The sequence below is a fragment of the Streptomyces sp. NPDC036984 genome (genome assembly GCF_055607665.1).
Window position 1 is genome coordinate 1 of record NZ_JBVJRL010000006.1, and the last position, 57671, is coordinate 57671.

Annotated in this window: 42 protein-coding genes and 2 pseudogenes (1 of these 44 running past the window's edge); 27 read left to right on the top strand and 17 right to left on the bottom strand. The window is 72.5% G+C overall.

What is annotated here, in order from left to right; translation table 11 throughout:
• The first annotated feature begins 481 nt into the window (after positions 1-481).
• Positions 482-931 (top strand): PTS sugar transporter subunit IIA, encoded by a 450-nt coding sequence (locus ACZ7DL_RS13525; RefSeq protein WP_470774093.1) that lies wholly within the window; start codon positions 482-484, stop codon positions 929-931.
• Positions 932-1009: 78 nt separating this feature from the next.
• Positions 1010-2680, top strand: coding sequence for a phosphoenolpyruvate--protein phosphotransferase (gene ptsP, locus ACZ7DL_RS13530; RefSeq protein ID WP_470774095.1), 1671 nt, complete (start codon positions 1010-1012; stop codon positions 2678-2680).
• Between the two features lie 91 nt (positions 2681-2771).
• Here ptsP and ACZ7DL_RS13535 read toward each other — a convergent pair whose 3' ends face one another.
• Positions 2772-3665, bottom strand: coding sequence for a hypothetical protein (locus ACZ7DL_RS13535; RefSeq protein WP_470774097.1), 894 nt, complete (start codon positions 3663-3665; stop codon positions 2772-2774).
• A gap of 187 nt (positions 3666-3852) precedes the next feature.
• Complete coding sequence (locus ACZ7DL_RS13540) at positions 3853-5820, bottom strand: acetoacetate--CoA ligase (RefSeq protein ID WP_470774098.1); 1968 nt, start codon at positions 5818-5820, stop codon at positions 3853-3855.
• A gap of 213 nt (positions 5821-6033) precedes the next feature.
• Here ACZ7DL_RS13540 and ACZ7DL_RS13545 point away from each other — a divergent pair, with 213 nt between their 5' ends.
• Entirely contained in the window at positions 6034-8394 is a 2361-nt protein-coding gene (locus ACZ7DL_RS13545; protein WP_470774100.1) for a glycoside hydrolase family 31 protein, read from the top strand.
• A 10-nt stretch (positions 8395-8404) separates the two neighbouring features.
• Here ACZ7DL_RS13545 and ACZ7DL_RS13550 read toward each other — a convergent pair whose 3' ends face one another.
• Positions 8405-8941 carry an NUDIX domain-containing protein gene (locus ACZ7DL_RS13550; RefSeq protein WP_470774101.1) on the bottom strand — a complete coding sequence of 179 codons (537 nt, stop codon included), beginning with the start codon at positions 8939-8941 and terminating at the stop codon, positions 8405-8407.
• Positions 8942-9165: 224 nt separating this feature from the next.
• Here ACZ7DL_RS13550 and ACZ7DL_RS13555 point away from each other — a divergent pair, with 224 nt between their 5' ends.
• The 5 genes from ACZ7DL_RS13555 to glpK all read left to right on the top strand — a co-directional run bounded on the left by ACZ7DL_RS13555 (position 9166) and on the right by glpK (position 15323).
• On the top strand, positions 9166-9615 hold the full coding sequence (locus tag ACZ7DL_RS13555; RefSeq protein ID WP_470774102.1) for a Zn-ribbon domain-containing OB-fold protein: 450 nt from the start codon (positions 9166-9168) through the stop codon (positions 9613-9615).
• On the top strand, positions 9612-10802 hold the full coding sequence (locus tag ACZ7DL_RS13560) for a lipid-transfer protein (protein ID WP_470774103.1): 1191 nt from the start codon (positions 9612-9614) through the stop codon (positions 10800-10802). Before ACZ7DL_RS13555 ends, ACZ7DL_RS13560 begins: the two co-directional genes overlap by 4 nt.
• Positions 10803-10950: 148 nt before the next feature.
• On the top strand, positions 10951-12603 hold the full coding sequence (locus tag ACZ7DL_RS13565) for an EAL domain-containing protein (protein WP_470774104.1): 1653 nt from the start codon (positions 10951-10953) through the stop codon (positions 12601-12603).
• Between the two features lie 350 nt (positions 12604-12953).
• Entirely contained in the window at positions 12954-13703 is a 750-nt protein-coding gene (locus ACZ7DL_RS13570; protein WP_470774105.1) for an MIP/aquaporin family protein, read from the top strand.
• A gap of 99 nt (positions 13704-13802) precedes the next feature.
• Positions 13803-15323 (top strand): glycerol kinase GlpK, encoded by a 1521-nt coding sequence (gene glpK, locus ACZ7DL_RS13575; RefSeq protein WP_470774106.1) that lies wholly within the window; start codon positions 13803-13805, stop codon positions 15321-15323.
• A gap of 130 nt (positions 15324-15453) precedes the next feature.
• Here glpK and ACZ7DL_RS13580 read toward each other — a convergent pair whose 3' ends face one another.
• The 5 genes from ACZ7DL_RS13580 to ACZ7DL_RS13600 are packed head-to-tail and all read right to left on the bottom strand — an operon-like array spanning position 15454 to position 23349.
• Positions 15454-16059, bottom strand: coding sequence for a GTP-binding protein (locus tag ACZ7DL_RS13580; protein ID WP_470774108.1), 606 nt, complete (start codon positions 16057-16059; stop codon positions 15454-15456).
• Positions 16040-19678 carry a hydantoinase B/oxoprolinase family protein gene (locus ACZ7DL_RS13585; RefSeq protein WP_470774109.1) on the bottom strand — a complete coding sequence of 1213 codons (3639 nt, stop codon included), beginning with the start codon at positions 19676-19678 and terminating at the stop codon, positions 16040-16042. The genes ACZ7DL_RS13580 and ACZ7DL_RS13585 overlap by 20 nt, the downstream gene beginning before the upstream one ends.
• 24 nt (positions 19679-19702) lie before the next feature.
• Complete coding sequence (locus ACZ7DL_RS13590) at positions 19703-20098, bottom strand: DUF742 domain-containing protein (RefSeq protein WP_470774111.1); 396 nt, start codon at positions 20096-20098, stop codon at positions 19703-19705.
• 9 nt (positions 20099-20107) lie between these two features.
• Positions 20108-20542: a roadblock/LC7 domain-containing protein gene (locus tag ACZ7DL_RS13595; RefSeq protein WP_470774112.1), complete on the bottom strand. Its 435-nt coding sequence runs from the start codon at positions 20540-20542 to the stop codon at positions 20108-20110.
• Positions 20539-23349 carry a sensor histidine kinase gene (locus ACZ7DL_RS13600; protein WP_470774114.1) on the bottom strand — a complete coding sequence of 937 codons (2811 nt, stop codon included), beginning with the start codon at positions 23347-23349 and terminating at the stop codon, positions 20539-20541. Before ACZ7DL_RS13600 ends, ACZ7DL_RS13595 begins: the two co-directional genes overlap by 4 nt.
• 420 nt (positions 23350-23769) lie before the next feature.
• On the opposite strand from ACZ7DL_RS13600, the gene ACZ7DL_RS13605 reads away from it, so the two are divergent.
• Positions 23770-24303: a hypothetical protein gene (locus ACZ7DL_RS13605; RefSeq protein WP_470774116.1), complete on the top strand. Its 534-nt coding sequence runs from the start codon at positions 23770-23772 to the stop codon at positions 24301-24303.
• A gap of 16 nt (positions 24304-24319) precedes the next feature.
• On the opposite strand, the gene ACZ7DL_RS13610 is transcribed toward ACZ7DL_RS13605, so the two are convergent.
• On the bottom strand, positions 24320-25525 hold the full coding sequence (locus ACZ7DL_RS13610; RefSeq protein ID WP_470774118.1) for an NAD(P)/FAD-dependent oxidoreductase: 1206 nt from the start codon (positions 25523-25525) through the stop codon (positions 24320-24322).
• 106 nt (positions 25526-25631) lie between these two features.
• Complete coding sequence (locus ACZ7DL_RS13615; RefSeq protein ID WP_470774119.1) at positions 25632-25955, bottom strand: bifunctional 3-phenylpropionate/cinnamic acid dioxygenase ferredoxin subunit; 324 nt, start codon at positions 25953-25955, stop codon at positions 25632-25634.
• Positions 25956-26256: 301 nt separating this feature from the next.
• Here ACZ7DL_RS13615 and ACZ7DL_RS13620 point away from each other — a divergent pair, with 301 nt between their 5' ends.
• From ACZ7DL_RS13620 to ACZ7DL_RS13660, 9 genes and pseudogenes are all read left to right on the top strand, one after another.
• The gene (locus ACZ7DL_RS13620; protein ID WP_470774120.1) at positions 26257-27093 is read left to right on the top strand and encodes an IclR family transcriptional regulator; all 837 of its coding nucleotides are present in this window, start codon (positions 26257-26259) and stop codon (positions 27091-27093) included.
• Positions 27094-27344: 251 nt separating this feature from the next.
• Positions 27345-28430 carry an S-(hydroxymethyl)mycothiol dehydrogenase gene (locus ACZ7DL_RS13625; protein WP_470774121.1) on the top strand — a complete coding sequence of 362 codons (1086 nt, stop codon included), beginning with the start codon at positions 27345-27347 and terminating at the stop codon, positions 28428-28430.
• 2 nt (positions 28431-28432) lie between these two features.
• Positions 28433-28594: pseudogene (locus ACZ7DL_RS13630) on the top strand (MBL fold metallo-hydrolase); the annotation flags it as partial.
• 146 nt (positions 28595-28740) lie between these two features.
• Positions 28741-31407: a GcvT family protein gene (locus ACZ7DL_RS13635; RefSeq protein ID WP_470774123.1), complete on the top strand. Its 2667-nt coding sequence runs from the start codon at positions 28741-28743 to the stop codon at positions 31405-31407.
• A gap of 9 nt (positions 31408-31416) precedes the next feature.
• On the top strand, positions 31417-32646 hold the full coding sequence (gene solA / locus ACZ7DL_RS13640) for an N-methyl-L-tryptophan oxidase (RefSeq protein ID WP_470774125.1): 1230 nt from the start codon (positions 31417-31419) through the stop codon (positions 32644-32646).
• Positions 32643-33788, top strand: coding sequence for an aromatic ring-hydroxylating oxygenase subunit alpha (locus ACZ7DL_RS13645; RefSeq protein WP_470774126.1), 1146 nt, complete (start codon positions 32643-32645; stop codon positions 33786-33788). Before solA ends, ACZ7DL_RS13645 begins: the two co-directional genes overlap by 4 nt.
• The gene (locus ACZ7DL_RS13650) at positions 33781-35247 is read left to right on the top strand and encodes an aldehyde dehydrogenase family protein (RefSeq protein WP_470774127.1); all 1467 of its coding nucleotides are present in this window, start codon (positions 33781-33783) and stop codon (positions 35245-35247) included. The genes ACZ7DL_RS13645 and ACZ7DL_RS13650 overlap by 8 nt, the downstream gene beginning before the upstream one ends.
• A 79-nt stretch (positions 35248-35326) precedes the next feature.
• Positions 35327-36907, top strand: a complete 1581-nt coding sequence (locus ACZ7DL_RS13655; protein ID WP_470774128.1) for an APC family permease — start codon at positions 35327-35329, stop codon at positions 36905-36907.
• A 31-nt stretch (positions 36908-36938) separates the two neighbouring features.
• The gene (locus ACZ7DL_RS13660; RefSeq protein WP_470774129.1) at positions 36939-38489 is read left to right on the top strand and encodes a GMC family oxidoreductase; all 1551 of its coding nucleotides are present in this window, start codon (positions 36939-36941) and stop codon (positions 38487-38489) included.
• Positions 38490-38558: 69 nt separating this feature from the next.
• Here the strand turns inward: ACZ7DL_RS13660 and ACZ7DL_RS13665 are convergent, their stop codons facing one another.
• The 4 genes from ACZ7DL_RS13665 to ACZ7DL_RS13680 all read right to left on the bottom strand — a co-directional run bounded on the left by ACZ7DL_RS13665 (position 38559) and on the right by ACZ7DL_RS13680 (position 46502).
• The gene (locus tag ACZ7DL_RS13665) at positions 38559-43214 is read right to left on the bottom strand and encodes a hypothetical protein (RefSeq protein ID WP_470774130.1); all 4656 of its coding nucleotides are present in this window, start codon (positions 43212-43214) and stop codon (positions 38559-38561) included.
• 71 nt (positions 43215-43285) lie between these two features.
• Entirely contained in the window at positions 43286-44164 is an 879-nt protein-coding gene (locus ACZ7DL_RS13670) for a hypothetical protein (RefSeq protein ID WP_470774131.1), read from the bottom strand.
• Positions 44165-44195: 31 nt separating this feature from the next.
• Positions 44196-45725: a hypothetical protein gene (locus ACZ7DL_RS13675; protein WP_470774132.1), complete on the bottom strand. Its 1530-nt coding sequence runs from the start codon at positions 45723-45725 to the stop codon at positions 44196-44198.
• A gap of 69 nt (positions 45726-45794) precedes the next feature.
• The gene (locus ACZ7DL_RS13680; RefSeq protein ID WP_470774134.1) at positions 45795-46502 is read right to left on the bottom strand and encodes a GntR family transcriptional regulator; all 708 of its coding nucleotides are present in this window, start codon (positions 46500-46502) and stop codon (positions 45795-45797) included.
• 127 nt (positions 46503-46629) lie between these two features.
• Here ACZ7DL_RS13680 and ACZ7DL_RS13685 point away from each other — a divergent pair, with 127 nt between their 5' ends.
• The 5 genes and pseudogenes from ACZ7DL_RS13685 (at position 46630) to ACZ7DL_RS13705 (ending at position 50528) form a co-directional block, all read left to right on the top strand.
• Entirely contained in the window at positions 46630-47952 is a 1323-nt protein-coding gene (locus ACZ7DL_RS13685) for an MFS transporter (protein ID WP_470774135.1), read from the top strand.
• Between the two features lie 5 nt (positions 47953-47957).
• A pseudogene (locus ACZ7DL_RS13690) lies at positions 47958-48137 on the top strand (hypothetical protein); the annotation flags it as partial.
• A gap of 87 nt (positions 48138-48224) precedes the next feature.
• Positions 48225-48983: a LamB/YcsF family protein gene (locus tag ACZ7DL_RS13695; RefSeq protein WP_470774136.1), complete on the top strand. Its 759-nt coding sequence runs from the start codon at positions 48225-48227 to the stop codon at positions 48981-48983.
• Positions 48980-49597, top strand: coding sequence for a 5-oxoprolinase subunit B family protein (locus tag ACZ7DL_RS13700; protein WP_470774138.1), 618 nt, complete (start codon positions 48980-48982; stop codon positions 49595-49597). The genes ACZ7DL_RS13695 and ACZ7DL_RS13700 overlap by 4 nt, the downstream gene beginning before the upstream one ends.
• A 61-nt stretch (positions 49598-49658) precedes the next feature.
• A complete protein-coding gene (locus ACZ7DL_RS13705; RefSeq protein ID WP_470774139.1) occupies positions 49659-50528 on the top strand; it encodes a 5-oxoprolinase subunit C family protein in 870 nt (289 codons plus the stop codon).
• Between the two features lie 203 nt (positions 50529-50731).
• On the opposite strand, the gene ACZ7DL_RS13710 is transcribed toward ACZ7DL_RS13705, so the two are convergent.
• Both ACZ7DL_RS13710 and ACZ7DL_RS13715 read right to left on the bottom strand, forming a co-directional pair.
• Positions 50732-52150 carry a HEAT repeat domain-containing protein gene (locus tag ACZ7DL_RS13710; protein ID WP_470774141.1) on the bottom strand — a complete coding sequence of 473 codons (1419 nt, stop codon included), beginning with the start codon at positions 52148-52150 and terminating at the stop codon, positions 50732-50734.
• Between the two features lie 299 nt (positions 52151-52449).
• Entirely contained in the window at positions 52450-52842 is a 393-nt protein-coding gene (locus ACZ7DL_RS13715) for an ankyrin repeat domain-containing protein (protein WP_470774143.1), read from the bottom strand.
• 324 nt (positions 52843-53166) lie between these two features.
• On the opposite strand from ACZ7DL_RS13715, the gene ACZ7DL_RS13720 reads away from it, so the two are divergent.
• Positions 53167-53361, top strand: a complete 195-nt coding sequence (locus ACZ7DL_RS13720; RefSeq protein ID WP_470774145.1) for a hypothetical protein — start codon at positions 53167-53169, stop codon at positions 53359-53361.
• A gap of 40 nt (positions 53362-53401) precedes the next feature.
• Entirely contained in the window at positions 53402-55015 is a 1614-nt protein-coding gene (locus ACZ7DL_RS13725) for a P-loop NTPase family protein (protein ID WP_470774147.1), read from the top strand.
• Between the two features lie 45 nt (positions 55016-55060).
• Here the strand turns inward: ACZ7DL_RS13725 and ACZ7DL_RS13730 are convergent, their stop codons facing one another.
• Positions 55061-56569 (bottom strand): SCO1417 family PLP biosynthesis transcription factor, encoded by a 1509-nt coding sequence (locus tag ACZ7DL_RS13730; protein WP_470774149.1) that lies wholly within the window; start codon positions 56567-56569, stop codon positions 55061-55063.
• Positions 56570-56670: 101 nt separating this feature from the next.
• On the opposite strand from ACZ7DL_RS13730, the gene yczE reads away from it, so the two are divergent.
• Together yczE and ACZ7DL_RS13740 are read left to right on the top strand one after the other, a co-directional pair.
• Positions 56671-57324 (top strand): membrane protein YczE, encoded by a 654-nt coding sequence (yczE, locus tag ACZ7DL_RS13735; RefSeq protein ID WP_470774151.1) that lies wholly within the window; start codon positions 56671-56673, stop codon positions 57322-57324.
• Positions 57321-57671, top strand: the 5' portion of a protein-coding gene (locus ACZ7DL_RS13740) for a glycerophosphodiester phosphodiesterase (RefSeq protein ID WP_470774153.1). The gene runs 426 nt beyond the window's last position; the window shows 351 of its 777 coding nt (coding positions 1-351); its start codon is at positions 57321-57323; its stop codon lies off the right edge, out of view. Before yczE ends, ACZ7DL_RS13740 begins: the two co-directional genes overlap by 4 nt.

The following is a 57671-nucleotide window of genomic DNA, read 5'->3' on the forward strand; positions in this document are numbered from 1 at the left end:
CACGCTGTTGAGTTCTCAAGGAACGGTCGCTTCCTTTGTACTCACCCTCTCGGGCTTTCCTCCGGGCGCTTCCCTTCGGTCTTGCGTTTCCGACTCTATCAGATCTTCTCTCGATCCGATTTCCTCGGCGCTTTCCAGGTTCCCGCTTTCGCGTTTCCCTTTCCGGCGGCTCAAACTCTATCAGGGTTTTTCCGCCTCCCTGACCACCCCCTGCGGGCATGCAGAAGGAGACCCAGAGATAGGATCTGACAAGTTTGGATGCTGTCGAGCGAGGACGCTGTTGCGCGCCACTCCGTCCCGAGCAGGAGTACGACTGTACACGGAGCCTTGAAGAGGGTGCAAATCCGCTGGGTTGGTGGTCTAGACCACTTACTGGTAGCTTCCATACGGAACCGCCACTTCACATGACATACCCTGCTGCTCAGTGCCGTCCGGGACTGCTGGTGACGGCCAAAGCAGCTCCACTCCTTGGAGGCTTCCCATGACCACCGTGACGTCCCCTCTCGCTGGACGGGCCATTGGACTGGCCGCCGTGCCGGATCCGGTCTTCTCCGGGGCCATGGTCGGACCGGGCACCGCGATCGACCCCGTGCGTGAGGCTTCCGAGGCCGTGTCGCCCGTGGACGGCGTCATCGTCTCCCTGCACCCGCACGCGTTCGTCGTGGTCGACGAGAGCGGGCACGGCGTGCTCACCCACCTCGGCATCGACACTGTGCAGCTCAACGGCGAGGGCTTCGAGCTGCTCGTCAACAAGGGCGACACCGTGCAGCGTGGCCAGGCCATCGTCCGCTGGAACCCCGCCGCCGTGGAGGCCGCCGGCAAGTCCCCGGTGTGCCCCGTCGTCGCGCTGGAAGCCACTGCCGAGTCCCTTTCCGACCTGCGTGACAGCGGTGACGTGAAGGCCGGCGACAGCCTCTTCTCCTGGAACTGACAGCCGTGCCGTCGTAAGGCGGCCAAGTGGACAACCATCGCGGCGGCGGGACCCGCCGCACTATCGGAGACGGGTGAGATGGAGACAACGCTGCGAGGCGTCGGCGTGAGCCATGGCGTGGCGATCGGCGAGGTTCGGCACATGGGCACGGCGGTGCTGGAGCCGCCGGCCAAGCAGATCCCCGCCGAGGAGGCGGAGCGGGAGCAGGGGCGCGCCCGCCAGGCCGTGGACGCCGTGGCCGCCGACCTGATGGCGCGCGGCAACCTGGCGGGGGGCGAAGCCCAGGCCGTGCTCGAGGCACAGGCCATGATGGCTCAGGATCCCGAGCTGATGGCGGACGTGGACCGGCGGATCGCCGTCGGCAGCACCGCCGAGCGTGCCGTGTACGACGCCTTCGCGGCGTACCGGGAGCTGCTGGCCGGTGCCGGTGAGTATCTCGCCGGTCGCGTGGCCGACCTCGATGATGTGCGGAATCGTATCGTCGCGCGGCTGCTGGGCGTCCCGATGCCGGGTGTGCCGGACAGCGACCAGCCCTATGTGCTCGTGGCCCGGGATCTCGCTCCTGCCGACACCGCGCTGCTGGACCCGTCTCTGGTCCTCGGCTTCGTGACCGAGGAAGGTGGTCCGACCAGCCACAGCGCCATCCTGGCGCGGGCGCTGGGCGTGCCGGCCGTCGTGGCGCTGCCGGGTGCCGGTGAGCTGGCCGAGGGCACGGTGATCGCCGTGGACGGCAGCACCGGCGATGTCTTCGTGAACCCCACCGCGGAGAAGAAGGCGGAGCTGGAGGCCGCGGCTGCCGAACGCAAGGCCGCGCTGGCCGCTTCGACGGGTCCTGGTGCGACCGCGGACGGCCACAAGGTGCCGCTGCTGGCCAACGTGGGCGGGCCGGCGGACGTACCGGCGGCGGTCGAGGCGGGGGCCGAGGGTGTCGGTCTGTTCCGTACCGAGTTCCTGTTCCTGGACGACAGCAAGAACGCTCCTTCCGAGGAGAAGCAGGTGGAGGCCTACCGGCAGGTGCTGGAGGCGTTCCCCGAGGGCCGTGTGGTCGTGCGTGTGCTGGACGCGGGCGCGGACAAGCCGCTGGCCTTCCTGACGCCGGCGGACGAGCCGAACCCCGCGCTGGGCGTGCGTGGGCTGCGGACGCTGCTCGACCACCCCGAGGTGCTGCGCACCCAGCTGACGGCGCTGGCGAAGGCCGCCGAGGGGCTGCCCGTCTACCTCGAGGTCATGGCGCCCATGGTGGCGGACCGCCAGGACGCGAAGGCGTTCGCGGACGCGTGCCGTGCGGCGGGGCTCCGGGCCAAGTTCGGCGCGATGGTCGAGATCCCGTCGGCCGCGCTGCGGGCGCGCTCGATCCTCCAGGAGGTCGAGTTCCTGTCCCTTGGGACCAACGACCTTGCGCAGTACACGTTCGCGGCGGACCGGCAGGTGGGTGCCGTGTCGCGGCTCCAGGACCCGTGGCAGCCGGCGCTGCTCGACCTGGTCGCGCTGTCCGCCGAGGCGGCCAGGGCCGAGGGCAAGAGCTGCGGGGTGTGCGGCGAGGCCGCGTCCGATCCGCTGCTGGCCTGTGTGCTGACCGGTCTGGGTGTCACCTCCCTGTCCATGGGTTCGGCGTCGATTCCCTATGTCCGGGCCACACTGGCGAAGTACACGCTGGCGCAGTGCGAGCGGGCCGCGGCGGCGGCGCGTGCGGCGGACAGCGCCGAGGAGGCGCGCAGCGCGGCGCAGGCGGTGCTGTCCGGCGAGTAGCCGTACCGGGTCGTGGCGACGCCGTCGGGGTGTCGGTTCAGGGGCGTCCTGCCTTCGGGCGGGACGCCCCTGGTGCGTTCCGCCGCGGGTTTCAGTGGCGGTGGTCCGGTGCCGTGTCCTCCTCTCCGAGGTCGGGGGGCTCGCGGTAGTCCACGCCGGACTCCGGGGAGATGAGGTCACCGGATTCGACGTCGGTGCAGTAGGCGTCGAAGACCTCGGATGCCGTCAGCGGTTCGAGGGTGCCGCCGCGCAGTCGCCAGCCGAAGACGCGGTCGGCCGTGCCGGCGGCGCTCGTGCGCATGACGAGGCCGCCGGGGCTGCGGGTGGCGAGGCCGAGGGCGAGGACGCTGGTGAATTCCAGGGCCTCGGCCTCGTCCAGGCGCGTTGCCCCGTGTGGGTCCTGGTCGCCGTGCAGGACGGAGACGAGAGTGTCCGGCGGTCCGGAGACGGAGCAGACGAGGTGCCGGTCGCCGGGCGGGGCGGTGTCGAGAATGCGGACCAGGAGGTCCGAGGCGCGGGTGAAGGCCGCCCTGCCGATGTCCTCACCGCAGGTCGGGCAGGGTCCCAGCCGCGTCAGGAGGATGGTGGCGTACTCCCAGGTGGCCTGGCGTACGGCTTCGTCGACGAGGGCGGGCAGGAGGACGGCGAGCGGGCGGCCGTCGTAGGGGATGGTGGGGCCGGTGGCCGCGATTTGCGCGGTGAACCGGGTCCGGCTGGCCGGGGCTTCCGGGTCGAGACCGGTGTCCGCGCAGTAGGCGGCGTAGTCCTCGGGGTCGAACAGGGCGAGTGTGGTGTGGCTGCCCTGGGCGGCACGGGTCCTGAGGACGGCCTCCAGTTGCCGGAGGTACGTCGCGTGGTCGTGGAAGGTGAAGCTGCGGTAGCGCCGCATGGCGCGGAAGTCGTGTTCGTCGGTGAGCACGCCGATGGTGCCGGCGATCTCGCGGCGCAGGACGCGTCGCATGGTCTGGTGGTCGGTGTGCGCCATCGTTTCCCCCAGTGCGCAGTCGATCAGTGCTCACTCACCGTAACCGCCGGCACTGACAATGGCCGGGTCGTCAGCGCTGGCGGATCCGGCGGTGGGGGTGTCTGCGCAGGTCACGAGAGTGCCCCGGACGGCGCCGATGGGTTCGGTGGGCTCCGGGGCACGGTGCGGAGGGTGATCCTCCGGTCGGTCAGGCCCGCTTGCGGGCGAGTTCCTCGTAGAAGCCGAGCAGGGCGAGGTTGTCGATGGAGCCGGGGTTGACCGCCTTTTCCAGGGGGGTGCCCTGGAGGAGGCGCTTGACCGGGACCTCGATGCGCTTGCCGGTGAGGGTGTGCGGGATTCCGGGTACCTCGATGATCTCGTCGGGGACGTGCCGTGGTGAGAGCTGTTCGCGGATGGCCTGCTTGACGCGGTTCAGGAGTGCTTCGTCGAGGACGGCGCCGGGTGCGAGGTGCACGAACAGCGGCATCCAGTAGCCGCCGTCGGGCTGTTCGATGCCGATGACGAGGGATTCCTTGATCTCGGGCAGCCGCTCCACGACCTCGTAGATGTCGGCCGAGCCCATGCGCACGCCCTGCCGGTTGAGGGTGGAGTCGGAGCGGCCGTGGATGATCACGGTCCCGCGGGAGGTGACGGTGATCCAGTCGCCGTGGCGCCACGCGCCGGGGTAGGTGTCGAAGTAGCTGTCGTGGTACCGGCTGCCCTCGGGGTCGTTCCAGAAGTGGATCGGCATGGACGGCATGGGGTTGGTGACGACCAGCTCGCCGACCTCGTCCGTGAGGGGCTTGCCGCTGGGGTCCCAGGACTGGAGGTCGGTGCCGAGACCGGGAGCCTGGAGTTCGCCGGTGTACACCGGGAGGGTGGGCACGGCTCCGGCGAAGCAGGAGCAGACGTCGGTGCCGCCGCTGACGGAGGCGATCCACAGGTCGTCCCGCACCTCGTCGTGCAGCCAGCGGAACCCGTCGGGCGGCAGGGGCGAGCCGGTGGTGGCCACGCACTGCACCTTGCCGAGGTCGTAGTCGCGGGCCGGGTGGACGCCGGCCTTGCGGCAGGCCATGACGTAGGCGGCGGAGGTGCCGTAGAGGGTGGCTCCGGTGCGTTCGGCGACCCGCCACTGGGCGCCTGTGTCCGGATAGCCGGGGCTGCCGTCGTACAGGACGATCGTGGTGCCCGTCAGCAGGCCGGAGACGAGGAAGTTCCACATCATCCAGCCGGTCGAGGTGTACCAGAAGAAACGGTCCTCGGGGCCGAGGTCACAGTGCAGCCCGAGCTGCTTGAGGTGTTCGACGAGGATGCCGCCCTGGGACTGGACGATGGCCTTGGGCAGGCCGGTCGTGCCGGAGGAGTACAGCACCCACAGCGGATGGTCGAACGGGACCTGTTCGAAGACCGGCTCGGCGTGGCCGGCCGTGAGCGCCGACCACTCCAGGGCACCCTCGGGGGCCGCGGTGCCCAGCAGCGGGATGTGCACGACGGCGCGCAGGGTGGGCAGCTCGCGGCGCAGTTCGGCGACGATCTCGCGGCGGTCGTGCTCCTTGCCTCCGTAGCGGTAGCCGTCGACGGTGAACAGGACGACGGGCTCGACCTGCTGGAAGCGGTCGAGGACGCTGCGGGCGCCGAAGTCGGGGGCGCAGGAGGTCCAGACGGCGCCGACGGCGGCGGTGGCGAGGAGGGCGACGACGGCTTGGGGGATGTTCGGGAGGTAGCCGCTGACACGGTCACCGGGCCTCACGCCGAGGGCGCGCAGTTCGGCGGCCAGGCAGCCGACCTCGCGGCGCAGCTCGGACCAGGTCACCGGGCGCGGTTCCTGGCTCTCGTCCACGTACAGGAGGGCGGGCTCGTCCGCGCGGTCGGCCGCGGCGCGCAGGGCGTGCTCGGCGTAGTTCAGGGTGGCTCCGGGGAACCACTGGGCGCCGGGCATGGCGCGATCGCCGAGCACGCGCGCGTAGGGGGTCGAGAACCGTACGTCGAACCATTCGGTGACGGCTTTCCAGAAGGTGTCCAGCTGGTCCACGGACCACCGGTGCAGGGCCGGATAGCCGCCCTCGGCGGGGGCGCCGTGGTGTTCGGCGGCCCATGCCTGGAACTGGGTGATGCGGGCCTGGGCGATCCGCTCGGGATCGGGCTGCCAGAGCGGCTGGGGGTTCGCGGTCGACATGGGAGGCTCCCGGGCTGTGCGCGTCGTGTGCGTCGGTCCGCGCACGGCTGGGGTGTGCGCGTGACGCGGCTGACAGGGACGATGCCATGTGATCGACTTCCGCACCAGGGTGCGCCCCACATAGTCCATGTCATGAAGATGTGGCCTCGGCACGAGGTGAACGGCAGTTGAACGACACGCGCGTGTGGGGCGCTCAATGGCAGTGTGAGCAGCATGGACGGTCGTGACCTGGTGCGTTCGGTGAGTGTGGTCGGTTCGGGGAGAGCGGCTCGGGGGTTGCGTACCGTGCGGGCGGCATGGCGCAGGAGGCGTATCGACGCCGTCGGGCTGCCGCGGCGGGGACCCGAGCGGGCCCGGGTGCCGGGTCAGGTGCAGGACGTGGAGCCGGGCCCTGGCGGCGGTCTGATCCGGTTCGGCCGCTCCGAGCTGCGGATCGTCGTGGCGGTGAACGGCGCGGTCTTCTGGGGTTGGGACGGGGCGGGTCCGCAGCCGTCGTACGCGCTCGCCGGGAGCGGTCCCGAACCGGATCCGCGGGCGGTGCTGGAGCCGGACAAGGACGGCGGCTGGCGCGTGGTGGCCGAGCGGGTGACGGTCGTCGTCTCACGGCACGGCGCGGTGGAGGTGCGTACGCCGGGCGGGGTGATGCTGCGGCGGGATCTGCCGCCGCGCTGGTGGGAGCCGGTGGGCGGGGGTTCGGCGCGGTGGATGCAGCGCTCGGAGGTGGCGGCGGACGCCCGGTTCTTCGGCCTGGGCGGGCGCGCGTCCGGGCCCCGGCTGCGGGACGGCGCCTACCGACTGTGGAACACCGATCCCGGCCGTGCTTTCGGGCCCGGCGCGGATCCGCTGTATCTGACGATGCCGGTGCAGCTGGTGGTGGCGGACGCCGGCACGCATCTGTTGTTCCACGACAGCACCTGGGACGGCACGGTGATCCTGCGCGAGGGCGAGGAGGGTGCCGGATCCGGGCACGACCGGGCGGGCCGCTGCGAGGTGCGGATGGACGGCGGCCCGCTGCGCTGCTGGGTGATGGTGGGCGCCCCCGCGCGCGTGCTGCACACGTGGGCCTCGCTGACCGGCGCGCCCGCGCTGCCGCCCGCCTGGGCGCTGGGTCACCATCACGCGCGGTGGGGCTTCGGCAGCGAGCAGGAGGTGCGCGGGATCGTCGCGGGCTACCAGGAACACGGGCTGCCGCTGGATGTCGTGCACCTGGACATCGACCACTACGACGAGCACCGGGTGTTCACCGTGGACCAGGAGCGTTTTCCCAAGCTGCCGGGGCTGGCGGAGGAGCTGGGCCGGGACGGGATCCGGTTGGTGTCGATCGTCGACGCTGCGGTGCGGGCGGAGCCGGGCGACGCCGTGTACGACGGCGGTGCGGCCGTGGACGCGTTCGTGCGGGACGCGCAGGGCCGCACGGTGCGGGGTGAGGCGTGGGCCGGCGAGTCAGTCTTTCCGGATTTCACGGACGCACGCGTGCGTGCGTGGTGGGGCGGGCTCTACGAGGAGCGGCTGGGACGGGGCTTCGCCGGCTTCTGGCACGACATGAACGAGCCGACGTCGTTCAACGCCTTCGGTGAGACGACGCTGCCGCGGTCGGCCCGGCACGCTCTGGAAGGGCGCGGCGGCGACCACCGCGAGGCGCACAACGTGTACGCCCTGTGCATGGCCCGGGCGGCCTACGAAGGGCTGCGCGAGCTGGTGCCCGAGGAGCGGCCCTTCCTGTTCTCCCGCTCGGGCTGGGCGGGGCTCCAGCGGTACGGGGGCACCTGGTCGGGGGACGTGGCGACGGGCTGGCCGGGGCTGCGGGCGTCGCTGTCGCTGGTGCTGGGGCTCGGGCTGTGCGGGGTGCCGTACTCCGGTCCGGACGTGGGTGGTTTCGACGGCAGTCCGTCGCCCGAGCTGTATCTGCGGTGGTTCCAGCTGGGCGCGTATCTGCCGCTGTTCCGCACCCATGCGAGTCTGGGGGCGGGGCGCAGGGAGCCCTGGGAGTTCGGTGCCGAGGTGTTGGAGCACGCGCGCGTGGCGCTGCTCGAACGCCGGCGGCTGCTGCCGTACTTCCTGACGCTGGCGCACCTGGCCCGGCGGACCGGCGCGCCCTATGTGCGGCCGCTGTGGTGGGGGGCGCCGGAGGACCGGGCTCTGCGCGACTGCGAGGACACGTTTCTGCTGGGCGACAGCCTTCTGGTGGCGCCGGTCCTGGACCCCGGTGCCGAGCGACGGGCGGTGCAGCTGCCGCGCGGTCGCTGGTACGACACGGTGACGGGGGAGGTCTACGAGGGGCCGGCACAGGTTCTCGTGGACGCGCCGCTGTCCCGTATACCGGTGCTCGCGCGCGCGGGGGCGGTGGTGCCCGTGCGCGGCGCCGACGGCAGGCTCGAGCTGGAGGTGTGGGCGCCCCCGCGCGGACGCACGGGGGGCGGTCTGGTCGTGCCGGACGCGGGCGACGGCTGGGACGTACCGGAGATCGAGCGCTACGTCGCCCGTCGGCAGGGCGGCCGGGTGGTCGTCATCCGGGAGCGGGAGCACGGTGCGGCCGAGCCGCCCTATCCGGTGCGGGTGCGGGGGCTCGGCTGAACCGACCCGCTCACACGTAACGGCCCTCGAACCACGCCTTGACGGCGACCGTGTGCAGCGGGAAGGCGAGTTCCTCGGGCCTGCGCAGCAGCTTCCAGCCCTCGGTCTCGTCGGTGGGGCCGGAGGCCGGCAGGCCGTCGGCCGGGCGTTCCGGCAGCAGTCCGAACAGCAGCAGGTGTCCGTCGGGTGAGCTCATGGCGTCCACGAGCCGCACATCGCGTGCGGCCGCGTCGATACCGGTCTCTTCCTTGAGCTCGCGTACGACGGCCTGCTTCCAGTCCTCGCGGTCGTCGATGTAGCCCCCGGGCAGGGCCGTGCCTCCGCGCGCGGGGGCGACGGTCCGGGTGATGACGACCAGGGCGGTGCCTGTGGTGTCGTACACGGGCTGGAGCGCGATCGCGACCGGCAGCGGGTTGCGGTAGGCGACGGTCCCGCAGGAGGGGCAGGTGCGGGGCCAGCCGGAAACACCCTCTCCATAGGGCACTCCGCAGCTCGAACAGTGGGAGTCCGGCGCGGAGTTGGCAGTTGAGTGCTGAGTTTCGGACACGCGCGGACTGTATCCGATCACGGGAGGGACGTGTTCCGTCAGGGATGCATCACGAACGAGCGGACGAGAAGAGGCGGCCGGAATCACCCCCGTCGGTCCCGGCCGCCTCTTCGTGTACCACGACGCCGTGCGGAGCCATTCGGTTCACAGAAACGGCCTGCCCATTTCCGGTTGCCCGTGCCAGACTTCTGACGATCCGTCAGATCAGGTCACCGGGAGGGGTTTTGCCGCACACACGCACACCCGCGGCCGCCGGCTGGTTCACCGGCGAGGGTGACGACTTCCGACTGCTGGGCACCCGCTGCGCGGCCTGCGCATCGGTCTTCTTCCCGCGCGAGGACGTCCACTGCCGCAACCCGCACTGCACCGGCGACGGCGCCCTGGAGGAGATTCCGTTGTCACGAAAGGGGCGTATCTGGTCGTACACCGACAGCCGGTACCGTCCACCGTCACCCTATGTGAGCAATCGGGAACTTCCCTGGGTGCCGTACGCGTTGATCGCGGTGGAGCTGGAGGCCGAACGGATCGTGGTGCTGGGGCAGGCGGCTCCCGGGATCACCGTCGCCGATCTGACGGTGGGCATGGAGGTGGAGGCCGTCCCCGGTGTGCTGCACGAGGACACGGAGACGGCCTGGACGGTCTGGCACTGGCGGCCGACGGGGGTGACGGCATGACGGCCGATGTGGCGGTGCTGGGTGCGGGCATGCACCCCTGGGGCAAGTGGGGCCGTGGCTTCGTGGAGTACGGGGCGGCGGCGGCCCGCGCGGCACTCGCCGACGCGGGTCTGGACTGGCCGGACATCGGCTCCGTCGTGGGCGCGGACACGGTGCGCGGCGGATATCCGGGGTACGTCGCGGGAGCGACGTTCGCCAAGGCCCTGGGATGGCAGGGAGCCAGGGTGAGCAGCGTGTACGCGGCATGCGCGTCCGGGGCCCAGGCCATCGCCGCGGCCCGGGCGCAGATACTCGCCGGCCTCGCGGACGTCGTCCTCGTGGTGGGCGCGGACGCCGCGCCGAAGGGATTCTTCCGGCCGGCGGGCGGGGACCGTCCCGACGATCCGGACTGGCTGCGTTTCCGGCTGCTGGGCGCGACGAATCCGGCGTACTTCGGGCTGTACGCGCGGCGTCGGATGGCCGTGCACGGGGACACACCGGAGGACTTCGCGCTCGTCAAGGTGAAGAACGCCGCGCTCGGGGCGCTCAATCCGTACGCCCGCTACCGCAAGCGGGTCACCGCCGAGGAGGTGGCCGCCTCCGCGGTGGTCGCCGATCCGCTGCGGCTGCTGGACATCTGCGCCACGTCCGACGGCGGGGCCGCCCTGGTGCTGTCCAGCCTGGACTTCGCGCACCGGCACGGTGCCGCCCGGCCGGTGCGGATCCGCGCGGTGTCGACGGTGACCCCCCGCTTCCCGAACACGGTGCTGGACCTGCCGGACATCGCCACGGACTCCGCCGTCTCGGTACCGCCCCCGGCTGAGACGTTCCGGGCGTCCATCGCCCGGGCCGCCTACGAAGAGGCGGGCATCGGCCCCGAGGACCTGTCCCTGGCCGAGGTGTACGACCTGTCCACCGCGCTGGAGCTGCAGTGGTACGAGGACCTGGGGCTGTGCGGCGAGGGCGAGGGCGCGAAGCTGCTCCGGGAGGGTGCGACCGCCCCGGGCGGCCGGATACCCGTGAACACCAGCGGCGGGCTGGCCTCCTTCGGCGAGGCGGTGCCCGCACAGGCGATCGCCCAGGTCTGCGAGCTGACCTGGCAGCTGAGAGGCGCGGCGGGCGACCGTCAGGTCGCCGGGGCACGGGTGGGCATCACCGCCAACCAAGGGCTGTTCGGGCACGGTTCCTCGGTGGTCGCCGTGCGGTGACCGATGCGCGGTGGCCGACGCCCGATGAGAGCGCCCTGCCGCAGGAGTGAGGCGGGGCCCCGTGCACGCTGTGTGACCGGCCCGGAATGCTGCGTGAACGTCTCATGAACTGGGCCTGGGCGTGCGCGGGCAGCGCCATCATGCTCCCGTGCACTCCTGGACGGATACTCTCCGCTTCGCCTTCCAGCCGGTGGTCAACATGAGGACGGGCGCAGTCGCCGCACTGGAGACACTCGCCCGCCCGGAGACCGGCGACATCCTGGCCGAGGCCCGCCGGGATCCGATACTGGACGGCAGGCTGGTCGTGCTGGCGTTCCGGGCGGCCGTACGCAAGGAGACGTTGCTGCCGCTGCACCTGAACGTGTTCGCGGCCACGCTCGCCGACCTGGGCGGCCTCACGCCGCTGCACGACGCCGTGCGCGCGGCGGGGCGCATGCCCTGGGAGGTGACGCTCGACATCGTCCCGCCCTGCACCCACGTGCCGCAGCGGGCCCTGCTGGAGGCGGTGGCCGCACTGCGCGGGCAGGGCTTCCGGATCAGCGCGGACGGCATCGGCGACGGCGACGTACCGCTCCGGCTGCTCACCGACCTCTCCCCCGACCTGGTCAAGCTCGACGCCTCGCTGTTGGCGCGGCCGGCCGCGGTGCGGGCGATGCGGACGCTGTGCGAGGAGCTGGGTGCCTTGGTCGCGGTGGAGGGTGTGGAGACCGAAATGCAGTACGCGACGGCGCTGTCGGCGGGCGCGCAGCTGGCCCAGGGAGAGCTGTTCGCGCCGCCGGCCCGGATTCCCGCAGCGGACGTATACGTTCCGCCCCATGCTTCCGGCGCCGTGCCCGCGCCCCGCTCGGGGCCGTCGGTGCGGGAGTTCGTGCGGCCCGCCGCCGTACTGCCGTTGACCGCTTCGGCCGGGCAGGTACGAGCGCTGCTGACCGGTTCTGAGGACGTCTCCGGCGTGCTGCTGGTGGACCAGGCCGGCCGGCCCGTGCGGTCGGTGCACCGTTCGCGCTTCCTGCTGTCGATGTCCGGCCGCTACGGACACGCCCTGTACGCCGACCGGCCGGCCGTGAAGCTGGGTGACGCGCCCCGCACGGTCGGCGTCGACGCGACGGCCTGGGAGGTGCTGGACGTGGTGGCGGTCGGCGACCGGGACCGGACCTCCGACGACGTGGCGGTGGTCGACGCACACGGCCGCTGTGTGGGGGTCGTACGGCTGGCGGACTTGGTGCGGGCGCTTGCCGAGAGCCGGGTCGAGGAGGCGGCCGGGCTCAATCCACTGACCCGGCTGCCCGGTTCCGACGCGATCGTGAGCGAGGTGGACCGGCGGATCTCCGACGGGCGGGCGTTCACGCTCAGTTGGCTGGACATCGATCAGTTCAAGCAGGTCAACGACGGCGCCGGGTTCGCCGCGGGCGACGAGCTGATCCGCTCGGTGGGCCGGGCGCTGCAGCAGGCCGTCGCGGGGCACGCGCGCGTGGGGCACATCGGCGGTGACGACTTCCTGGTCCTGGCCGACGAGGAGGCGCTCGGTCCGCTGGTGGCCGCCGTGCTGGACGCTCCCTGGACGGCGGGCGCCCGGCCGGTCACGCTCTCCGTGGCGACCGTCGTCTGCGGCCCGGGCAGCGTGAGCGACCACCACCAGGCGGCCGCCCAGCTCGCTCCGCTGAAGAAGGCGGCCAAGCAACTGAGCGGTGCCAGCTGGGTGCTCGGGCGCGCCGGGTTTCCCGGCCACGAGGTGCGGCGCGGCGGCCCGGGTCCGGCCCCGGCGCAGGCCGGGTACGCGGCCGCCGAGCCAGGGTGGTGAACGGCCTTCCCGCGAACGTCCGTTGCGGTTGCATCCGCATCGCCGAGGCAACGACGTGCGTCGGTGTCACCGTCGCCGTCGGCAACCTTGACGCCCCCGGGACGCCGGTGAACACTTCCCGGTGTCAGCCGACATCGCCATACATTCTCGGTGTTATCAGGCACCGCGGCGCGGGTCTGTCCTGCTCCACCGCCCGTCCCTCCTGGGCGATCCGGCTGCGACGGCACGCTCGTCACGGACGCCGGGCGGGGCGCGGGGCCCTCCCTGCCTTCGGCTGGAGTCGCCAAGGGAACCGTCCTGCACGACAGGGCCGGGGCCGATCGCCCCCTACCGGCGCCAAGGGAGCCGCCATGAGCAACGGAGACATTTTCGTCGGCGAGGTCATCGGCACGGCGATTCTGATCCTGTTCGGTGCCGGTGTCTGCGCCGCGGTCACCCTCAGACACTCCAAGGCGCGAGCCTCGGGCTGGGTCGTGATCGCCTTCGGCTGGGGCTTCGGTGTGCTCGCGGGGGCCTACACCGCCGCTCCCCTCTCCGGCGGTCAGCTCAATCCCGCGGTCACCATCGGCATCGCCGTGGACACCGGGGAATGGGGCAAGGTCTGGGTGTATCTGCTGGGCCAGATCGTGGGCGCGATGCTCGGCGCCGTGCTGGCCTATCTGGTGTATCTCGCCCAGTTCCAGGCCAACGTCCGCACGGAAGGCACCACCGAGGGCACCGCCGGCGAACCCGTGCCGACCCTTGGCATCTTCTCGACCATCCCGGAGATCCGGAACCCGGTCGCCAACCTCGTCACCGAGATCATCGCGACCGTCGCGCTCGTCCTGCCGGTCCTCGCCTTCGGGCTCACCAAGGGTCTCGGCGAGTCCGGCACCACCGTGCTGATCGTCTCCTTGCTCGTCGTGGGCATCGGTCTCTCCCTCGGCGGGCCCACCGGCTACGCCATCAACCCGGCCCGCGACCTCGGCCCGCGCATCGTGCACACCTTCCTGCCGATCCCCGAGAAGGGCACGTCCGACTGGGGGTACGCCTGGATCCCGGTCGCCGGCCCGCTGATCGGCGGAGCACTCGCCGGACTCCTCTACAACGCGGCCTTCTGACCCACAGGCTGCCGCACCTCCCGGCTCTCGAACACCCCGGCTCCCGATCCCCACGCGGGCCTCCGGCCAGCGATCCGACCCAGCGACCCAGGGACAGCCATGACGGACACCGCCGACACGTACGTCGCCGCCATCGACCAGGGCACCACGTCCAGCCGCTGCATCGTCTTCGACCACAGCGGCACGATCGTCGCCGTCGACCAGCGCGAGCACCGCCAGATCTTTCCCAAGCCGGGCTGGGTGGAGCACGATGCCACCGAGATCTGGTCCAAGGTGCAGGCCGTGGTGGCCGGGGCGCTCGCCAGAGCCGGGCTGCGCGCCGACCAGTTGAGCGCCCTGGGCATCACCAACCAGCGGGAGACCACGGTCCTGTGGGACCGCGCCACCGGCAAGCCCGTGCACAACGCGATCGTCTGGCAGGACACCCGTACCGCGGCGCTGTGCGGCGAACTGGGCGGCACGGACGGCCAGGACCGCTTCCGTGAACAGACCGGACTCCCGCTCGCCAGCTATTTCTCCGGCCCCAAGGCGGCCTGGCTGCTGGACCACGTGCCCGGTCTGCGGCGGCGGGCCGAACGCGGCGAGATCGCCTTCGGAACGATCGACTCCTGGCTGATCTGGAATCTCACGGGCGGCACCGACGGCGGCCGGCACGTCACGGACGTCACGAACGCCGGCCGGACCATGCTGATGAACCTGGACACCCTCCAGTGGGATCCCTCCATCCTGTCCGCGATGGACGTGCCCGAGGCCGTGCTGCCCGAGATCAGGTCCTCCGCCGAGGTGTACGGCACCGCGGTCGGGCAGCTGTCCGGGGTGCCCGTGGCCTCGGCGCTGGGCGACCAGCAGGCCGCCGTGTTCGGGCAGGCCTGCTACGACCTCGGCACCGCGAAGAACACCTACGGCACCGGCAGTTTCCTGCTGCTGAACACCGGCAACCGGCCGGTGCCGTCCAAGAGCGGGCTGCTGACGACGATGGGCTACAAGATCGGCGGGGAGGCGCCGGTGTACTGCCTGGAGGGGTCCATAGCGATAACGGGCGCGCTGGTCCAGTGGTTCCGCGACCAGCTCGGGATCATCCGGACCGCCGGTGAGATCGAGACGCTGGCGGCGAGCGTCGACGACAACGGCGGCGCCTACATCGTGCCCGCCTTCTCCGGGCTGTTCGCGCCCTACTGGCGCGCCGACGCGCGCGGAGTCGTCACCGGACTCACCCGGTACGTGACGAAGGCGCACCTCGCGCGCGCGGTGCTGGAGGCGACGAGCTGGCAGACCCGCGAGGTCGTGGACGCCATGTACCAGGACTCCGGGGTGCGGATCAGCACCCTGAAGGTGGACGGCGGCATGACCGGGAACAACCTCCTGATGCAGCATCAGGCGGACGTTCTCGGCATTCCGGTGATCCGGCCCCGGGTCTCGGAGACGACCTGCCTGGGGGCCGCCTACGCGGCCGGTCTGGCCACGGGCGTGTGGAACGACCTGGACGAGCTGAAGTCGCACTGGCAGAAGGACGCGGAGTGGACACCGGCGATGGAGACGTCGGTGCGCGAGCGCGAGTACCGGAACTGGCGCAGGGCCGTGGAGAAGAGCTTCGGCTGGCTGGAGGACGACGGGGCGTAGCAGCGTGGAAGCCGCCGCACGCGCGCGTGGACGCTCCGCCCGCACAGAACCACGGCCCGTACCCCGGTCGGCGGGGGTACGGGCCGTGCCTGTCGGCCGTCGGCGGTGGGGAACGGTCCGTGCCGGCCGGTCAGCCGACGACGGCCTGACGGCGGTCGGCCGCGTAGTCCATCGCGTGCTGGACGAGCCCGATGAGCACCTCCTTGACCGACTCCCGGTCACGGGCGTCGCAGAGCAGGACGGGCACGTCGTCATCCAGGTCGAGGGCCTGGCGGACCGTCTCGGCGGGGTACCGGGCGGCTCCGTCGAAGCAGTTGACCCCGACCAGGAAGGGTATGGAACGCCGCTCGAAGTAGTCGACGGCGGCGAAGCAGTCCTCCAGGCGGCGCGTGTCGGCGAGGACGACGGCGCCGAGCGCGCCCTCGGACAGCTCGTCCCACATGAACCAGAACCGTTCCTGCCCGGGCGTGCCGAAGAGGTAGAGCACCAGGTCCTCGCGCAGGGTGATGCGGCCGAAGTCCATGGCCACCGTGGTGGTGTGCTTGCCCTCCACACCGCTGGTGTCGTCGACGGGCCGCCCGGCCTCGGTGAGCAGCTCCTCGGTGCGCAGCGGCCTGATCTCGCTGACCGCTGCGACGAGGGTCGTCTTGCCCACGCCGAAGCCGCCGGCCACCAGGATCTTGAGCGTGACGGGCTCGACCGGGGGTTTGCCGCGCTCAGAACGCCCGAAGATCATCGATCTCTTCTCCTGCTTGATGGGGGTCGGGCGACGGTCGGCCGTAGCCGCCGCCACCGGGGGTCTCGATGACGAGTACGTCGCCGGGACCGACGTCGGCCGAGCCGCTGCCGCCGAGGTCGGTGACCGTGCCGTCGGCACGCTCCACCCGGTTGGCGCCGAGCGCGCCGGGGGCGCCGCCGGCCATGCCGTACGGGGGCACGCGGCGGTGCTGGGAGAGCGTGGAGACGGTCATCGGTTCGAGGAACCGGATGCGGCGCACGGCGCCGGCGCCGCCGCGCCACCGTCCGGCGCCGCCGCTGCCCCGCCGGACGGCGAACTCCTCGAGCCTGACCGGCAGCCGCCACTCCAGAATCTCCGGGTCGGTGAGCCGGGAGTTGGTCATATGGGTCTGCACGACGTCGGCGCCGGGGAATCCGTCGCCCGCTCCGGATCCGGAGGCCACGGTTTCGTAGTACTGGTGGTGTTCGTTGCCGAAGGTGACGTTGTTCATGGTGCCGGAGCCCTCGGCCTGAACGCCGAGCGCGGCATAGAGGGCGCCGGTGATGGCCTGCGAGGTCTCGACGTTTCCGGCGACGACGGCGGCGGGCGGCTCGGGAGCGAGCATCGAGCCGGGCGGAACGATGATGTCCAGTGGGCGCAGGCAGCCGTCGTTGAGCGGGATGTCGTCGGCGACCAGCGTGCGGAAGACGTACAGGACGGCCGCGTTGACGACCGCGAACGGCGCGTTGAAGTTGGTGGAGAGCTGCGCGGAGGTGCCGGTGAAGTCGATGGTCGCCCGGCGCTCGGTGCGGTCGACACGGACGCGGACCCGGATGACGGCACCGGCGTCGGTCTCGTAGGCGTACTCCCCGTCGTCCAGGACGTCGATGACGCGGCGGACGGCCTCCTCGGCGTTGTCCTGTACGTGCTGCATGTAGGCCTGGACGACGTCGAGGCCGAACTCCTCGATCATCCGGCGGACCTCGTCGACGCCCTTTTGATTGGCGGCGATCTGGGCGCGCAGGTCGGCGAGGTTGGTGCGCGGGTTCCTGGACGGGTACGCGGCCTCGGTGAGCAGACGGCGTGTCTCCTCCTCGCGGAAGCGGCCGTTCTCGGCGAGGAGCCAGTTGTCGAAGAGGACGCCCTCCTCCTCGATGGTGCGGCTGTGGGCCGGCATCGAGCCGGGGGCGATGCCGCCGATCTCGGCGTGGTGGCCGCGTGAGGCCACGTAGAAGAGGATCCGCGGCTCACTGCGGGTGTCCGTCGCCCGGTCGGCGTCGAAGACGGGGGTGATCACGGTGACGTCCGGCAGGTGCGTGCCGCCGTGGTACGGGTCGTTGACGGCGTAGGTGTCGCCCGGCCGGATGGCGCTGCCGCGGCGGCGGATGACCTCTTTGACGCTGGTGCCCATGGAGCCCAGGTGGACGGGGATGTGGGGCGCGTTGGCCACCAGGTTTCCGTCCGGGTCGAACAGCGCGCAGGAGAAGTCCAGCCGCTCCTTGATGTTCACGGACTGGGCAGTGGACTCCAGCCGGGCGCCCATCTGTTCGGCGATCGACATGAAGAGGTTGTTGAAGACCTCGAGCAGAACGGGATCGGCTTCTGTGTCGAGATCGGAACTCTGCGTAATCGCCGTGCGTTCCATGAGCAGATGCCCGTCATCGGTCGCGGCGGCCCGCCAGCCGTCGTCGACGACGGTCGTCGCGCCGGCCTCCGTGATGATCGCGGGTCCGGTGACGGTCTCGCCGGGGGGAAGGGCCTCCCGGCGGTGGAGGGGTACGTCGCGCCAGGCGCCGCCGGTGTGGAGGCGGACGGTGCCGGGCGGGCAGGGGCGGCCCTCGTACGGGGCGAGGGCGGAGAGATCGGGGGGTGCGGTGATGCCGGTGGCTTCGACGGAGAGGGCTTCCACGACGACGGGGCGGTCGAGGGTGAAGGAGTACGTGGCGCGATGACGTTCTTCGAAGGCATGGCGCATGGCGTCGGGCTCGGTCAGCTCGACGGTGAGGGTGGTGTCGGTGCCGTCGTAGCGGAGCTGGGCGCGGCGGGTGACGTGGATCCGGTCCTGCGGGACGTCCTCGGCGCGGAGTTCGGCCCGCGCGGCGGCTTCCAGGTCGTCGGCCGTCTTGCGGATGCCGGGCAGGGCAGCGGCTTCCAGGGGTGCCTCTACGGAGTGTTCGCGCATGGCCGTTGTGTCGGCGAGGCCGATGCCGAGCGCGGAGAGGACGCCGGCCATGGGGGGTACGAGGACGGTGCGGATACCGAGGGATTCGGCGACCCGGCACGCGTGCTGGCCGCCCGCCCCGCCGAACGTGGTGAGGGCGTAGCGGGTGACGTCGTGGCCTTTCTGGACGGAGATCCGTTTCACGGCGTTGGCGATGTTGGCGACGGCGATCCGGAGGTAGCCCTCGGCCACCTGTTCCGGGGTGCGGTCGTCGCCGGTGCGTTCGTGGATCTCGCGCGCGAGGGCGGTGAACCGGTCACCGACGAGGGCGGCGTCCAGTGGCTGGTCGCCGCCGGGTCCGAACACGGCGGGAAAGTGGCCGGGCTGGATGCGGCCGAGCATGACGTTGGCGTCGGTGACGGTGAGCGGGCCGCCGGCGCGGTAGCAGGCGGGACCGGGGTCGGCGCCGGCCGAGTCGGGGCCGACCCGGTAACGGGAGCCGTCGAAGTGCAGGACGGAGCCGCCGCCGGCGGCGACCGTGTGGATGTCCAGCATGGGGGCGCGCAGCCGGACTCCCGCGATCTGCGTGGTGAACACGCGCTCGTACTCACCGGCGAAGTGCGAGACGTCGGTGGACGTGCCGCCCATGTCGAAGCCGATGACGCGGTCGAAGCCGGCGCGCTGCGACATGCGGGCCATGCCGACGATGCCGCCGGCCGGCCCGGAGAGGATGGCGTCCTTGCCGCGGAACTGGCCGGCCTCCGTCAGCCCGCCGTTGGACTGCATGAACATCAGCCGCACGCCTCGCAGTTCGTCGGCGATGTGCCGCACGTAGCGGCGCAGCACGGGCGAGAGGTAGGCGTCCACCACGGCGGTGTCCCCGCGCGGGACGAGCTTCATCAGCGGGCTGACCTCGCTGGAGAGCGAGATCTGCGGGAAGCCGATACGGGCGGCGAGTTCACCGACGGCGCGTTCGTGGGCGGGGTGGAGGTGGCTGTGCAGGCAGACGACGGCGACCGCGCGGATCCCGTCGTCGTACGCCTCCCGGAGCGGTCCGGCGAGGGCGTCCAGGTCCGGGACGCGCAGAACGGTGCCGTCGGCGGCGAGGCGTTCGTCCACCTCCACGACCCGTTCGTGGAGCAGTCCGGGCAGCTCGATACGGCGGGCGAAGATGCGGGGGCGGTTCTGGTAGGCGATGCGCAGGGCGTCGCGGAAGCCGCGGGTGACGACCAGGACGGTGCGCTCGCCCTTGTGCTCCAGCAGGGCGTTGGTGGCGACCGTGGTGCCCATGCGGACGGCCTCGATGGGCTCCCGGGAGCCGCCGAGGAGTGCGCGCACACCGGCCACGGCCGCGTCGGAGTACCGGGCCGGGTTCTCCGACAGCAGCTTGTGTGTGAGCAGCCGGCCGTCCGGGCGGCGCGCGACGATGTCGGTGAAGGTGCCGCCCCGGTCGACCCAGAACTGCCAGCCAGTCACGTCGCTACCCCGCTTCCGCGCCGGTCACAGCGCCCGGAGGCCGTTGATCACGTCGCGCAGAATACTCTCGTCCGGCAGCTCGGCCGGGGGGACCGGACGGTTCACATGGACGAGTTCCGCGTGCACGAGGTCGCCGACGAGGACGCGGACCACGCCGATGGGCAGGTCGAGTTCCGCGGCGAGTTCGGCGACCGACTGCGGTGCGTCCTGGCAGAGTCCGACGATCTCCATGTGTTCGGGGGCCAGCGTCGGATCCGATTCCGGGTCGCCGGCATCGGGCTCGGTGACGACCACCGCGATCAGATCGAGGCGGTGCTGGGCCGCACTCGTGGTGCGGCCGCGCGTCATGGCGTACGGACGGACGACCGGTCCGGCCTCGTCGTCGAACCAGTGGCTTCTTTCCTGACCGTCTCCGCTCATGACATCCCACTACCCGCCTGCGGGCAGATCGGTGCGCGGAGCGGTGCCCAGATGCACGCCGACCCGCTTGACCAGGAGCGTCATCTCGTAGGCGACCTGTCCGACGTCGGAGTCGGCGTCCGAGAGGACGGCGAGGCAGCTGCCGTCCCCGGCGGCGGTGACGAAGAGGAAGGCGTCGTCCAGCTCGACCACCGTCTGCCGGACGCTGCCCGCGTCGAAGTGGCGGCCCACGCCCTTGGCGAGGCTGTGGAAGCCGGACGCCACGGCGGCCAGATGCTCGCTGTCCTCCCTGGTCAGGTCCTTGGACACGCCCGTGGGCAGTCCGTCGCCGGACAGGATGACGGCCTTGCGGATGCTGGCGACCCGGTCGACCAGGTCGTCCAGGAGCCAGTTCAGTTCCCCGTTGTTCGTCGCCGTGTGGCCGGTCGCCTTCGGTGCGGTCATCGACCGTCCCCCTTAGTCGTTCCCTGTGCTGTGCCGTTGCGGGCCCCGTCGCCCGCGGCGTTCTCCTCCCGGCCGCGCTGCCAGCCGCGCTGGAGGGAGGCCATCCGGCTGCGGACCTCGTCGGCATCGCGGTCGGCGGGCTCGGCCGCGCGCTCAGCGCGCCGTTCGGTGTCGCGCTTGAGCTGGGGGGCCAGACTGGCCTGGCGTATGCGCCGGGGCAACGTCCCGGTGTCCGGTTCGGGGGCCCTGTCACCGGCGGGTGCGGCCGTGCCGCGGCGGGACGGTGCTGTGTCCGTCGGGATGCCGGCGCCGGGTGCCTCGGGCCGGGTCCGCCTCGGCAGGGCCGGAGCTCCGGGTGTCTCGGCGGCGCCGTCGGCCGGGCGCGCGGTGCGGTCCTCGGCGCGGTCGGTGAGTCCGGCGCTGCGCCGGGAGGCCGTACCCCGGCGGCGAGCCGGCAGCGGGGCCGGCCCGCTCGTGTCGGAGGTGGGCGCGGCGGCGTCGGGCTCCGGGTCCGGTTCACCGCGGCGGGACCGCTGGTCGGTGACGGGCTTGCCGTGCGAGCTGACCAGCTTGGGCGTCTGCCGCCGGGGCAGGGGTACGGGTCCGCGAGCAGCGGTCTCGTCGCGGGGCAGCCGGTCGGCCGACGGAGCGGCCGGCTGGTCGTCGCCCGGACGGGGGCGGCGAGCGCGGAACAGACCGCCGCGTTCGCTGTCCTCGTCCCCGAGCGCGCCGGTGAAGTCGTCCAGCGCGTCGAGATCCACGGGCGCCTCCAGCTCGACCGGGCCGTCCAGCAGGGAGGTCGGCAGGCCGGGCAGCTGCAATGGTGCCTGGGACCGCCCACGGCCCACCGCCTGCTCGGTGCCCTTCGCCGGGCGCTCCCGGTCGAGCCGGAAGCCGATGCCGTTGGTGTCCGGGACGTCGTCGCTCAGCAGCGCGTCGGGGATGAACACGACGGCGGTGGTGCCGCCGTACGGCGACGGCTGGAGGGAGACCCGGACGTTCTGGCGCTGGGCGAGACGGCTGACCACGAACAGGCCGAGCCGGTCGGTGTCGGAGAGTTCGAACTCGGGGGTCTCGGCGAGGCGCAGATTGGCGTCCAGGAGTGCCTCGGCCGTCATGCCGAGCCCCCGGTCGTGGATCTCCAGGGTGAAGCCGTTGGCGACCCGCTCGCCGAGGACCTGGACGGCGGTGTGCGGGGGTGAGAAGACGGTGGCGTTCTCCAGGAGTTCGGCCACGAGATGGGTGAGGTCGGCGACGGCGGGTCCGGTGACGGCGATACGCGGCAGGCGCCTGACCTCGATGCGCTCGTAGTCCTCGACCTCCGCGACGGAGGCGCGGACGACGTCCATCAGCTGTACGGGTCGGCGCCACTGCCGGGAGGGGGCGGCGCCGGAGAGGATCACCAGGCCCTCGGCGTGCCGGCGCATGCGGGTGGTGAGGTGGTCCAGGCGGAACAGATCGGCGAGTTCGTCGGTGTCCTCGGTCCTGCGCTCCATGGTGTCGAGCAGCGTGAGCTGCTTGTGCAGCAGCACCTGGCTGCGGCGGGCGAGGTTGACGAAGACCTCGGAGACGCCGGCCCGCAGCTCGGCCTGCTTGACGGCGGCCTCGACGGCCGCGCGCTGGAGGGTGTTGAGAGCCTGCCCGACCTCGCCGATCTCGTTCTTGTCGTACTCCAGGCGCGGGACTTCGGTCTCGACGTCGACCTGTTCCCCTGCGGACAGCCTGCGCATCACGCTGGGCAGCCGGACGCCGGATGCCTCGTGGGCCTCCAGGCGCAGCTGGCGCAGGTCACGGATGAGGGAGCGGCCGACCCGGATGGAGAGGACGACGGAGAGCAGCAGTGCGACCAGTCCGAGCAGACCCGCGACGGCCGCCTGCACGATGACGCCCACGGCCACGGGGCGCACGCGGTCCTGGAGGCGGTCACCCGCCTGGTCGTCCAGGTCGCCGAGTTCGTCCAGGACGGTTGCCGCGGCGGAGTCCCAGCGCTTCGCGCTGACCTCGCGGGGGGTGCCGGAGTCCGCGGCGATGACGGCCTGTTCGGCCTCGCGCAGCGGGGCGGTGGTGGCGTCGCGCCAGAAGCGTTCGTAGCGTTCGCGCTCCGCGGCGGGCAGCAGCGGCAGGCTGATGTCGTAGAGGAGGGTGCGCTGGGCGACGAGGTCGGAGATGGCGCGCGTCTCGCCGTGGGTGAGCCGGCCGACGACGAGGGAGGAGCCGAGGAGGGCGTCCTCGCGGGAGAGGAGTTCGCGGGCGCGGGTGATGTCGACCAGGGCGCGGGCCTGCTTGTCGACCTCGATGTCGTCGATGCCTTCGAGGGAGGCGAGCAGCGCGTAACAGGGGTCGACGAGGCGGTTGTAGCGGTCGAGCGCCTGGGCGCGGGTGACGGTGCCCTGTTCGACGCTGCGGCGCAGGGAGTCGAGTCCGTCGAAGGCGTCCAGGACGGTGGTCAGGTGCTCACTGTCCTCCGCGTCCATGCCGGCCCGGAGGTCATGGTCCCTGGCGTTGTCGCGGATCGTGGTGATCGCCCGGTCGGTGGCGGTGCGGGTGCGGTGCAGCCCGGAAAGAGCCGTGGAGGCCCGGGGGTCGGCGAGGTAGACGAGGGTCTGGCGGCGCTCCTGCTGCAGGACGCGGACGGTGTCCTCGGTGGGGTAGCCGATGTCCTCGACGACGTCGGAGACGCGGAACAGCTGGGTGACTTCACGCCCGGTGAGTACCGTGGCGAAGCCCCAGACGGCGGTCAGGGACACCAGCGGCACGAGAAGCAGCGCCACGATCTTCCGGCGGATCGACTTTCCGCGAAAGCGCATGGCCTCCCCCAGCTCGACCCCCGCCGGCGGGGGTGTTCATGTCCGTCTACAAACGGCGCGAGCCTACTACCGCCTCACAGTTAACTCGAAGACATGTCCGGAGGGTGAACTTCCGCACCGGCGGCGAGACATGGCGAGTTGTCCGGGCATTGGGGGAGATTGCCACCGCGATCCGGGCGCCCCCACCGGCCCCCGCGGCAGCCTCGCCGAGAGGCGGTTGGCCGGAACTTTTCGCCGGTTGGGAATCTTCGCGCCGTCTCGTTCGTCCTTCTCTGTGGGAGATGGGGGCGGAATGGGCCACAGGAGCCGCGTGCCGCACCCGGGCGGCGTAAAACAGCGCATGCCGGGCAGCCACTGGGGAGTCGGGGTCGTCGATTGCCGGGGGCGAGCGGTCTGCTGGCGGTGGGGAGTGACACGGTGATGGGCACGGCGGAGCGGCGCAGGGCGCCCGACGAGAGCGTGGCGGAGCGCTCACAGGCGCGGTGGGACAAGGAGGAGTTGGATCGGGACATTCCGGTGGCCGAGCACGCCGGGGAGTCCGCCGGCGGTGAACAGCGGCAGGGCTACCGACCACTGTGGGTGGAGGAGCCCGCGCGCCGGCATCCGATGCCCGATCCGGTGCGTACGGCGGCGGTGCGGGCGGTCCTCGTCATAGCGGTGACGCTGATTCAGGCGATGGTCGCGTTCCTGTGCACGCTGGCCGGGTCCTGGCTGGCGTTCCCGATGGTGATCAGCGGTGTGGCGAGCACGGTGGTGGCCACTTGGGCCGTGGTCGATGTGTGGGTGACCCGCCAGGTGTGGAACCAGCGGTACGGGGTGGTCTCAGAGCCGAGCAGCACGGCCCGGGCCCTCCGCCGCGAGCGCCGGTCCCGCCGGCGCCAGGAGCGGTCGGCCCTGCGGAAGCAGGAGCGGATACGCCGCCGCGGCGGCGCCGGACAGCTGTCGCACTCCTGACCCGGCGGACGGCCCGTCACAGCGCGGCCGGTTCCACCGGCTGCCGTTCCTCTCGCCGCCGTTGGTCCTCTTGGAGTTCGCGCCGGGCCCGCAGGAACGCGCGGGACCGGTCCACTGCGAGGACGGCGACGGTACGGCCGTCCCGTTCGTAGCGGGCGAGGAAGCCGGCCTCACCGGGGACGCTGTCGTCGGTGATCTCGCCCTCGGCGAGGTGGACGGTGTCGCCCTCGCGGTACCGGCCCGCGAACTGGATCCGGGAGCCGTACTGGTCGGACCAGAAGTACGGCACCGTGCGGGCGGTCGCGCGGGTACGGCCGGCCAGCAGGTTGGTCACGGCGGCGCGGGGCTGCTCGGTGGCGGAGGTCCAGTGCTCGGCCCGGGTGCCGCCGACACGGGCGACGTCACCGACCGCGACCACCTGGGGCAGCGCGGTCACACAGCCGTCGTCGCACAGCACACCGTCGTGCAGAGCGAGGGTGGAGCCCGCCAGCCAGGCCGTGTTGGGCTGGGCGCCGATGCCGACGATCACGATGTCGGCGGGCAGGGTGCGGCCGTCGGTGAGGTCGACTCCGGTGACGGTGGGGGTGCCCCGGAGCGCGGCCACGCCGGTTCCGGTGACCAGCTCCGCACCGCCCCGGCGGTGCAGGGCGGCGCACACCGCCGCCATCCGGGTGCCGAGTTGGGGCACGAGCGGCAGCGGGGCGGCCTCGACCACCGTGACCGTGTGGCCGAGCCGGGCGCACGAGGAGGCGGTCTCGGCGCCGATGAAGCCGCCGCCGATGACGACGACGCGGCGGGGTCCTCGGGCGAGGTCGGCGCGCAGGGCGCGGGCGTCGTCCAGGGTGCGCAGGGTGTGGACACCGGCGAGGCTGTCGCCCGGCAGCCGGCGGGCGGCGGCTCCGGTGGCGATGACGACGCCGTCGGTGGACACCGTACGGCCGTCGCCGAGGAGGACGGTGCGGCCGCGGGGGTCGAGCCCGCGGGCGCGGGTGCCGAGCAGCCACTCGGCGTCGAGTCCGGCGGTGTCGTCGGCGTCGGTGAGGGCCAGCCGGTCCTCGTCGGCGTGGCCGGTGAGGAAGTCCTTGGAGAGAGGAGGGCGGTCATAGGGGCGGTGGGGTTCCTCGCCGACGATCACGAGTCTGCCGTCGAAGCCCTGGGCGCGTAGTTCCCGGGCGGCGTAGAGCCCGGAGAGGGAGGCGCCGACGATGGTCACGGTCCTCATACGGCGCGGCTCCCGGCGTCGGGGGTGGGGCGGTGGGGGCGGGCCGGTGCCGCAGCGGGCGGGCGGACGGGGCCGGTGGAGGCGGCGGGCCGATGCTTGGCGGTGTTCATGCGGCCGTGCCTTCCTCCGCGGTGAGGTGGACGTGGACGACGCCGTCCTCCACGGTGACGCGATGGGTCCGGACGGGGCGCCGGGCCGGCAGGCAGGTCGGTTCACCGGTGCGCAGGTCGAAGGAGGCCGCGTGCAGCGGGCACTCGACCAGGCAGCCCTCCAGCCAGCCCTCGGAGAGGGACGCGTCCTGGTGGGTACAGGTGTCGTCGATGGCGTACAACTCACCGTCGTCGGTGCGGAACACGGCGATCGGCGGCGTGGTCGCGACGCGGACGGACTCGCCCTCGGGGAGGTCTTCGAGGCGGCAGACGGGAATCACGGGCCCCCCTCTCGGTCCGGGACACTCGGTCCGGGACCTGCTCGATGCAGGCGTCAGGGATGCTGCCGGGCGCGTGGAGCCTCGTCGGTCCGGCCCGGTGAAGCGGTAAGGGAGTGGCGGACCGTCATCGGTCCGGGTGATCCGGCACCCTTTCGGGATCCGGACGCTTCGATAACATGATGTTTCGTATGGCGCACGATCCAGCGCTATGCGCAACAGAATCCGGGCGGGACGACCGTCGCGTCAAGGGCTTCCCGCAGATGCGGCCCGAACCGGGCCGACAGGTGGTGAGAGTTGAGCCATGAGCCGCACGCAGAAGCAGTCTGACCGCAGCGCAGAGACCACGGAGAACCCAGGGACCCCGAGGCAGAACGGCCGCGGAGCGGCCAGTGCGGTGCAGTCGGTGGACCGCGCCGTGAGCGTGCTGGAGATCCTCGCCCGCCACGGCGAGGCCGGCGTCACCGAGATCGCCGAGGAACTGGACGTCCACAAGTCCACGGCGTTCCGGCTGCTCGGCGTCCTGGAGAACCGCGGCCTGGTGGCCCAGGCCAAGGACCGCGGGAAGTACTACCTGGGGGCCGGCGTACTGCGTCTGGCGGGGGCGGCGGCAGTGCGTCTCGACATCTCCCAGGAGGGCGTCCCGGTCTGCCGGGAGGTCGCCGACGAACTGGGCGAGACCGTCAACATCGCCGTGCTCGACGACGACGCGGCCGTCAACATCATGCAGGCCCGCGGCACCGCGTCCGTGACCGCGCAGAACTGGCTGGGCAGACGCACCCCGCTGCACGCCACCTCCAGCGGCAAGGTGCTCCTCGCGCACATGCCGCCGACCCTGCGAGAGGGCCTGCTGGCACGGCCGTTGCCGCGGTTCACGGACCGTACGATCACCGGCGCCGGCATGCTGCGCGCCGAGCTGACGGCCGTGGTCGAGCAGGGCTACGGCGTCACGGACGAGGAGCTGGAGCTGGGCCTCGCGGCCGTCGCGGCTCCGGTGCGCGCGCACGACGGCAAGGTGATCGCTGCGATCAGCGTCTCGGGGCCGGTCTACCGGCTCAACGCCGACCGGCTGCCGGAGGTGGCCAAGCGGACCGTCGCGGCGGGCGCCGAGCTCTCCCGGCGGATGGGGTACGGATTCTGATCTCCTGACGCACGGCTGCGCGCCACGCCTGACCCCGCGTTCGGCACGCACGCGGTGCGCATCACGCGCGAACCATGGCGCGGGACCGGGCGGTTCCGGTCCCGCGCCGTCGTGTGTCCGAGAGGTTTCGCCCCACAGGTTCCTTTCACCAAGGGTTGACGCGCACCCCTTGACGGCTCCGTGACGCGGTTCTCAAGATGTTCCCCACCACGCAACCCATCGTGCAATGCGCAACAGCAGAGGAGCTTGTCGTGCCACACGAGGTCCGTGCCGTAGTCGCTGTGAAGAAGGGCGCACCCGTGGAGGTGCGGACGATCGTCGTCCCCGATCCGGGACCCGGTGAGGTGCTCGTCGACGTGCAGGCCTGCGGGGTGTGCCACACGGATCTCCACTACCGGGACGGGGCGATCACCGACGACTTCCCGTTCCTGCTGGGCCACGAGGCGGCCGGCACGATCTCGGCGGTCGGTCCGGGCGTCACCGACCTGAAGCCCGGCGACTACGTCGTACTGGCCTGGCGGGCGCCCTGCGGCGGCTGCCGCTCCTGCCGCCGTGGGCGGCCCTGGTACTGCTTCGACTCCCGCAACGCCGCCCAGCCCATGACACTCCCGGACGGCACCCCGCTCACCAACGCCCTCGGCATCGGCGCCTTCGCCGAGAAGACGTTGGTCGCGGCGGGCCAGGCGGTGAAGATCGACCCGGCCGCACGGCCCGAGGCGGCCGGCCTCATCGGCTGCGGGGTGATGGCCGGTTACGGCGCGGCCGTCAACACCGGCAACGTCGGCCGCGGTGACTCGGTCGCCGTCATCGGCTGCGGCGGCGTCGGCAACGCGGCCATCGCGGGCGCCTGCCTGAACGGCGCGATGAAGGTGATCGCCGTCGACATCGACGACAAGAAGCTGGACCAGGCGGAGAAGTTCGGCGCCACGCACACCGTCAACTCCCGGGGCACCGATCCGGTCGAGGCGGTCCGGGAGCTGACCGACGGTCACGGGGTGGACCTCGCGATCGACGCGGTGGGCCGTCCCGAGACGTTCCTCCATGCCTTCTACATGCGCGACCACGCGGGCCTGCTGGTCCAGGTCGGGGTCCCCGCACCCGAGACGAAGGTCGAACTCCCGCTGATCGACGTCTTCTCGCGCGGCGGCGCCGTCAAGTCCTCCTGGTACGGCGACTGTCTGCCGAGCCGGGACTTCCCTTTCCTGATCGACCAGTACCTCTACGGTCTGCTCGACCTCAACGCGTTCGTGTCCGAGACGATCGCCCTGGACCAGGTGGAGGAGGCGTTCGGCAAGATGCACCGCGGTGAGGTGCTGCGCTCGGTGGTGGTCCTGTGAGCGTGCACGGGAGCGTACAGGCCGAACGGGTCGTCACCTCCGGCACCTTCAGCCTGGACGGTCGGACGTTCGACGTCGACAACAACGTCTGGCTGGTCGGTGACGACGAGGAGGTGCTGGTGGTCGACGCCGCGCACGACGCCGAGGCGCTCCACCGCGCCCTCGTCGTCCGCACCGGCCACGGCCCCGACACGTCGATCGCCGCCGAGCGGCCGAGCGTCCCCGCCGCCTGAGCGGCTGCCCCGGCATCCGCGTCCCCGCCCGAGGGGGCTCCCCCGCACCTGCCATCCCCGCCACCACAAGGAGGGGCATGTCCAGCACGCCCGAAGACCACGCCGGCCCGCCGGAAGCCCACCCCCGCCCGGCCGACGACCACTCCCACACGCCCGAAGCCCGCCCGCGCCCCGCCCAAGACCACCGCCGCACACCCGACACCCACCCCCGCCCCGCCGAAGACCACCCCCGCTCGCCCGCAAGCGGCCCCCGCACGCCCGACGCCCACCCCCGAGTCCCCCGCGTCGTCGTCATCGGCGCCGGCATCGTCGGCTGTTCGCTCGCCGACGAGCTGACCGCGCGCGGCTGGACGGACGTGACCGTCCTGGAACAGGGCCCACTGCCCGCCCCCGGCGGCTCCACCTCGCACGCCCCCGGGCTCGTCTTCCAGACCAGCCCGTCGAAGACCCTCGCGGAGTTCGCCAAGTACACCGTCGAGAAGTTCCGCTCCCTGGAGGTCGACGGCGTCTCCTGCTTCGCCCAGGTCGGCGGCCTCGAGCTCGCGACCACTCCCGAGCGCCTGGCCGACCTGCACCGCAGGGCCGGCTACGCGGCCTCCTGGGGCATCCGCGGCGAGGTCGTGAGCACGGCCCGGTGCAAGGAACTCTGGCCGCTGCTGGACGAGTCGGTGGTCCTCGGCGGCTTCCACACCCCGGACGACGGCCTGGCCCGAGCCCTGCTCGCGGCTCGCGCCCAGATGGACCGGGCCATCGCCCGCGGCGCGCGCTTCCTGGACCGGCACACGGTCACCGGCATCGAGCAGCAGGACGGCCGGGTCACCGCGGTCGTCACCGGCCGGGGCGTCTTCCCGGCCGACCACGTCGTCTCGGCGGCCGGATTCTGGGGGCCCGTCATCGGCCGCATGGCCGGCGTCGACGTACCGCTCCAGCCCCTCGCGCACCAGTACGCCAAGACCGGGCCGCTGCCCGAGCTGAGCGGCGCCACGGCCGAGGCCACGCGGCCGATCCTCCGCTTCCAGGACCGTGATCTGTACTTCCGCGAGCACACCGACCGCATCGGGATCGGCTCGTACGCGCACCGGCCGATGCCGGTGGATCCGTTCGCGGTCCTGGCGTACGACGAGGCGCGCGCCCGGGAGATGGAGATGCCGTCCTCGTATCCGTTCACCGTCGAGGACTGGGCGCCGAGCTGGGAGGACTGCCGGCGGCTGCTGCCCGCGCTGCGGGCGTCCGGGATCGAGACCGGGTTCAACGGGGTGTTCGCCTTCACGCCGGACGGCATGCCCGTGCTCGGCGAGGCCCGGCGGCTGCGGGGCTTCTGGCTGGCCGAGGCGGTCTGGGTGACCCACTCGGCCGGAGTGGCGAAGGCGGTGGCCGAGTGGATGGTGGACGGGCGGCCGGCCATCGACGTACACGAGTGCGACCACACGCGATTCGAGGAAGCGCAGCGTTCACCGTCGTACGTCCGTGAACGCGGTTCACAACAGTTCGTCGAGGTGTACGACGTCCTGCACCCTCTCCAGCCCATGGAACAGCCCCGCCCGCTCCGGGTCAGCCCGTTCCACGCCCGCCAGCAGCAGCTCGGCGCCTTCTTCCTGGAGGGCACCGGCTGGGAGCGCCCGCACTGGTACGAGGCGAACGCGCCGCTCGTGGACACCCTCGGCAACCTGCCCGAGCGCGACGCCTGGTCGGCCCGCTACTGGTCCCCCATCGCCGCCGCCGAGGCGAAGGCCACCCGCGAGAGAGTCGCCCTGTACGACATGACCCCGCTGCGCCGCCTGGAGGTGACCGGCCCAGGTGCCCTTGCCTTCCTCGACCGCATGACCACCAACAACCTCCGCAAGAAACCCGGCGCGGTCACCTACACCCTGCTCCTGGACGACACCGGAGGCATCCGCTCCGACCTCACCGTCGCCCGTCTCGCCCCCGACCGCTTCCAGATCGGCGCCAACTCCCCCGCCGACCTGGACTGGCTGCTGCGCCACGCGCCCACCGACGTCCAGATCCGCGACATCACCTCCGGCACCTGCTGCATCGGCGTCTGGGGCCCCCTCGCCCGCGCCCTCGTCCAGCCCCTGACCGGCGACGACTTCTCCCACGAGGGTTTCGGCTACTTCCGGGCGAAGCAGACGTACCTCGGTCATGTGCCGGTGACGGCGATGCGCCTGAGCTACGTCGGTGAGCTGGGCTGGGAGCTGTACACCAGCGCCGACCTGGGCCTCAGGCTCTGGGACACGCTGTGGGAGGCCGGGCGGGAGCTGGGGGTGGTCGCCGCGGGCCGCTCCGCCTTCAACTCCCTGCGGCTGGAGAAGGGGTACCGGGCCTGGGGCACCGACATGACCGACGAGCACACCCCCTTCGAGGCGGGCCTCGGCTTCGCGGTCCGCATGGACAAGGAGGACTTCGTCGGCAAGGCGGCACTCCAGCGCGCGGGAGACCCTTCCCGCCGGCTCACCCCGCTGCTCCTGGACGACCCCGCCGCCGTGGTCCTCGGCAAGGAGCCGGTCCACTCCCCCGCTCTCGGCTCGGCTCGACCGGGAGGCGGCCCCCTCGGCGCCCCGGCCGGTTACGTGACCAGCGCGTCGTACGGCTACACGCTGGGCCGGTGTGTCGCGTACGCCTGGCTGCCGGCCGGCCTCGCCACCGGTACCGGCGTGCACATCGAGTACTTCGGCGAGAAGATCCCGGCCACGGTCGCCGACGAGCCGCTGTTCGACCCGAAGATGACCCGCATCCGTCGCTAGGAGGCGCCCGTGTCACCGTCTTACGACGTCATCGTCATCGGTCTGGGCGGCATGGGCAGCGCGGCCGCCCACCATCTGTCCGCGCGCGGCGCCCGGGCCCTCGGCCTGGAGAAGTTCGGTCCGGTGCACAACCGCGGCTCCAGCCACGGCGGTTCACGGGTCACCCGGCAGTCGTACTTCGAGGACCCGGCGTACGTTCCGCTGCTGCTGCGCTCCTACGAGCTGTACGCGGACCTGGAGCGGGCCACCGGCCGCGACATCGCCATCCTGTCCGGCGGGGTCATGGTCGGCCCGCCCCGGTCGAGGACCGTCTCCGGCGCGCTGCGCTCGGCGACCGAGTGGGACCTGCCCCACGAGATGCTGGACGCGAAGGAGATCCGCCGCCGGTTTCCCACGCTCAACCCGTACGACGACGAAGTCGCCCTGTACGAGGAGAAGGCGGGCCTGGTCCGGCCCGAGAACATGGTCGCCGCGCACCTCCAGCTGGCCACCCGGCAGGGCGCCGAGCTGCACTTCGAGGAGCCGATGCTGCGCTGGGAGCCGTACCGGGACGGGGTGCGCGTCCATACGGCGGAGAACACCTACACGGCCGGCCATCTGGTGGTCTGCCCCGGTGCCTGGGCGCCGCGGCTGCTCACCGACCTCGGGGTGCCGTTCACGATCGAGCGGCAGGTCATGTACTGGTTCCAGCCGAGGGGCGGCACCGGGCCGTTCCGGCCCGAGAACCATCCGATCTACGTCTGGGAGGACGCGGCCGGCGTCCAGGTGTACGGCTTCCCGGCCATCGACGGCCCCGCTCTGGGCGCCAAGGTCGCCTTCTTCCGCAAGGGCCGGGTGACGACTCCGGAGACCATCGACCGGACCGTGCACGAGGACGAGGTCCGGGCCATGGCGGACCACATGTCCCGCTGCATCCCGGACCTGCCGGGCACCTTCGTCAAGGCCGCCACCTGCATGTACTCCAACACCCCGGACGAGCACTTCGTCATCGCCCGGCACCCCGCGCACCCGGAGTCGGTGACCGTGGCCTGCGGTTTCTCCGGGCACGGCTTCAAGTTCGTGCCGGTCGTCGGCGAGATCCTGGCCGACCTGGCGCTGACCGGCTCCACCGCGCACCCGATCGGCCTGTTCGACCCCGCCCGGCTCGCCGCCGCGCCCACCTCAGCCGTGGGGGCGCGGCGGTACCGAGAGGCCGAGCCCGCGGAGGCGAACCCGATGACACGAGGAGCCCGCCCATGACGGCGACCCCGACCTCCCGGAGCCCGATCTCCCCGAGCCTCATCGCGACACTTCCGGGCCACTACTACACCGACCCCGAGGTCTTCCGGCGGGAGCAGGAGCTGCTCTTCGAGTCCCTGTGGCTCTGCGCCGTCCGCAGTGCCGATCTGGACCGGCCGGGTGCCTTCCGCACGGTCCAGGTGGGCCGCGAGAACGTCGTCATCACCCGGACCCGCACCGGCGAGCTGCGCGCCTTCCTCAATGTCTGCCGGCACCGCGGGGCGCGGCTGTGCACCGAGGAGTCGGGCGAGGTGCGGCGCAGCCTCCAGTGCCCGTACCACGCATGGACGTACGACCTTGACGGCACGTTGATCGCCGCCCCCAACTTGATCAAGATGCCTGACGTTGATCGAGTCGAGTACGGGTTGATCACGGTGGCTCTGCGCGAGTGGCTGGGCTACGCCTGGGTGTGCCTCGCCGACGAACCCCCCTCCTTCGAGGACACGGTGATGTACGCGGCCGTGGAGCGGCTCGGCGACGCCGCCGCCATCGAGACTTACGGCACCGAGCGGCTGGCCCTCGGCAAGCGCATCGCCTACGACGTGAAGGCCAACTGGAAGCTGATCGTCGAGAACTTCATGGAGTGCTACCACTGCGCGACCATCCACCCGGAACTGACCGAAGTCCTGCCGGAGTTCGCCGACGGCTACGCGGCCCAGTACTACGTCGGCCACGGCGCGGAGTTCGGCGTGGAGATCAAGGGCTTCACGGTGGACGGCAGCGAGGGCTTCGCCAAGCTCCCCGAGGTGACCGCCGACCAGGACCGTCGCTACTACGCCATCACGGTCAAGCCCACCGTGTTCGTCAACCTCGTCCCCGACCACGTCATCCTGCACCGCATGTTCCCGCTGGCCGAGGACCGCACGGTGGTGGAGTGCGACTGGCTGTACGCGCCGGAGGTGGTGGCGTCGGGCGCGGACGTGTCCCGGTCCGTGGAGCTGTTCCACCGCGTCAACGTCCAGGACTTCGAGGCGTGCGAGCGCACCCAGCCGGCGATGTCCTCGCGCGCGTACCGCCGGGGCGGGGTGCTGGTGCCGAACGAGCACCACATCGGCATCTTCCACGAGTGGCTGCTGACCCGGCTGGGGGACGCCGATGCCTGACCTGTTCATCGACGGCGAGTGGCGGGGCGCCCTGGACGAGCGCACCCGCGAGATCCGCTGTCCCGCCGACGGCTCCCTGGTCGGGGTCGTGGACGAGGCCGGCGGCAAGGACACCGTGGAGGCCATCGGGGCGGCCCGGCGCGCCTTCGACACCGGCCCCTGGCCGCGCACGCCCGCCGCCGAGCGCGGTGACCTGCTCCTGCGGGTGGCCGGCCTCCTCGCCAGGGACAAGGACGCCCTCGCGCGGGCCGAGTCACTGGACACGGGCAAGCGGCTGGTGGAGAGCGCGTACGACATCGACGACGTCGTCGACTGCTTCCGCTGGTTCGGGCGGCTGGTCGCCGCCGAGACCGGGCGTGTGATCGACACCGGGCGGGAGGACGTCGACAGCCGGGTGGTGTACGAGCCGGTCGGTGTCTGTGCCCTGATCACGCCCTGGAACTATCCGCTGCTGCAGACCGCGTGGAAGGTCGCGCCCGCGCTCGCGGCCGGCAACACCTTCGTGCTGAAGCCCAGCGAGCTCACCCCGCACACCGCGATCCACCTGATCCGGCTGCTGGCGGAGGCGGGGCTGCCGCCGGGTGTGGCCAATCTGGTGCTGGGCGCCGGTCCGGAAGCGGGCGCCCCGCTCGGCGACCACCCGGACGTCGACCTGGTGTCCTTCACCGGCGGGCTGCACACGGGCCGCCGGTTGATGGCCGCGGCGGCCGGCACGGTCAAGAAGGTGGCGCTCGAACTCGGCGGGAAGAACCCCAACATCGTCTTCGCGGACGCCGACTTCGACGCGGCCGTCGACATGGCGCTGACGGCGGTGTTCCTGCACTCCGGGCAGGTGTGCTCGGCCGGGGCCCGGCTGCTGGTCGAGGACGCGCTGCACGACCGGTTCGTGGACGAGGTCGTACGGCGGGCGCGGCTGATCCGGCTGGGCGGGCCGTTCGACGAGCGGGCGCAGACCGGTCCGCTGATCTCGGCGGCCCACCGGGCGAAGGTGGAGGCGTATGTGGCGCGGGGACTCGCGGAGGGCGCGGTGCTGCGCTGCGGTGGCGCCCGGCCCGCCGGCCCCGGCTACGACGAGGGCTTCTACTACCTGCCGACCGTCCTGGACGCGTGCACGAGCGGCATGTCCGTCGTCCGAGAGGAGTCCTTCGGGCCGGTGCTGACCGTCGAACGGTTCACCTCCGAGGAGGAGGCCGTCCGGCGGGCCGATGACACGGTCTACGGCCTCGCGGGAGCCGTGTGGACCGGCGACGAGGCCCGGGCCGCGCGGGTCGCGGGACGGCTGCGGCTCGGCACGGTCTGGATCAACGACTACCACCCGTACGTGCCGCAGGCCGAGTGGGGCGGGTACAAGCAGTCCGGGTTCGGGCGCGAACTCGGACCGGCCGGGCTCGCCGAGTACCGCGAGACGAAGCACATCTGGCGCAACACCGCGCCGGCACCCCAGCGCTGGTTCGGCTGACCGGCCCAGCGTCCTCCAGTCCCCGGCACCCGCAACGGGCCGTTGCCGCCCCTTCCCCAGGCCCACGAGGAGTCCGCTCATGACGACCACCGAGCAATCGCCAGGACCGCACCACCACGACGACGCCGAACTGGCCGAGTTCGGCTACAAGCCCGAACTCAGGCGCACCCTCGGCAACTTCCACACCTTCGCCGCCGGGATCAGCTACATCTCGATCCTGACCGGCACCTTCCAGCTGTTCTACTTCGGCTACGGCAGCGGCGGTCCGGCCTACTGGTGGTCGTGGCCGATGGTGTTCGTCGGCCAGTTCATGGTGGCCCTGTGCTTCGCCGAACTGGCCGCCCGCTATCCGGTGGCCGGCTCGGTCTACAACTGGTCGAAGAAGATCGGCAATCCGCATCTCGGCTGGCTCGCCGGTTGGATGATGTTGATCGCGTCCATCGTGTCCGTCTCGGCCGTAGCGCTCGCCTACCAGTTGACGCTTCCGCAGATCTCGTCCGCCTTCCAGTTCGTGGGTGACGGCACGGGCAAGTACGACGTGGCGACCAACGCGGTCGTCCTGGCGGCCGTGTTGATCCTGTTCACGACGCTGGTCAATGCGTTCGGCGTCAAGCTGATGGCCACGATCAACACCGCAGGCGTGTTCATCGAGTTGATCGCGACCGTTGTATTGATCATCCTCTTCGCCGTCCACATCACCCGTGGTCCTCACGTCGTCATGCAGACGAACCACACGGGATCGGGCTACTCAACGGGTTACCTGGGCGCCTTCCTGGTGGCCTCGCTGGCGTCCGCCTACGTCATGTACGGCTTCGACACCGCCGCCTCGCTGGGCGAGGAGTCCCTGGATCCGTCCCGCAACGCCCCGCGCGCGATCATCCGCGCCATCGTCGCCTCCTTCGTCCTCGGCGGTCTCGTCCTGCTGCTGGCCCTGATGAGCGTCTCCAGCCTCAAGGGCGACAAGCTGTCCACCGACGGCCTCCAGTACGTCGTGCTCGACGTACTCGGCCCGACGGCCGGCAAGGCGATGCTCTGGTGCGTGCTGATCGCGGTCACGGTGTGCGCGCTGGCCGTGCACACGGCGGCGATCCGGCTGGCCTTCGCCATGGCCCGGGACAACAACCTGCCGGCATCCGCCCTCATGGCCCGGGTCAGCCCCCGCTTCCAGACCCCCGTGCTGCCGGCCGTGATCATCGGCGTGCTGGCACTGGCGATCCTCGTGGTCAACATCCGCCAGCCGCAGATCTTCACGGTCGTCACCAGCATCGGCATCATCATGATCTACCTCGCCTATCTGGGCGTCACCGCGCCGATGCTGGTGGCCCGGCTGCGCGGAAAGTGGCAGCCGGCGGGCGAGGGCAGGTTCTCGCTGGGCCGCTGGGGACTGCTCGTCAACATCGTCGCGGTCGTCTGGGGCGCCGCCATGACGGTCAACCTGATCTGGCCGCGCGCCTCGGTCTACAACGCGTCCGCGCCGTACCACTGGTACCTGCGCTGGGGTGCGGTCCTCTTCGTCGCGGTCATCGCGGGCGGTGGCTTCGCCTACTACTGGTTCGTCCAGCGGCACCGCACCGGCGTGCTCGCCGAGCACCGGCTGGACACGGCGGACACCGCGGCCACCGCGCCGACCGCTCCCCTCGCCGCCCCGGCGGCCGAGTGATTCCGCCTGATTCGGCCGGCCAGGAGGTCATATGAGCATCGATGAGTTCGACTACGTCGTGGTCGGCGGCGGCACCGCGGGCAACGTCGTGGCGGCCCGGCTCTCCGAGGACCCCTCGGTGACGGTGTGCGTGCTGGAGGCGGGTCCCAGCGACGTCGGCGACGACGACGTCCTCAGGCTGGAGCGCTGGATGGGGCTGCTGGAGTCCGGGTACGACTGGGACTACCCGGTGGAGCCGCAGACCAGCGGGAACAGTTTTATGCGGCACGCGCGCGCGAAGGTGCTGGGCGGCTGCTCGTCGCACAACTCCTGTATCGCCTTCTGGGCGCCCGCCGAGGACCTGGACGACTGGGCGGCCCAGGGCTGCACCGGCTGGAGCGCGGCCGACCTGTTCCCGCTCTACCGGCGGCTGGAGAACAACGACGCGCCCGGCGACCACCACGGCCGCACCGGCCCGGTCAGGCTGCGCACGCTGAAGGGCGCCGATCCGTGCGGCGCGGCCCTGCTGGAGGCGTGTACGCAGGCCGGGATACCGACGGTCCCGTTCAACACCGGCACGACGGTGGTGCGCGGGGCCAACTGGTTCCAGATCAACTCCGACGAGAACAACATCCGCCAGTCCTCGTCCGTGGCCTATCTCCACCCGGTGCTGGGCAAACGGCCGAACCTGGACGTGCGGACCGGGGTGCGGGCCAAGAAGCTCGTGCTGGAGGGACGGCGGTGCGTGGGCGCCGAGTACCTCGACCCCGACCTGGTGCACACGCGCACGGTACGGGCCCGGCGCGAGGTGATCGTCTCCTGTGGCTCGATCGACTCCCCGAAGCTGCTGATGCTGTCGGGCATCGGCCCCGCCGGGCATCTGCGCGAGCTCGGCGTCGAGGTCGTGGTGGACGCCCCGGGCGTCGGCGAGAACCTCCAGGACCACCCCGAAGGCGTGATCATGTGGGAGGCCCGGCAGCCGATGCCCACCACGTCCAGCCAGTGGTGGGAGGCGGGCATCTTCTACGACACCCAGCCCGGCCTGGACCGGCCCGACCTGATGTTCCACTACGGATCGGTGCCGTTCGACATGAACACCGCACGCTGGGGCTACCCGACCTCGGAGAACGCGTTCTGCCTGACGCCCAACGTGACGAAGGCGAAGTCGCGCGGCACGGTACGGCTGCGGACGCGGGACTACCGGGACAAGCCGAAGGTGGATCCGCGGTACTTCACGCACGAGCACGACGTACGGGTGATGACGTACGGGCTGAAGCTGGCCCGTCGTATCGCCGCACAGCCGGCGCTGAGCGGCTGGGCGGGCGCGGAACTGGCCCCGGGGCCGGAGGTGCGGACGGACGACGAGTTCGTGGACTACATCCGCAAGACCCACAACACCGTCTACCACCCGTCCTGCACGGTGAGGATGGGTGCGGACGACGACCCCTCGGCCCCGCTCGACGCGCGGTTGCGGGTCAAGGGGGTCGAGGGGCTGCGGGTCGCCGACGGGTCGGTGATGCCGGACTTGATCGCCGTCAACCCGTGCATCACGACGATGATGATCGGCGAGAAGTGCGCGGACCTCCTGAGAGAGGACGCCTGAAACACCCTGGGGGCGCCGGGAACTGCGCGGCAGGCCGCGAACGGCCCGCAGTTCCCCATCGCCTTGCTTCTACGGCGCGCTCGAAACCGGTTTCTTGTACATCCGCGTGGCGGTGATCTCGCTGTGCACGGCTTCCCCGGCGGGAGCCTCACGCGGCAGGCCGGGCCGGAGGTGTTCCTCCACGCTGATGTACTTCAGGCCCGCCCTGAGGTCGGCGTCGTTGCGCAGCCGGATGACCAGCGGGAACTCGGCCAACGCGGTCGTGTCGAACAGGCCGGTGGTGTAAAGCAGCTGGACGCCCAGCGCGTCGGAGACGGCCCGCTGGAGCTCCAGCAGATACGTCGCGTTGGCGCGGCCGATCGGGTTGTCCAGGAACAGCGTTCCGGCGTGCCGCTGCTTGTCCCGGCCCCGGTCGTTGGAGCGGAGCGCGGCCATCGTGCAGTACAGGGCGATGGCCGCGGTGAGCAGCTGACCGCCGGAGAACACGTCCCCCATCTGCCCGACGGGGACGCGCTCGGCGCGCAGCACCGCGTCGGGCTTGAGGATCTCGACGGCCACGCCCTTCGGCTGGAGGGCGGCCGCGACCCCGCGCAGCAGCAGGGACATGCCGTCCCGGCGCAGGTCGGAGTTCTTCTTGACGGCCGCGCGCGTGGCCTCGCCGATGACCTCGCCGAGCCGTTCGGTGAGCGTGGCCTGGTCGGGCTCCTCGAAGCGGATGCGCAGGAACTCCTGGCCGGACCACTCGCCGAGCCCCTCGGGCAGCCGGGAGAGCCGCTGTGCGGACCTGAGTGTCGCCAGGGCCGACTCCACCAGACCGCGCAGCCGGTCCACGATCGACTCGCGGTTGCGTTCCAGCTGAGCCAGTTCGTCGGTGAGGACGCGCAGCCGGGGCGCGAACGCGTCCGCCCACTTCTGGGCGTGCTCGGGCAGCGCGGAGGCCGGCAGCTCGCGGATCTGCTGCCGGGCGGGGGTGCGGACCTGCTCGTAGCGCGTGGAGTTGGCGTGCCGGACGAGAATGTCGCTCGCCTCGCGCACGGCCGCCTCGGCGGCGGACAGGTCGGCGGCGCAGCCGCGCAGCGAACGGCGGGCCTCTGCGGCGGAGTGCCGGGCCTCCTCCAGGCTGCCGGGGTACGGCTCCGGCTCCTCCTGCTCCTCCTCGGGGGCGTGTTCGCGCAGCAGGTCGCGGAGCATGGCGCCGATCTCGTCGAAGCCGCCGGCCGCGTCCTCGGCGGCGCGGTGGGCGTCCAGCAGCTCCGCGTGCGCCTCGCGGGCCTCGGCCAGCGCCTCGGTGCGGGCGGCGAGTTCGGTCGTGGCGGTGCGCAGCAGCCCCTGGGCGTGCTCGGCGTCGCGCGGGACGAGTTCCTCGGGCAGCTCGGTGTGCGCCTCACCGTCCTCGGGCGCGAGCCGCTCGGCCTCGCCGCGCAGCCTGCCGAGCTGCTCGCTCGCGGTCGACACGCGGGTCTCCAGGAGCTGCACCAGTTCCTCCGCACGTGCGGCGGCGGCCTGCCGGGAGGGCCCGTCGGAGCCGTCGGGGGACTCCAGCAGCTGTTCGGCGCGGGTGCGGACCTTGTTGCTGAGCCGGTCCAGTTCGGCGCGGGCGGCGCTCTCGTCGCTCTCCGCGCGGGCCTGCTCGGCGCGCAGGTCGGCGCCGACGCCGACCTTCTCGTACACCTGGGACGCGGCCCGGTACGCCTCACGGAGGGCGGGCAGGGACGCCTTCGGGGCCCCCGCGTCTTCGACCGGTACGTCGTCGGGGGCGCCGGCGATCTCGGAGCGCTCGGCGCGCAGGGCGCGGGCGGTGCGGCGGGCGTCGTCGGCGGCGCGCTGGGCGGCGCGGCGGTCCTCGTCGGCGGCGCGGGCGCGCTCCAGGCAGACCTGGGCGCGGGCCTCGCACTCGGCGGCCTCGTCGGCGAGTTCGCGCAGTTTCACCTGCCAGCCGGCGCGCTCGCGCAGCCGGAAGGCGAGGCCGGCGAGTGCGTCGGCGGCACGGCGGGCCCTCTGCGCGGCCTCCTGCCGCTCGTCGCGGACCTGTGCGGCCTCGGTGGCGGTCTCGTCGGCCTCCGCGCGCGCGGTCCGGGCCTCGGCGAGTTCGGCCTCGGCCTCCTCGGCGAAGGCTCGGGCCTCCTGGGCGGCCCGAGCCAGTTCGGTGAGGCGCCCGGCGGGGCAGCCGGTGCGCCAGGAGGCGAGCCGTGCGGCGAGCTCGCGGTCCTTGCCGAGGCGGGCGGCGAGGGTGCGGATCTCCTCGTCGCGCTCGGTGGCCCGCGCGCGCAGCGCCTGGCGTTCCTCGTCGGCGGCGTGCTCGTCGTGCATGGCCGGGTTCGGCGGCACGAGGAACACGTCACCGGCGGTGCTGCCCGCGGCGGGCGGCGGGGCGAGCAGCGCGGCGGCGGTGCCGACGGCGACGGCGGAGCGGGGCAGCAGGGCGGCGTCCCCGAGGGCCTCGCGGGCACGCGCGTGCGTGTCCGGGTCGGTGATGATCACGCCGTCGACGAGTTCGGGGCGGGCGGCGAGCACGCGCGCGTGGTCGGCGGGGTCGACGGCCTGCGCCAGGTAACGCCAGCCGGGCAGCGCCGGGATGCCGTGCTCGCCGAGGAACTCGACGGTGGCCAGCACGTCCGGGCCGGGCGGCAGCAGTCCGCCGTCGCCGAGGGCGCCGAGGATCCGGGCGTCGTCGGCGGCGGCCGTCCGCAGATCGAACAGGTGCCGTTCGGCGGTCGACACGGCGTCGTCGAGGAGTTCGCGCAACTCGTCGGCGAAGCGGTCCAGTTCCGCGGGGCTGAGCGGGCCCTCGGCGTCGGTGCGGGGGCTGCTGCCCCCGGGGGCGGCGTCGTCCGCCCCCGTCCGGGGACCGGGCACGCCCACGCGTGCCGCCACCGCGGCGCCCGGCAGGCTCAGCAGCTCCGCCAGCCGCTCCTCGGCGGCCAGCGACTCGGCGAGGCGCCGCTCGGCCTCGTACGCCCGCTCGGCGGCGGTCGCAGCGTCCGCCGCGCGGGCCGCCGTCAGCTCCGCGCGGGACTCGGCGGCGGCCGCCTCGCGCGCCTGCTCGGTGGCCTTGCGGGCGGCCTCGCGGGCCGCGTCCCAGGCGGCCACGGCGGTCTTCTCGGCGTCGCTGGCGGCGAGCGCGGCCCGCGCCGGGTCGGCGTCCGGGGCGCTGTCGTCCAGCCAGCCCGCGCGGACCGCCTCGGCGGTCTCCTGCTCGACCTCGGCGAGCCGCTGGCGCAGGTGCCCGGCCTCGCTGCGGGCGCGCTGCGCCTCGGTGGCGGCGGTGGTGGAGTCCCGGTGGGCGACGTCGCCCGTCTCCTGGAGGGCGGCGGAGCGCTCCTCCTCCTCGTTGGCGAGGGCCTCGGCGCTCTCGGCGGCGGCGTGCAGGGCCCGGACGAGGTCCACGGCGGCCTTGGCGCGGGCGGCGAGGGCGGGGGCCGCGTCCCGTTCGGCCTCCTGGATGGCGGCGGACACGCGCGCGACGCGGTCGGCGGCGGCGCGGTGGCGCAGCACGGCCTCGGCGGCCTGCCAGGCGGAGTGCAGGGTGCGGGCGTCGGCCAGCTCGCGCTTCTGCGCGGCGGCGGACTTCTCGGCGGCGGCGAGCGCCAGGGAGGCGTGCCGGTAGGCCAGTTCGGCGGCGATCAGGGCGCTGCGCTCGCGGGCGCCCTCGGAGTGCGTGACGGCGTACGCGGCGGCGGTGACCCGCTGGGCCAGGTCGGCGGCCCGGACCCGCTCCCGCACCGCCCGCGCGGACAGCCGCCGGGCCAGCGTGCGGGTACGGCGCTCGGCGCCGGTGTGGATGTCACGCGCGCGTGACCGCGCCTCGGCGGCCTCGACGATCCGCCCGAGCAGGTCCACGGAACCGGCGGTGAAGTCCCGTTCGGCGATCAGTTCGGCGCGCCGGCCGAGCTTGTTGCCGAAGCCGCTGACGAGGTCGGCGAGGCCGTCGGTGTCGCGGGTGTCGGTGACGGCGCGCAGCAGCAGGTCGGTGAAGTCGGAGTCCTTCTTGACCGCGAAGAGACCGGCCGCCTCACCCTCGTCGGCGTTCATCTCGCGCTGGTAGCGGAAGAGTTCGGGGTCGAGGCCGAGGTCGCCGAGGTGCTCGATCCAGCGGTCGTGGATCTCCTCCCAGTGCACCTCCAGGTGCGGGTATGCCTTGCCGGCCTCCATGAGGGCGTCGCGGAAGCCCTTCATGGTGCGGCGGCGGCCCTGCGCGCCGGAGGTGCCCTCGGCGGGCGGCCGTACGGCGGTGGCCTCGGCGACGGGCAGGTTGTCCAGGCTGAGGCCGGGGCCGGGCCGGAAGGAGTACCACGCCTCGGCGAACTTGCGCGGGTCGTTGGAGACCTGCCGTCCGCGCCACTCGCTGACCTTGCCGACGACCACGCACTCGCCGGTCTGTACGTGCTGCCACTCCAGGGCCACATGGCCGCAGTCGTCGGCGAGCAGGAACTTGCGGAGCACGCCGGAGCTGGCGCCGCCGAGGGTGTTGCGGTGGCCCGGCAGCATCACCGAGAAGATCAGTTTGAGCAGGACGGACTTGCCGCCGCCGTTCTCCAGGAACAGCACGCCCGCGGGCGCGGGCCGGCGCGGCGGACCGGACGGCTCCTCCTCGAAGAACTCCGCCTGCGTGGGCGCCGGGTCGGGCACGGGCTCGCCGACACCCCGCAGGTCAAGCACGGTGTCGGCGTAACGAGCACCGGCTGGACCGATGGAGTAGAGGCGGACCCGGGACAGCTCGTACATGGCGGACTCTCGTAAGTCTGGTGAAGGTGCGGTGGTTCAGGGGTCTTCCGGGGCTACGGGAGCTGCCGGCGTCAGGAGTGGAACGGCAGCCCGGCGTCGGCCACCAGGTCCAGGTCGTCGGTGTCCTCCGGAGGCAGCAGGCTGGCCGTGCCGTCGGTGACCGGGACGACGCCCAGCTCGAGCAGCTCGGCCATGGCGGCGCTGCCGGCCATGTCGCGGACCTGGAGCTGGTAGCGGGCCGTGGTGCGGTACGTGCCGCCGTTGTCGTCGCCGGTGCGCTGGAGGAAGCCCGAGTCGGTGAGGAAGGCCAGGGCCTTCGCCACGATGCCGGTGGTGGAGGCGGCCGGCCGGCGGGCGTCCTTGGTGGCGCCGGTGGCGCTGCGCCGGGCCCAGATCCGCCAGGCGGCCTCCAGGCCGGGCGCGTCGGTCGCCGGGTCGGTGTTCTCGCCCTGTTCCTCGGCGCGCTCCTCCAGGCGACGGCAGGCCTGGCGGACGAAGGTGTCGACGCCGTTGACGGTGACCCGGCCGATGTAGGAGTCGTCGGCGAGGTCCTCCGGGCGCGGGAACGCGAGCGCGGCGGTGGCGAGATGGGCGAGCCCGTGCAGGAAGCGGTCGCCGGAGTCGGCGGCGGTGCGACGCGCGTAGTCGCCCATGCGGACGGCGAACACCGAGTCCTCGGCGGCGGTCACGGCCATGCCCGCGCGCGGGGACACCTCCAGCACGACGAGTCCGAGCCCGGCGGCGACGGCGTCCGCGAGCCGGGCGAACGCCGGTTCGTCGCGGTAGCGGCGCAGCAGCTCGGTGTACTCCTGGTCGCGCGCGGGCGCCAGCTTGGGCTGGAGCCCGAAGGCGACGAGCCGCGCCGCGTCGGCGGCGTCGGCGGGGGTGACGGCGGAGCTCGCCGGCGCGGCGGCAGGCTCGGGCTCACTCCACTCGACGTGCTCGGTCACGGGTTCGGCTCCTTGTCGCACTCTTGCTCACTCATGCTGCTTCCGTCCGGTCCGCCGCCATCCCGGCGGCGTCCAGCAGGGCGGTCCCCACGATCAGGTCCGCCCCGCCGAACTCGGGATCGTCCAGCTCGGTCCCGTCGTCCACGGCGAACAGCAGCTTCTGCTCGCCCTGCCGGTAGGCGGTGCCGACGGCCGGGCTGGCCGCGTGGACCGCCAGCAGGGCCACCAGGTAGGCCAGATCGGGGTCGCCGGTGCGGCGGGCTTCGGCCAGCAGCCCGGACAGTCTCCGCGGCGCGTCCGCCGGCAGGTCCAGCAGCTCCATCGCGGCGGCCAGCTGCTCCTCGCTGAACCGGCTGTCGTCCGGAGTCGCGATCAGGTCGGGCTCGGGCATCTCCGCGCCGAGGTGCTCCCGCTCCACGGGCGGCGTCAGCAGTATGTCGACGAGGTCGCCGACCCGCACCGACACCGGCGTGCGCAGGCCCGTGCCCTGCGCGAAGAACGCGTCCGTGACGCGGATCGCCTGCTCCAGGGGCAGCGGCAGGACGGGGGCGACGAGATGCCCGTAGAGGTCTATCCCGGACGTCGTCGCCGGCGCGGCGAAGGCCTGCCGGTCCTGTTCGGCGCGGAACAGCGGGCCGGCCTCCAGCAGGCGCGACTGGAGCTGGGTGTGCCGCCGGATGCAGTCCTTGACGATGTCGACCAGTTCGGCGGCGCGGCGCTTGTGCTCGGGGTCCTCGGTCTCGTCGCGGGCCTTGCGGATGTTGGTCAGGATGGCGTTCTCGTGGCGGTAGCGCTCGGCCACGTGGTCCAGGGCCTCGGCGATCATGTCGGGGACGGCCTTGAGCCAGTCGACCGCGCGGACGTTGCGCCGGGTGGCGTCCAGGGCCCGGCGGAGCGTCTCGGAGTACTGCACCGTGCGGTAGCGGGCCTGCTCGGCGGCGAGCTGGGCGTCGGCGAGCCGGCCGCGGTTGATCAGCACCTCCAGCTTGACCTCGGCGGCGATCTGGGCGCTGGTGACGTCGGTGTCGAGGGCGCCGACCAGGACGTTGACCGCCTCGTCCGTCGTGCGCAGGTAGACCGTGCCGCCCGGGCCCGGGACCTCCTCGATCAGCTTGAAGTCGTAGTCACGCCGGACGTACGTGCCGTCCGGTGCGAAGGTGCCGTAGACCGCGCGGAAGCCGCGGTCTACGCTGCCGACGTTGATCAGGTTCTCCAGGACCCAGCGGGCCACGCGCTCGTGCTCGGCGGCGGGCCGGTGCGGGGCCTGGGCGGCGATGCGCGGGACCAGCCGGGCCACGATCTGCTCGTGGTCGGCGCCCGTGTCGAAATCCATGTTCAGCGTGACCAGATCGATGGCGGCCAGCGCCACCTCGGCCATCCCGTACACCGAGTACTCGCCTGCCAGGTTGGCCTTGCGCGCGTCCAGGTCGTGCAGCGGCGCGGTGCAGGCGAGCGCGCGCAGCCGACGCGCCAGTCCCTCGTCGGCGGCCGGACCCGGAGCCGGGCGCGGCCCCGCGCTGAGCTGGGGCGGAACGCTGTCCGTCGATGCAGGCGAAGTCACGGTGCACAGACTAGGTCCTGGGTCTGACATCGGCCCAAACGACTCAGAAGCGACGGCCGTCACAGAAGCTCAAGAGGAGCTGATCGCGTCCTCGCCCACCCGTCGCCGGTACACCTCGACGACCCGCTCCAGTGAGTCCGCGAGATACGTCTCCAGCAGCCGTTCCGCGCCGCGCCGGTCCCCGGCCCGGAGCGCCTGGAGGATCTGGCCGTTGCGGGCGAGGTACGGCTCGTGCAGCCGGCGCGGGTCGTCCACGACGTGGAAGGCCAGGCGCAGCTCGGCGAAGACGCTGCGCATCAGCTCGTCGGTGCGTTCGCTGCCGGCCAGGGCGACGAGTTCCCGGTGGAAGTGGATGTTGGCCGTACCCAGCCCTTTCCAGTCATTCTCGGCGGCCGCCGTCCGCCCTTCCTCGACCGCCGAGATCAGCCCTCCCAACCGGTAGGGCGGCTCCCCCAGGCCGCGCACGACGGCGCACTCGACGAGGGAGCGTGTGCGGTAGATGTCCTCCACGTCCTCGACGGTCAGGACCCGGACGAACACCCCGCGGTTGAGCTCGTGGATCAGCAGACGTTCATGGGTGAGCAGCCGGAACGCCTCGCGCAGGGTGTTGCGGGAGACGCCGAGCGCCCCGCCGATGCTGTCCTCCGAGAGCCGGGTGCCAGGCGGGAAGTAGCCCTCGGAGATGCGGCTTCTGAGGATGTCCGAAACCCGCTCCGCGGTGCTCGTACGGCCCAGAAGGACACGGTCGCCGGCCAGTCCCGTCAGCTGCTCTGCCATGCCCGGAATTCAATCGCAGACACCAGAACGAAACAACACGGGTATTGAAGGATCGTTGAACGATCCCCTACGGTGCTCCGCACGGCTCGACCCCAGCACCCTCCGTCCCCTTGTCTGCGAGGTGCCCATGAGCACGACCCCGCCGCCCAAGTCCGCGCCCGCCTCCGACCTAGGGCAGGCGCGTGGCGAACGCGCCCCCGAGGACGGCGCGTTCGGCTGGCTGCACGCCCTCGGCCCGAGCGGCCGGCGTGCGTTCGCCGGTGCTTTCGGTGGATATGCCCTGGATTCGTACGACTATTTCACCCTGCCGCTGAGCATGGTGGCCCTCGCGGCGTACTTCGGCCTGGACAGCGGCCAGACCGGCCTGTTCACCACCGTCACCCTGGTGGTCTCGGCGGTCGGCGGCGCCGCGGCGGGTGTGATCGCGGACCGGGTGGGCCGGGTCCGGGCCCTGATGATCACGGTGATCACCTACGCCGTGTTCACGGTGGCGTGCGGCTTCGCGCCCACCTACGAGACCCTGCTGGTCTTCCGTGCCCTCCAGGGGCTCGGTTTCGGCGGCGAGTGGGCGGTCGGCGCGATCCTGGTCGCCGAGTACGCGAGCGCGCGTCACCGGGGCCGTACGCTCGGCGCGATCCAGAGTTCCTGGGCCGTCGGCTGGGCTCTGGCGGCGATCGTCTACACGCTGGTCTTCTCCTTCGTCGGCGAGGACCTGGCCTGGCGGGTGATGTTCTGGACCGGCGCGCTGCCCGCGCTGCTCGTGGTGTGGCTGCGCCGCCGGGTGCACGACGCTCCCACGGCGACGGCGGCCCGCGAACAGGTCCCGGAGCGGGGCTCCTTCGCGGCGATCTTCCGCCCGGCCCGGGAGGGCACCCCGGGCCTGCTGCGCACCACGGTCTTCGCGAGTCTGCTGTCCACGGGCGTGCAGGGCGGCTACTACACGCTGGCGACCTGGGTGCCGACGTACCTGAAGTCGGAGCGCGGCCTGTCGGTCGTCGGCACCGGCGGCTATCTGACCTTCCTGATCTCCGGTGCCTTCCTCGGCTACCTGACCGGCGGGCACCTGACCGACCGGCTCGGCCGGCGCACCAACATCTGGCTGTTCGCGGCGCTGTCGGCGCTGTGCATCCTGGCGTACGCGAACATCCCGCACGGCGCCGACACCCTGCTGCTGGTGCTCGGCTTCCCGCTCGGCTTCTGCATGTCGGCCATCTTCAGCGGCTTCGGCTCCTATCTGAGCGAGCTGTACCCGACGGCGGTGCGCGGCACCGGGCAGGGCTTCACGTACAACACGGGCCGCGCGGTGGGCGCGGTCTTCCCGACCCTGGTGGGCTTCCTCGCGGACAGCTGGGGCGTCGGCGGAGCGCTGGTCTTCGGCGCGATCGGCTACGGCCTCGCCGCGCTGGCGCTGCTCGGGCTGCCGGAGACACGCGGGAAGGAGCTGGCGTGACGCGGGTGAAACGTACCGAGGACCCTCCCGTCACCACGGTCGACGCCCACGCGCACGCGTGGAGCCCGAAAACCGCGCGGGCCCGTTTCCGCGAGGGCCTGGCCGGCCCCACCGCCGGAGTCACGGCGGGGCACGCGCAGGCCCACCTGATCGCGGTGCCCGCCGACCGGTCCTACGACATGCTGCCGTACCGGCTGGTCGGCATCGACTGAGGCCACTTCCGAGCGCCCGCACGCGTCATTTCGCACGAGAACCGGAGACACGACGACACCATGACCGCGATCGATCTGAACGCCGACCTCGGCGAGGGCTTCGGCCGCTGGCGGCTGACCGACGACGAACAGTTGCTGTCCGTCGTCACCAGCGCAAACGTGGCCTGCGGCTTCCACGCCGGGGACGCGGCCACCATGCGCCGGGTGTGCGAACTCGCGGCCGCGCGCGGGGTGACGATCGGCGCGCAGGTCTCCTACCGGGACCTCGCCGGCTTCGGCCGGCGCGCGATGGATGTGCCACCCGCCGAGCTGGCCGCGGAAGTGGCCTACCAGATCGGCGCCCTGGAGGTGTTCGCGCGGGCGGCGGGGGCGCGCGTGGCGTACGTGAAGCCGCACGGCGCCCTCTACAACCGTGTGGTGCACGACGAGGAGCAGGCCGCCGCCGTGATCGAGGGCGTGCGGCTGGCGGACGCGGCGCTGCCCGTGCTGGGCCTGCCCGGCTCGCGGCTGCTGGAGCTGGCCGGGAAGGCGGAGCTGCCGGCCGTCACGGAGGCGTTCGCGGACCGCGCGTACACCGACGAGGGCACGCTGGTGCCGCGCGGCCGGGAGGGCGCCGTGGTGACCGACCCGGACGCCGTCGTGGAGCGCTCGGTGAGCCTCGCACGGTCCGGCGCGGTCGTCGCGCACTCCGGCGTGCGCATCCAGATGCGCGCCCGGTCGCTGTGCCTGCACGGCGACACGCCCGGCGCGGTCGGGCTGGCCCGCCGGGTGCGCGAGCGGCTGGTGGCGGCGGGCGTGCGGGTGGAGGCGTTCGCGTGAGGGTGCTTCCCGTCGGCGACGACGCGCTGCTCCTCGAAGTGGCCTCGGGAGCGGAGGCGCAGGCCCTGCACGCTGAGCTGGTACGCCGCCGCGCCGAGGGCACGCTGACCGTCCGCGAGATCGTCCCGGCGGCCCGTACGGTCCTGCTCGACGGGCTGGACGACCCGGCCCGCCGGGCGGCGGAACTGACCGCCGCACCGGTGCCGCAGGTGCCCCCACGCGCGCGCGAGCTGGTCGAACTGCCCGTGCGCTACGACGGCCCGGACCTCGCGGCGGTCGCCGCACAATGGCAGGTGCCCGAGCGGGAGGTGGCCCGCATCCACGCGGGCACCGAGTTCACGGTGGCCTTCTGCGGCTTCGCCCCAGGCTTCGGCTATCTCACCGGGCTCCCCGACCACCGGCACGTACCGCGCCGCGCCACCCCGCGCACGGCGGTCCCGGCCGGCGCCGTGGCGCTGGCCGGGCCGTACACGGGCGTGTACCCGCGCTCCTCGCCGGGCGGCTGGCAGCTGATCGGTACGACGGACGCGGTGCTGTGGGACCACGCGCGCGTGCCGGCCGCGCTGCTGGCACCGGGGACACGCGTGCGGTTCGTACCGGTGGAGGACGCATGACAGCCCCCTGCGCGCGCGTGGGCGTCGTACCCGCGCGCAACGCCGCATGCGGGGAGGGCGCATGACCGACCGTGCGCTCGTCGTGGTGCGCGCCGGGGCGCTGACCACCGTGCAGGACCGCGGGCGCCCGGGGTACGCGCATCTCGGCGTGCCCCGCTCAGGGGCGCTGGATCCGTCCGCGGCGGCGCTGGTGAACCGGCTCGTCGGGAACCCGCCGGACGCCGCCGTCCTGGAGACCACGCTCAACGGCTGTGCGGTGCGCCCCCGTTCGACGGTGACCGTCGCGGTCGGCGGCGCGCCCTGCCCCGTGACGGTGGGCGGCCGCCCGGCCGCCTGGGGTGCCCCGGTCGTGGTGCCGGCCGGTGAGCTGCTGGAGGTGGGCGCGGCCACGGCCGGCGTACGCGGCTACGTGGCCGTCTCCGGCGGTGTCGCCGTGGAGCCCGTGCTCGGCAGCCGCGCCACCGACCTGCTGTCGGGCCTGGGTCCGGCCCCGCTCGCGGACGGCATGGTGCTGCCGCTGGGGGCGCCGGGCGGGCCTCCCGCGCGCGTGGACGGCGCACCGCAGCCGGGTCCGCCGGCCGAACTCGTGCTGCGGGTGGCGGCGGGCCCGCGCGAGGACTGGTTCACGGCGCGGGCGGTCCGGGATCTCACCACGCGCGGGTACCGGGTCTCCGCGGCGAGCAACCGCATCGGCCTGCGCACCGAGGGGCCCGCGCTGGAGCGGGCCCGGACCGGTGAGCTGCCCAGCGAGGGCATGGTCCTCGGCGCGGTCCAGGTGCCACCGGACGGGCGCCCGGTGGTCTTCCTGGCGGACCATCCGACGACCGGCGGCTACCCGGTGATCGCGGTGGTCCGCGCCGCCGACCTGCCGGCCGCCGCGCAGGCGCCGCCGGGCACCCCGCTCCGGTTCGTGCCGGTGCGGCGCCGCTGAGCCTCGGTGCCGACACGCATACGGGTGTTGTCGCCGTGCCGTACGTGCCCGCGTCGCCTTCGACCTTTCCGCCCGGGGAACGCCTATGAGCGTCGGGCTTGCACACCCGCGCAGTTCAGGCGGCCGTCATGGCCGCCTGACCTGCGGGTCACCCGGTGTTCACACGGCGGGCGGCCGTCTGCCCGGGCGGAGATGCGGTGAGGTCAGCCGAGGGCGGCGTCCGGTCCGAAGCGGCTTCGTACGGCGGTCTGCACCTCGGCCTCCTCGGCCGGATCGGCGGCCAGGCGGCGCAGCCGCTCCACGACCCGGGTGTCGCCGGTCTCGGCGTGCCGGGCGGCGAGTTCGCGGGTGGTCTCCTCGCAGTCCCACAGACATTCGACGGCGAAGCCGGTGGCGAAGGAGGGGTCGGTGGCGGCCAGCGCGCGGGCGGCACGGCCGCGGAGGTGGGAGGAGGCCGTCTCGCGGTAGATGTGGCGCAGGACGGGGGCCGCGCAGGCGATGCCGAGGCGTCCGGTGCCGTCGACCAGGGTCCACAGGGTGGGTGCGTCCGGCCCCTCGCCACGTACGGCCTCGCGGAGGGCGCCGAGGACCAGGTCGCGGTCCTGGGTGCCGCCGCGGCAGGCGAGCATGCGTCCGGCGGCGGCGCCGAGGGCGTCGGGGCGCTGGGCCCAGCCACGCGCCCGGTCGACGGCGGCGACGCTGCGCATGCGTTCGAAGGCGTCGACGGCGGCCTCCACGACGACCGTGGAGCCGTCGGCCACCGCGGCCTCGATCAGGTCGAGGGCGTCGCGATCATTGCTGTCGGCGAGGTAGCGCAGTGCGGTGCAGCGGGCTCCGTCGATGCCGTTCCGGGCGGCCTGGAGGATCTCGGGCCGGTCCTCGGGGCCGGCTACGGCGACCAGGCAGCGGGCGGCGGGCACATGGAGGGCGGCGCCGCGGTCCATGCCCTGCTGGGCCCACTCGAAGACGGCACGCACGCTCCACCCCGGCCGGGGCCCGGTGGGTCGCATCTGCCGCTGCCAGCGGTCGAAGCAGCCGGTCTCCTGAGCGGCACGCACACGCGTGGCGATCGATTCCCGCGGGTCGTCGGCCCACAGCCGCCAGGGCCGTGGCTCGAAGGCGTCGCGTACGACGGCGGCCAGTTCGGCCTCGCCCTCGGGGTCGGTGGTGAAGCGGGCCAGGACGGGGGCGGCGAGGGCGCGCAGGCCCGCGTCGTCGTCCCTGAGGGCCAGCTCGTCCAGGGCCCAGGCCCAGTTGGAGCCGTGCGCGGCGTACCTGCGCAGCAGTGCGAGCGCGTCGCGCCGGCCGTAGGAGGCGAGGTGCCCGAGCACGGCCAGAGCCAGGCCGGTGCGGGACTCGTCGGTGTCGAGGATGTCCTCGGGGTCGAAGAGGTGCGCCTCGATGGCGTCCAGCTCGCCGTTCAGGTCGAGGTAGAGCCGGGCGTAGTAGAGGGAGCGGTTCTCCACCTGCCAGTCGTGGCGGGGGTCGCGCAGCACACAGTGGTTCAGCGCCGCGAGCGCTTCGGCACGCGGAGCGGTGAGCGCGTGCAGCGTGCCGTCGCCGCGACCCCTCTGGAGCAGGCCGAGCAGCGTACCGCTGGGCGCTATGACCGGATCGAACATGGGAAACAGCCTCACATCAAGCGTCGACACAACCGGGAAACACGCATTACCTGGCCGCGTGACACAACGTCGGAGCGCCCGCCGTCTCTTGCTTGCTGAAGCCCATCTCTCTCTGCCTCTCGTCGGTGGCCCATGCGGACCGCATCACGGCCCGCGCGGTGCGGCAACACCTGCCCAGCCATCGCGTCCGTGAATCACGTCGTCATGATGACCCGCGGTGTGTGCTGCCGCGACCGTATTTCCGGCGGCCCTGTACCGCCTCCCCCGTTTTCCGTGTCGACCTGGTCAGGACACTCGGCTCAGTGCGCGCCGAACAGTTCCAGGAGTTCTGTCTTGCCGAACATCCGGGCCGTGTCGACGGCCGACGGCGTGCCGGCGGAAGGATCGGCTCCGCCTTCCAGGAGAGCCTTGATCACGTCCGTCTCACCCTTGAAGACGGCACCGGCGAGCGGGGTCTGGCCCCGGTCGTTGACCTGGTCCGCCGCCGCGCCGCGCGCGAGCAGCGCACGTACCGCGTCGGCGTGGCCGTGATAGGCGGCGAGCATCACCAGGGAGTCGCCGCGGTCGTTGGTGAGGTTGGCCGGAACACCCGCGTCCACATACGCCACGAGCGCCTCGGTCTGCCCCTGCCGGGCCAGATCGAAGATCTTGGTCGCCAGCTCCACGACCTCGGGGTCGGGGGCTTCACTCATCGGCCGGACCACCTCTTCCTTGCGCATCCGGGAACTGCTTCGGGGACTGAGGGAGCGTACGGCAGCGAGCGGAACGCAGCCGTACGAGTGAATCGCCAGCGTACTGGCTCTCGCGGCACATGACCCGATGTGCCCGAGGTAAAGATCACCAACACACCCCGCCGAAGGCAACAGACCTGGTCAACCGGGTGCACACCGCTTCCGCCGGTTGAGGGAAATCAACCGATTTTCACCCAGTTGCACCTTTAATCGTATGGATACATCCTGTGATCCTGGAAGAACTCATGGTGACTGTCCCCCACCTTCGACACCAGGAGGCCCGAAATGATCCTCTCCCTCTCAGGCGTGCTGCTGCTCGGCATCGTCGTCTTCCTGTTCTTCCGCAAGGACGGGCTGAAGGGCTCGCACGCCACGGTGTCGGCCCTGTTCGGCTTCTACCTCTCGACCACAGGCATCGCCCCGGGCATCAAAGCCGGAGGGGAGAGCCTGGCCAGCCTCCTAGGCGGCATCAAGTTCTGATCCCGCCCGTCCCGCCCGTACGCACCACCAGGAGACAGCAGTGGCCCGGCGCCCTCTCCCCCGCATTCTGAGCAAGGACAGCGCCCAGATCGCCCGGACGCAGATCGCCCGGAGCAGGGAGCTGGCCCGGACGGCGGCCGACAGCGCCACCGACGTCCTCCACCCGCTGATCACCGTCACGCGCGGACTGCGCCGGCTGGCCTCGGCCGGGCGGCGCAGGTGGGCGGACACGCCCAAGGACAAACGCGGGCCACTGCTGTTCCTGGTGGCCTCGGTCATCCTGGTCGTGGCCCTGGTTCCGTACGGACCGCTGCTCGCCGCCATCACCGTGATGGCGGCGGCGGGCTGGCAGGGCCGCGACCGCACCCCGTCGGCGCCCGAGGGGCCCGACGAGTCCCAGACCGAACGGCTCCAGGCGCTGTACGAGGCGCTGGTGCCGTACTTCTCCGCCCCCGAGGACCCGACGCCGCTGTACGCGCACGGCGGGGAGTGGGAAAAGGCCTTCGCGGTGCACGAGTTCGACGACTCCGGGCGCTTCGGGCACCTCGTGATCCGCTACCCCGCGTACTTCCCGGACGGCGAGCCCGCGGCCCGCGCGCGGATCGAGCAGTTGCTCACCGTGAAGGCCGGGCGGGGCCGCGAGTACCACTTCGCGTGGGACGAGGAGGGCAACCAGCTCACGGTGACCGTCCTGCCCCCGCTGCCCGCCGACATCCCCGCGCAGCACTTCGTCACCGCGCCCGGCGAGACCGTCCTGGGCTTCACCGACCCCAGCGAGGTGCAGCGCACGCTCCCCCTGTCCTACGGGGAGGAGGAGATCGACGTCCCGCCGGTCGTCTGGCGCACCGGCATCCGCTCCACCGAGCCGCACCTGCTGGCCCTGGGCCACCCCGGCAGCGGCACCTCCACACTGCTGCGTTCCATCACCCTCCAGGCCCTCCGCCACGGCGATGTGCTGATCGTCGACGGCGGCGGCACCGGCGAGTACGCGTGCCTGACCGGACGGGACGGCGTGCTGGCCGTGGAGTGCGCCCTCGCCGGGGCGCTGGCCAGCCTGGAGTGGGCCGCACAGGAGACCGAGCGGCGGCTCATCGCGATCAACCTGGCCCGGCAGGCGGGCGACCCGCCGCCCGCGGACACCCGGCGCCCGCTGTGGATCATGCTGGACCGGCCGAGCGTCTTCGCGCACCTCGCCGCGGCGGACGGCCGCAAGGACCCGCAGACGCTGCTCCAGGTGCCGCTGCGGCACGGCCGCGCGGCGAACGTGACCGTGGTCGTGGCCGAGCAGCTCGACAGCGCGGAGACGTTGACCGACGCGGTACGGCAGCACACGCGCGCGCGTGTCGTGCTCGGGCATGCGGCGGCGCAGCAGGTGGAGGCGGTGCTGGGAGTGCCGCCGCACACGACGCCGCTGACGCACGTGCCGCCCGGGCGGGGGTACGCCCGGCTGGGGTCCGGTCCGGTGTACCGGCTTCAGGTGCCACGGACGCCGGATCCGTACGACGACGCCACGAGCGATGCCGACCGGCAGGCGGTGCTGGAACTGCTGCCGCCCCGGACCGGCGCCGGGGTCGCGGAGCCGACGGATCTTTCGAAGCCGGCGGCGGAGAAGCCGGCGATGCCTGCGGAGGCCTTGGCGGCGGAGCCTTCATAGCCCCTGTGCTGCGGCTGGACGAGGGGGGTCCCCCACGACACCCCTCTACGCCACAAACGTACGAGGAGACTCCCCCGCCCCCGTCGCCCCCGACTCCACCAGCCGAGCCGCGGCGGCCAGCCGTGCCACCGCCTCATCCGCCACCGCTCCCCCGACGGTGAACGGAAGCCGGACATAGCCTTCGAAGGCGCCGTCGACGCCGAAGCGGGGGCCGGACGGGACGCGGACGCCGGTCCGTTCGCCCGCTTCCGCGAGGCGGGAACCGGAGAGGCCGCCCGCGCGGACCCAGAGGGTCAGGCCGCCCCGGGGCACCTCGAACTCCCAGTCGGGCAGCTCGCGGCGGAGGGCGGCCACCAGGGCATCGCGGTTCTCGCGGGCCTGGGCGCGGCGCAGTTCGACCGCCTGCTCCCAGCCCCCGGTGCTGAGGAGCCAGGTCACGGCGAGCTGTTCCAGGACGGGCGTGCCCAGGTCGGCGTACGCGCGCGCCGCGACCAGGCTGCGGATGACGTCCGGCGCCGCGCGCACCCAGCCGATGCGCATCCCCGCCCAGAACGCCTTGCTGGCCGAGCCGACCGTGATCACCGTGGAGCCGGCCGGGTCGAACCCGCAGACCTGCCGGGGCATCCCGCCGTCCCGGAACTCCTCCTCCAGCCACAGCTCCGTCATCGTCTCGTCGGCGACGAGCACCGTGCCGGCCGAGCGGGCCGCGTCCACCAGCCGGCGCCGCTGGTCCTCGTCGGCGAGCGCTCCGGTGGGGTTGTGGAAGTCGGCGACCACGTAGGCGATGCGCGGCGCGGCCTCGCGCAGGATCTGGCGCCAGCGGTCCATGTCCCAGCCGGACAGGCCCTCGGCCATCGCGACGGGGACGAGGCGGGCGCCGGCCTCCCGCATGAGCTGGAGGATGTTGGCGTAGGACGGGGACTCGACCGCGATGCGCTCGCCGCGGCCCGCGAAGAGGTGGCAGATCGCGTCGATGGCGCCCATCGCGCCGGTCGTGACCATGATCTGTTCCGGCATGGTGGGAATGCCGCGCGCGGTGTAGCGCTCGGCGATCATCGAGCGCAGGGCCGGCAGTCCGGCCGGGTAGTCGCCGTGCGTGTGGGCGTACGGCGGCAGTTCCTCCAGGGCGCCCCGCACGGCCCGGGTGAGCCACGGCTCGGGCGCCGGGAGCGAGGCACAGCCCAGATCGATCACCGAGCCGAGGGCCTCCGGGGGCAGCGGTTCCAGACCGCGGGCCGGGATCGGGTTGCCGGCCGGTACGGCGGTCCAGCTGCCCGATCCGCGCCGTGATTCCAGGAAGCCCTCGCTGCGCAGCGCCTCGTAGGCGGCCGCGACGGTGGTGCGGCTGACGGAGAGGGCCAGGGCCAGTTCGCGTTCCGCGGGGAGGCGGGCGGCGACCGGGACGCGGCCCTCCAGCACGAGCAGCCGGATGCCGTCGGCGAGGGCGCGATAGGCGGGGGGACGCCGGGTGCCGGGGCCGGCCGGACGGTCCTGCTGCGAGTTGAGGAGCCGGGCGAGCTGCGCGGCCCCCACGGCCGAGGTCCACTGCGCCATGAAGATCAGTCCACCTTCCCCGAATTGGCCATGGATGGCGATTCATCCCAAGCCACAGAGTGTCATGCGTCAGGCCACCGCCACCACCCAGGGGGTATGTCGTGTCCACTCGGGGCCACCTCGGACACCGGTTGATCCAGCTGTACGCCGGACTCGCGCTCTATGGAGCGAGTTCGGCGCTGCTCGTGGCGGCGGGGCTGGGGCTGGAGCCCTGGAACGTGCTGCACCAGGGGCTCGCGGAGCTGACCGGGCTGAGCATCGGGGTCGTGTCGATCGTCGTGGGCGCGGCGGTGCTGCTGCTGTGGATCCCGCTGCGTCAGCGGCCCGGGCTCGGCACGGTCTCCAACGTCTTCGTGGTCGGCCTCGCCATGGACGGCACGCTCGCACTGCTCCCGGACGCCCGTTCCCTCGCCGTACGCGTCCCGCTGCTGCTCGCGGGAATCGTGCTGAACGGCGTGGCGACCGGCCTGTACATCGCGGCGAGCTTCGGGCCGGGTCCGCGCGACGGGCTGATGACGGGCCTGCACCGGCGCACCGGCCGGTCCGTCCGGCTGATGCGGACGGCGATCGAGGTGGGGGTGGTGGTCACCGGGTTCCTGCTGGGCGGCACCATCGGCGTGGGCACCGTGCTGTACGCCGTGTCCATCGGCCCGCTGGCGCAGGTGTTCCTGCGGGTGTTCGCCCTGCCGTCGGCACCGGCGGGCAGCACGGTCGTTGCCGTCGCGACACCGGAGCGAGCCATACTGCGTCCGTGAGCCTCACGACACCGCCCATACGTCACCCGTACCTGGACCACCCCGGCCCGATCGCCTTCGCCCACCGCGGCGGGGCGGCCGACGGCCTGGAGAACACCGTGGCGCAGTTCCGGCGCGCGGTGGAGCTGGGCTACCGGTACATCGAGACCGATGTGCACGCCACGGCGGACGGCCTGCTGGTTGCCTTCCACGACGCCACCCTGGACCGGGTCACCGGCGGGGCGGGCCGGATCGCCGACCTGCCGTGGGCGGAGATGCAGCACGCGCGCGTGGGCGGCCGAGAACCGGTACCGCTGTTCGAGGAGTTGCTGGAGACCTTCCCCGAGGTGCGGTGGAACGTCGACGTC

Bases quoted from the DNA above. Each gene is read 5' to 3' on its own strand.
- ACZ7DL_RS13580 (WP_470774108.1), bottom strand. From the start codon at position 16,059: ATGATCTTCGGGCGTTCTGAGCGCGGCAAACCCCCGGTCGAGCCCGTC.
- ACZ7DL_RS13680 (WP_470774134.1), bottom strand. From the start codon at position 46,502: ATGGCAGAGCAGCTGACGGGACTGGCCGGCGACCGTGTCCTTCTGGGC.
- ACZ7DL_RS13655 (WP_470774128.1), top strand. From the start codon at position 35,327: ATGACGACCACCGAGCAATCGCCAGGACCGCACCACCACGACGACGCC.
- ACZ7DL_RS13620 (WP_470774120.1), top strand. From the start codon at position 26,257: ATGAGCCGCACGCAGAAGCAGTCTGACCGCAGCGCAGAGACCACGGAG.
- ACZ7DL_RS13590 (WP_470774111.1), bottom strand. From the start codon at position 20,098: ATGAGCGGAGACGGTCAGGAAAGAAGCCACTGGTTCGACGACGAGGCC.
- ACZ7DL_RS13595 (WP_470774112.1), bottom strand. From the start codon at position 20,542: ATGACCGCACCGAAGGCGACCGGCCACACGGCGACGAACAACGGGGAA.
- ACZ7DL_RS13525 (WP_470774093.1), top strand. From the start codon at position 482: ATGACCACCGTGACGTCCCCTCTCGCTGGACGGGCCATTGGACTGGCC.
- ACZ7DL_RS13650 (WP_470774127.1), top strand. From the start codon at position 33,781: ATGCCTGACCTGTTCATCGACGGCGAGTGGCGGGGCGCCCTGGACGAG.
- ACZ7DL_RS13635 (WP_470774123.1), top strand. From the start codon at position 28,741: ATGTCCAGCACGCCCGAAGACCACGCCGGCCCGCCGGAAGCCCACCCC.
- ACZ7DL_RS13535 (WP_470774097.1), bottom strand. From the start codon at position 3,665: ATGGCGCACACCGACCACCAGACCATGCGACGCGTCCTGCGCCGCGAG.
- ACZ7DL_RS13730 (WP_470774149.1), bottom strand. From the start codon at position 56,569: ATGGCGCAGTGGACCTCGGCCGTGGGGGCCGCGCAGCTCGCCCGGCTC.
- ACZ7DL_RS13685 (WP_470774135.1), top strand. From the start codon at position 46,630: ATGAGCACGACCCCGCCGCCCAAGTCCGCGCCCGCCTCCGACCTAGGG.
- ACZ7DL_RS13715 (WP_470774143.1), bottom strand. From the start codon at position 52,842: ATGAGTGAAGCCCCCGACCCCGAGGTCGTGGAGCTGGCGACCAAGATC.
- ACZ7DL_RS13695 (WP_470774136.1), top strand. From the start codon at position 48,225: ATGACCGCGATCGATCTGAACGCCGACCTCGGCGAGGGCTTCGGCCGC.
- ACZ7DL_RS13645 (WP_470774126.1), top strand. From the start codon at position 32,643: ATGACGGCGACCCCGACCTCCCGGAGCCCGATCTCCCCGAGCCTCATC.
- ACZ7DL_RS13600 (WP_470774114.1), bottom strand. From the start codon at position 23,349: ATGCGCTTTCGCGGAAAGTCGATCCGCCGGAAGATCGTGGCGCTGCTT.
- ACZ7DL_RS13705 (WP_470774139.1), top strand. From the start codon at position 49,659: ATGACCGACCGTGCGCTCGTCGTGGTGCGCGCCGGGGCGCTGACCACC.
- ACZ7DL_RS13665 (WP_470774130.1), bottom strand. From the start codon at position 43,214: ATGTACGAGCTGTCCCGGGTCCGCCTCTACTCCATCGGTCCAGCCGGT.
- glpK (WP_470774106.1), top strand. From the start codon at position 13,803: ATGACGGACACCGCCGACACGTACGTCGCCGCCATCGACCAGGGCACC.
- ACZ7DL_RS13570 (WP_470774105.1), top strand. From the start codon at position 12,954: ATGAGCAACGGAGACATTTTCGTCGGCGAGGTCATCGGCACGGCGATT.
- ACZ7DL_RS13660 (WP_470774129.1), top strand. From the start codon at position 36,939: ATGAGCATCGATGAGTTCGACTACGTCGTGGTCGGCGGCGGCACCGCG.
- ACZ7DL_RS13540 (WP_470774098.1), bottom strand. From the start codon at position 5,820: ATGTCGACCGCGAACCCCCAGCCGCTCTGGCAGCCCGATCCCGAGCGG.
- ACZ7DL_RS13610 (WP_470774118.1), bottom strand. From the start codon at position 25,525: ATGAGGACCGTGACCATCGTCGGCGCCTCCCTCTCCGGGCTCTACGCC.
- ACZ7DL_RS13710 (WP_470774141.1), bottom strand. From the start codon at position 52,150: ATGTTCGATCCGGTCATAGCGCCCAGCGGTACGCTGCTCGGCCTGCTC.
- ptsP (WP_470774095.1), top strand. From the start codon at position 1,010: ATGGAGACAACGCTGCGAGGCGTCGGCGTGAGCCATGGCGTGGCGATC.
- ACZ7DL_RS13560 (WP_470774103.1), top strand. From the start codon at position 9,612: ATGACGGCCGATGTGGCGGTGCTGGGTGCGGGCATGCACCCCTGGGGC.
- ACZ7DL_RS13720 (WP_470774145.1), top strand. From the start codon at position 53,167: ATGATCCTCTCCCTCTCAGGCGTGCTGCTGCTCGGCATCGTCGTCTTC.
- ACZ7DL_RS13545 (WP_470774100.1), top strand. From the start codon at position 6,034: ATGGACGGTCGTGACCTGGTGCGTTCGGTGAGTGTGGTCGGTTCGGGG.
- ACZ7DL_RS13605 (WP_470774116.1), top strand. From the start codon at position 23,770: ATGGGCACGGCGGAGCGGCGCAGGGCGCCCGACGAGAGCGTGGCGGAG.